This window comes from Streptomyces sp. NPDC058086, from assembly GCF_042885015.1.
Taxonomy (GTDB): domain Bacteria; phylum Actinomycetota; class Actinomycetes; order Streptomycetales; family Streptomycetaceae; genus Streptomyces.
Window position 1 is genome coordinate 1 of the sequence record NZ_JBHVST010000084.1, and the last position, 50,472, is coordinate 50,472.

The 50,472-nt window shown below is 70.1% G+C and carries 47 protein-coding genes; 25 read left to right on the top strand and 22 right to left on the bottom strand.

The features are described from left to right. From ACFVWD_RS42070 to rpsD, 3 genes are all read left to right on the top strand, one after another. A partial coding sequence (locus ACFVWD_RS42070) for a vitamin K epoxide reductase family protein (protein WP_389603214.1) occupies window positions 1-333 on the top strand: 333 nt, incomplete at its 5' end. 44 nt (window positions 334-377) lie between these two features. Further along, window positions 378-1,733 (top strand): replication-associated recombination protein A, encoded by a 1,356-nt coding sequence (locus ACFVWD_RS42075; RefSeq protein WP_389603215.1) that lies wholly within the window; start codon window positions 378-380, stop codon window positions 1,731-1,733. A gap of 315 nt (window positions 1,734-2,048) precedes the next feature. After that, complete coding sequence (gene rpsD, locus ACFVWD_RS42080; RefSeq protein WP_101406249.1) at window positions 2,049-2,663, top strand: 30S ribosomal protein S4; 615 nt, start codon at window positions 2,049-2,051, stop codon at window positions 2,661-2,663. A 33-nt stretch (window positions 2,664-2,696) separates the two neighbouring features. On the opposite strand, the gene ACFVWD_RS42085 is transcribed toward rpsD, so the two are convergent. Then, on the bottom strand, window positions 2,697-4,856 hold the full coding sequence (locus tag ACFVWD_RS42085; RefSeq protein ID WP_389603216.1) for an ATP-binding protein: 2,160 nt from the start codon (window positions 4,854-4,856) through the stop codon (window positions 2,697-2,699). Window positions 4,857-5,056: 200 nt separating this feature from the next. Here ACFVWD_RS42085 and ACFVWD_RS42090 point away from each other — a divergent pair, with 200 nt between their 5' ends. From ACFVWD_RS42090 to nusB, 13 genes are all read left to right on the top strand, one after another. Further along, window positions 5,057-5,491 (top strand): DUF948 domain-containing protein, encoded by a 435-nt coding sequence (locus tag ACFVWD_RS42090; protein WP_101406251.1) that lies wholly within the window; start codon window positions 5,057-5,059, stop codon window positions 5,489-5,491. A 7-nt stretch (window positions 5,492-5,498) separates the two neighbouring features. Continuing rightward, entirely contained in the window at window positions 5,499-5,843 is a 345-nt protein-coding gene (locus ACFVWD_RS42095; protein ID WP_389603217.1) for a DUF6167 family protein, read from the top strand. Continuing rightward, on the top strand, window positions 5,843-8,515 hold the full coding sequence (gene alaS, locus ACFVWD_RS42100) for an alanine--tRNA ligase (protein ID WP_389603218.1): 2,673 nt from the start codon (window positions 5,843-5,845) through the stop codon (window positions 8,513-8,515). The genes ACFVWD_RS42095 and alaS overlap by 1 nt, the downstream gene beginning before the upstream one ends. A gap of 35 nt (window positions 8,516-8,550) precedes the next feature. Continuing rightward, complete coding sequence (ruvX, locus tag ACFVWD_RS42105) at window positions 8,551-9,015, top strand: Holliday junction resolvase RuvX (protein ID WP_101408270.1); 465 nt, start codon at window positions 8,551-8,553, stop codon at window positions 9,013-9,015. Between the two features lie 122 nt (window positions 9,016-9,137). Then, window positions 9,138-10,931, top strand: coding sequence for an endolytic transglycosylase MltG (gene mltG, locus ACFVWD_RS42110; RefSeq protein ID WP_389603219.1), 1,794 nt, complete (start codon window positions 9,138-9,140; stop codon window positions 10,929-10,931). Next, the gene (locus ACFVWD_RS42115; RefSeq protein WP_389603220.1) at window positions 10,912-11,751 is read left to right on the top strand and encodes a shikimate dehydrogenase; all 840 of its coding nucleotides are present in this window, start codon (window positions 10,912-10,914) and stop codon (window positions 11,749-11,751) included. Before mltG ends, ACFVWD_RS42115 begins: the two co-directional genes overlap by 20 nt. 178 nt (window positions 11,752-11,929) lie before the next feature. Then, window positions 11,930-13,114, top strand: coding sequence for a chorismate synthase (gene aroC, locus ACFVWD_RS42120; RefSeq protein ID WP_389603221.1), 1,185 nt, complete (start codon window positions 11,930-11,932; stop codon window positions 13,112-13,114). After that, a complete protein-coding gene (locus ACFVWD_RS42125) occupies window positions 13,111-13,629 on the top strand; it encodes a shikimate kinase (RefSeq protein ID WP_389603222.1) in 519 nt (172 codons plus the stop codon). Before aroC ends, ACFVWD_RS42125 begins: the two co-directional genes overlap by 4 nt. After that, complete coding sequence (aroB, locus tag ACFVWD_RS42130; RefSeq protein WP_168490029.1) at window positions 13,626-14,717, top strand: 3-dehydroquinate synthase; 1,092 nt, start codon at window positions 13,626-13,628, stop codon at window positions 14,715-14,717. Before ACFVWD_RS42125 ends, aroB begins: the two co-directional genes overlap by 4 nt. A gap of 220 nt (window positions 14,718-14,937) precedes the next feature. After that, window positions 14,938-15,807 (top strand): Pro-rich N-terminal domain-containing protein, encoded by an 870-nt coding sequence (locus ACFVWD_RS42135; RefSeq protein WP_389603223.1) that lies wholly within the window; start codon window positions 14,938-14,940, stop codon window positions 15,805-15,807. 166 nt (window positions 15,808-15,973) lie between these two features. Continuing rightward, the gene (locus ACFVWD_RS42140) at window positions 15,974-17,080 is read left to right on the top strand and encodes a M24 family metallopeptidase (protein WP_389603224.1); all 1,107 of its coding nucleotides are present in this window, start codon (window positions 15,974-15,976) and stop codon (window positions 17,078-17,080) included. Window positions 17,081-17,138: 58 nt separating this feature from the next. Beyond that, the gene (gene efp, locus ACFVWD_RS42145; RefSeq protein ID WP_010988257.1) at window positions 17,139-17,705 is read left to right on the top strand and encodes an elongation factor P; all 567 of its coding nucleotides are present in this window, start codon (window positions 17,139-17,141) and stop codon (window positions 17,703-17,705) included. A gap of 2 nt (window positions 17,706-17,707) precedes the next feature. Beyond that, window positions 17,708-18,142, top strand: a complete 435-nt coding sequence (gene nusB, locus ACFVWD_RS42150) for a transcription antitermination factor NusB (RefSeq protein ID WP_067366002.1) — start codon at window positions 17,708-17,710, stop codon at window positions 18,140-18,142. A gap of 173 nt (window positions 18,143-18,315) precedes the next feature. Here nusB and ACFVWD_RS42155 read toward each other — a convergent pair whose 3' ends face one another. Both ACFVWD_RS42155 and ACFVWD_RS42160 read right to left on the bottom strand, forming a co-directional pair. Further along, complete coding sequence (locus ACFVWD_RS42155; RefSeq protein ID WP_389603225.1) at window positions 18,316-21,294, bottom strand: beta-galactosidase; 2,979 nt, start codon at window positions 21,292-21,294, stop codon at window positions 18,316-18,318. A gap of 225 nt (window positions 21,295-21,519) precedes the next feature. After that, on the bottom strand, window positions 21,520-21,927 hold the full coding sequence (locus ACFVWD_RS42160; RefSeq protein ID WP_389603226.1) for a DUF4232 domain-containing protein: 408 nt from the start codon (window positions 21,925-21,927) through the stop codon (window positions 21,520-21,522). 7 nt (window positions 21,928-21,934) lie between these two features. Here ACFVWD_RS42160 and ACFVWD_RS42165 point away from each other — a divergent pair, with 7 nt between their 5' ends. Next, on the top strand, window positions 21,935-22,141 hold the full coding sequence (locus ACFVWD_RS42165; protein ID WP_389603227.1) for a hypothetical protein: 207 nt from the start codon (window positions 21,935-21,937) through the stop codon (window positions 22,139-22,141). A 238-nt stretch (window positions 22,142-22,379) separates the two neighbouring features. Here ACFVWD_RS42165 and ACFVWD_RS42170 read toward each other — a convergent pair whose 3' ends face one another. Next, a complete protein-coding gene (locus ACFVWD_RS42170) occupies window positions 22,380-23,450 on the bottom strand; it encodes an alpha-hydroxy acid oxidase (RefSeq protein ID WP_389603228.1) in 1,071 nt (356 codons plus the stop codon). Window positions 23,451-23,559: 109 nt separating this feature from the next. On the opposite strand from ACFVWD_RS42170, the gene ACFVWD_RS42175 reads away from it, so the two are divergent. Together ACFVWD_RS42175 and ACFVWD_RS42180 are read left to right on the top strand one after the other, a co-directional pair. After that, window positions 23,560-24,072: a DinB family protein gene (locus tag ACFVWD_RS42175; RefSeq protein WP_389603229.1), complete on the top strand. Its 513-nt coding sequence runs from the start codon at window positions 23,560-23,562 to the stop codon at window positions 24,070-24,072. A gap of 22 nt (window positions 24,073-24,094) precedes the next feature. Continuing rightward, the gene (locus tag ACFVWD_RS42180) at window positions 24,095-24,469 is read left to right on the top strand and encodes a VOC family protein (protein ID WP_389603230.1); all 375 of its coding nucleotides are present in this window, start codon (window positions 24,095-24,097) and stop codon (window positions 24,467-24,469) included. 248 nt (window positions 24,470-24,717) lie between these two features. On the opposite strand, the gene ACFVWD_RS42185 is transcribed toward ACFVWD_RS42180, so the two are convergent. The 7 genes from ACFVWD_RS42185 to ACFVWD_RS42215 all read right to left on the bottom strand — a co-directional run bounded on the left by ACFVWD_RS42185 (window position 24,718) and on the right by ACFVWD_RS42215 (window position 29,347). Beyond that, window positions 24,718-25,458, bottom strand: coding sequence for a DUF2637 domain-containing protein (locus ACFVWD_RS42185; RefSeq protein ID WP_389603231.1), 741 nt, complete (start codon window positions 25,456-25,458; stop codon window positions 24,718-24,720). 27 nt (window positions 25,459-25,485) lie between these two features. Continuing rightward, window positions 25,486-25,641, bottom strand: a complete 156-nt coding sequence (locus tag ACFVWD_RS42190; RefSeq protein WP_159055304.1) for a hypothetical protein — start codon at window positions 25,639-25,641, stop codon at window positions 25,486-25,488. 182 nt (window positions 25,642-25,823) lie between these two features. After that, on the bottom strand, window positions 25,824-26,600 hold the full coding sequence (locus tag ACFVWD_RS42195) for an intradiol ring-cleavage dioxygenase (RefSeq protein WP_389603232.1): 777 nt from the start codon (window positions 26,598-26,600) through the stop codon (window positions 25,824-25,826). 109 nt (window positions 26,601-26,709) lie between these two features. Further along, entirely contained in the window at window positions 26,710-27,138 is a 429-nt protein-coding gene (locus ACFVWD_RS42200; RefSeq protein ID WP_389603233.1) for an organic hydroperoxide resistance protein, read from the bottom strand. A gap of 125 nt (window positions 27,139-27,263) precedes the next feature. Then, window positions 27,264-28,184: a helix-turn-helix domain-containing protein gene (locus tag ACFVWD_RS42205; RefSeq protein WP_389603234.1), complete on the bottom strand. Its 921-nt coding sequence runs from the start codon at window positions 28,182-28,184 to the stop codon at window positions 27,264-27,266. Between the two features lie 75 nt (window positions 28,185-28,259). After that, the gene (locus tag ACFVWD_RS42210) at window positions 28,260-28,511 is read right to left on the bottom strand and encodes a DUF397 domain-containing protein (protein WP_389603235.1); all 252 of its coding nucleotides are present in this window, start codon (window positions 28,509-28,511) and stop codon (window positions 28,260-28,262) included. Beyond that, window positions 28,508-29,347 (bottom strand): Scr1 family TA system antitoxin-like transcriptional regulator, encoded by an 840-nt coding sequence (locus ACFVWD_RS42215; RefSeq protein ID WP_389603236.1) that lies wholly within the window; start codon window positions 29,345-29,347, stop codon window positions 28,508-28,510. Before ACFVWD_RS42215 ends, ACFVWD_RS42210 begins: the two co-directional genes overlap by 4 nt. A 128-nt stretch (window positions 29,348-29,475) precedes the next feature. Here ACFVWD_RS42215 and ACFVWD_RS42220 point away from each other — a divergent pair, with 128 nt between their 5' ends. Then, window positions 29,476-30,024: an ATP-binding protein gene (locus ACFVWD_RS42220; RefSeq protein ID WP_389603237.1), complete on the top strand. Its 549-nt coding sequence runs from the start codon at window positions 29,476-29,478 to the stop codon at window positions 30,022-30,024. On the opposite strand, the gene ACFVWD_RS42225 is transcribed toward ACFVWD_RS42220, so the two are convergent. Then, window positions 29,933-31,201 (bottom strand): extracellular solute-binding protein, encoded by a 1,269-nt coding sequence (locus ACFVWD_RS42225; protein ID WP_389603238.1) that lies wholly within the window; start codon window positions 31,199-31,201, stop codon window positions 29,933-29,935. The two genes, ACFVWD_RS42220 and ACFVWD_RS42225, sit on opposite strands and share 92 nt — an antisense overlap. A gap of 149 nt (window positions 31,202-31,350) precedes the next feature. On the opposite strand from ACFVWD_RS42225, the gene ACFVWD_RS42230 reads away from it, so the two are divergent. After that, window positions 31,351-32,256: an NAD(P)H-binding protein gene (locus ACFVWD_RS42230; RefSeq protein WP_389603239.1), complete on the top strand. Its 906-nt coding sequence runs from the start codon at window positions 31,351-31,353 to the stop codon at window positions 32,254-32,256. 26 nt (window positions 32,257-32,282) lie between these two features. On the opposite strand, the gene ACFVWD_RS42235 is transcribed toward ACFVWD_RS42230, so the two are convergent. The 8 genes from ACFVWD_RS42235 to ACFVWD_RS42270 form a co-directional block, all read right to left on the bottom strand. Further along, entirely contained in the window at window positions 32,283-34,151 is a 1,869-nt protein-coding gene (locus ACFVWD_RS42235; protein ID WP_389603240.1) for a pyridoxal phosphate-dependent aminotransferase, read from the bottom strand. A 181-nt stretch (window positions 34,152-34,332) separates the two neighbouring features. After that, complete coding sequence (locus tag ACFVWD_RS42240) at window positions 34,333-35,481, bottom strand: aldose epimerase family protein (protein ID WP_389603241.1); 1,149 nt, start codon at window positions 35,479-35,481, stop codon at window positions 34,333-34,335. A 53-nt stretch (window positions 35,482-35,534) separates the two neighbouring features. Continuing rightward, complete coding sequence (gene mmsB / locus ACFVWD_RS42245; protein ID WP_101405352.1) at window positions 35,535-36,779, bottom strand: multiple monosaccharide ABC transporter permease; 1,245 nt, start codon at window positions 36,777-36,779, stop codon at window positions 35,535-35,537. Further along, window positions 36,776-38,326, bottom strand: coding sequence for a multiple monosaccharide ABC transporter ATP-binding protein (gene mmsA / locus ACFVWD_RS42250; protein WP_389603242.1), 1,551 nt, complete (start codon window positions 38,324-38,326; stop codon window positions 36,776-36,778). Before mmsA ends, mmsB begins: the two co-directional genes overlap by 4 nt. A gap of 32 nt (window positions 38,327-38,358) precedes the next feature. Further along, on the bottom strand, window positions 38,359-39,471 hold the full coding sequence (gene chvE / locus ACFVWD_RS42255; protein WP_389603243.1) for a multiple monosaccharide ABC transporter substrate-binding protein: 1,113 nt from the start codon (window positions 39,469-39,471) through the stop codon (window positions 38,359-38,361). Between the two features lie 142 nt (window positions 39,472-39,613). After that, on the bottom strand, window positions 39,614-40,582 hold the full coding sequence (locus ACFVWD_RS42260) for a hypothetical protein (protein WP_389603244.1): 969 nt from the start codon (window positions 40,580-40,582) through the stop codon (window positions 39,614-39,616). Between the two features lie 204 nt (window positions 40,583-40,786). Next, on the bottom strand, window positions 40,787-41,797 hold the full coding sequence (locus tag ACFVWD_RS42265) for a zinc-binding dehydrogenase (RefSeq protein ID WP_389603245.1): 1,011 nt from the start codon (window positions 41,795-41,797) through the stop codon (window positions 40,787-40,789). Then, on the bottom strand, window positions 41,794-42,951 hold the full coding sequence (locus ACFVWD_RS42270; protein WP_389603246.1) for a mandelate racemase/muconate lactonizing enzyme family protein: 1,158 nt from the start codon (window positions 42,949-42,951) through the stop codon (window positions 41,794-41,796). The genes ACFVWD_RS42265 and ACFVWD_RS42270 overlap by 4 nt, the downstream gene beginning before the upstream one ends. A 370-nt stretch (window positions 42,952-43,321) precedes the next feature. Here ACFVWD_RS42270 and ACFVWD_RS42275 point away from each other — a divergent pair, with 370 nt between their 5' ends. Beyond that, window positions 43,322-44,014: a hypothetical protein gene (locus tag ACFVWD_RS42275; protein ID WP_389603247.1), complete on the top strand. Its 693-nt coding sequence runs from the start codon at window positions 43,322-43,324 to the stop codon at window positions 44,012-44,014. 140 nt (window positions 44,015-44,154) lie between these two features. Here ACFVWD_RS42275 and ACFVWD_RS42280 read toward each other — a convergent pair whose 3' ends face one another. Then, entirely contained in the window at window positions 44,155-44,589 is a 435-nt protein-coding gene (locus ACFVWD_RS42280; protein ID WP_384905305.1) for a MarR family winged helix-turn-helix transcriptional regulator, read from the bottom strand. 124 nt (window positions 44,590-44,713) lie between these two features. Between ACFVWD_RS42280 and ACFVWD_RS42285 the strand changes: the two genes are divergently transcribed. Together ACFVWD_RS42285 and ACFVWD_RS42290 are read left to right on the top strand one after the other, a co-directional pair. Continuing rightward, window positions 44,714-45,733 carry an NADP-dependent oxidoreductase gene (locus tag ACFVWD_RS42285; protein WP_389603248.1) on the top strand — a complete coding sequence of 340 codons (1,020 nt, stop codon included), beginning with the start codon at window positions 44,714-44,716 and terminating at the stop codon, window positions 45,731-45,733. A 137-nt stretch (window positions 45,734-45,870) separates the two neighbouring features. Then, the gene (locus ACFVWD_RS42290) at window positions 45,871-46,290 is read left to right on the top strand and encodes an organic hydroperoxide resistance protein (protein WP_389603249.1); all 420 of its coding nucleotides are present in this window, start codon (window positions 45,871-45,873) and stop codon (window positions 46,288-46,290) included. 85 nt (window positions 46,291-46,375) lie between these two features. Here ACFVWD_RS42290 and ACFVWD_RS42295 read toward each other — a convergent pair whose 3' ends face one another. Then, window positions 46,376-48,940 carry a M14 family zinc carboxypeptidase gene (locus ACFVWD_RS42295; protein ID WP_389603250.1) on the bottom strand — a complete coding sequence of 855 codons (2,565 nt, stop codon included), beginning with the start codon at window positions 48,938-48,940 and terminating at the stop codon, window positions 46,376-46,378. A 302-nt stretch (window positions 48,941-49,242) separates the two neighbouring features. Between ACFVWD_RS42295 and ACFVWD_RS42300 the strand changes: the two genes are divergently transcribed. Further along, window positions 49,243-50,124: a hypothetical protein gene (locus ACFVWD_RS42300; RefSeq protein ID WP_389603251.1), complete on the top strand. Its 882-nt coding sequence runs from the start codon at window positions 49,243-49,245 to the stop codon at window positions 50,122-50,124. The last annotated feature ends 348 nt before the right edge of the window (window positions 50,125-50,472 follow it).

The following is a 50,472-nucleotide window of genomic DNA, read 5'->3' on the forward strand; positions in this document are numbered from 1 at the left end:
GGGATGAGCCTGCTCGCGCGGGCCACCTACCCGCGCTGGTACTGGCTGACCTTCAACGCCGGCACCCTCTTCGGCGTCGGATTCTGCACCTGGCTGCAGTTCCAGTCGCTGTACCGGATCAACTCGCTGTGCCTGTGGTGCTCGCTGGCCTGGGTCGCCACGATCATCATGTTCTGGTACGTGACCTCGTCGAACATCCGCAACGACTTCCTGCCCGCCCCGCGCTGGCTGAAGAGCTTCTTCGGCGAGTTCACCTGGGTCCTGCCGGTCGTGCACATCGGGATCATCGGGATGCTGATCCTGACCCGCTGGTGGGACTTCTGGACCGGCTGACAGCCCTGCGGGGATTGTCAGTGGCGTGACATAGGGTTTTGGACGTGGAGCCCGACCTGTTCACCGCCGCAGCCGAAGCACGCCAGGAGAAGGACCCGTCCAGCAGCCCCCTGGCCGTCCGGATGCGCCCGCGTACCCTCGACGAGGTCGTGGGCCAGCAGCATCTGCTGAAGCCGGGCTCACCCCTGCGCAGACTCGTCGGCGAGGGGAACGGCGGCCCGGCCGGACCGTCCTCGGTGATCCTCTGGGGCCCGCCCGGCACCGGCAAGACGACCCTCGCGTACGTCGTCTCCAAGGCCACCAACAAGCGCTTCGTGGAGCTCTCCGCGATCACCGCGGGCGTCAAGGAAGTCCGCGCGGTCATCGACGGCGCCCGCCGCGCCACCGGCGGCTTCGGCAAGGAGACCGTCCTCTTCCTGGACGAGATCCACCGCTTCAGCAAGGCCCAGCAGGACTCCCTGCTCCCGGCCGTCGAGAACCGCTGGGTGACGTTGATCGCCGCCACGACCGAGAACCCGTACTTCTCGGTGATCTCCCCGCTCCTGTCCCGCTCCCTGCTCCTCACCCTCGAACCGCTCACCGACGACGACCTGCGCGGCCTGCTGCGCCGAGCGCTCGCCGACGAGCGCGGCCTCAAGGAGGCCGTCACCCTCCCCGAGGACACCGAGCGGCACCTGCTGCGCATCGCGGGGGGAGACGCCCGCCGCGCCCTGACCGCCCTGGAGGCCGCAGCCGGCGCGGCGCTCGACAAGGGCGAGCAGGAGATCACCCTCCAGACCCTGGAGGAGACCGTCGACCGCGCCGCCGTGACGTACGACCGCGACGGCGACCAGCACTACGACGTGGCGAGCGCCCTCATCAAGTCCATCCGCGGCTCCGACGTGGACGCCGCGCTGCACTACCTGGCCCGGATGATCGAGGCCGGCGAGGACCCACGCTTCATCGCCCGCCGCCTGATGATCTCCGCCAGCGAGGACATCGGCCTCGCCGACCCGAACGCGCTGCCGATAGCCGTGGCCGCCGCCCAGGCCGTCGCCATGATCGGCTTCCCCGAGGCCGCGCTGACCCTCAGCCACGCCACCATCGCCCTCGCCCTGGCCCCGAAGTCCAACGCCGCGACCATGGCCATCGGCGCCGCGATGGAGGACGTACGCAAGGGGCACGCGGGCCCGGTGCCGATGCACCTGCGCGACGGGCACTACAAGGGCGCGGCCAAGCTCGGGCACGCCCAGGGGTATGTGTATCCGCACGACCTGCCCGAGGGCATCGCCGCCCAGCAGTACGCCCCGGAAGAGCTCAAGGACCGCGAGTACTACACACCGACCCGGCACGGCGCCGAGGCGCGCTACGCGGACGCGGTGGAGTGGACCAGGAAGCACCTCGGTAGAGGGCGGCCCTGACCACCCTGTAACATGACGCGAAGCGCTGCGTCCCGTGTCCGGCTCCGGTCGGCACCACCAGAACGGGACATCCAGCCGGAGCCCCTGCCGCCACGGAGGGATTCCAGGAGCGTCGCGCACCGTCGAAGGTGTCGCGGGCAGCCCACCACCACCCGGTCTCCGGGAACGGTCGGTGGGCCACTCGCGTGCTGCACGTATGTGCCCAGACCCAGGAGCGGCTGCCCAGCAGGTCCCCCGAGGACCCGCGGGGTTTCCCGGGCTGCGGATTGCGACCTCCCTTAACTCTGGTGAGCCGAAGTCAAGGAAAGAGAAAAAGTGGCGAATCAGTCCCGCCCCAAGGTCAAGAAGTCGCGTGCCCTCGGCATCGCGCTGACCCCGAAGGCCGTCAAGTACTTCGAGGCCCGCCCCTACCCGCCGGGCGAGCACGGCCGCGGCCGCAAGCAGAACTCGGACTACAAGGTCCGTCTGCTCGAGAAGCAGCGTCTGCGCGCGCAGTACGACGTGTCCGAGCGCCAGCTCGTCCGCGCCTACGAGCGTGCCTCCAAGGTCCAGGGCAAGACCGGTGAGGCCCTGATCATCGAGCTGGAGCGTCGTCTCGACGCGCTGGTCCTGCGTTCGGGCATCGCCCGCACGATCTACCAGGCCCGCCAGATGGTCGTTCACGGCCACATCGAGGTCAACGGCCAGAAGGTCGACAAGCCGTCCTTCCGCGTCAAGCCCGACGACGTCGTGATGGTCCGCGAGCGCAGCCGCAGCAAGACGCTGTTCGAGGTCTCCCGCGCCGGTGGCTTCGCCCCCGACGGCGAGACCCCGCGCTACCTCCAGGTGAACCTCCCGGCCCTGGCGTTCCGCCTGGACCGCGAGCCGAACCGCAAGGAGATCCCGGTGATCTGCGACGAGCAGCTCGTCGTCGAGTACTACGCCCGCTGATCGTCTTCCAGCGGACGTAGCACCACCTGCGCGTCAGCCCGTCGTCTCCCCGCCCTTCGAGGTGGGCGAGACGGCGGGCTTCCGCGTGTCCGGGGGAAGCCTGCGTGGCGAGGGCACCGCACCCAGCGGACGGGGACCGGGCCCCCGCAGCGCCCGCGCCACCGCCGCCTCCCGGCCGAGCCGGGCCCCCGCCCGTACGCACTCCTCGTACCGCTCGTCGCCCAGCCGCCGCCGGGCCCCGGCCTCGCACCGCTCGTGCGGCACGTTGTAGTACGCCGAGCCGAACAGCGGCAGGCCCACCGAGGGCCACAGCCGGGCCGCCGCCCCCTGAAGCACCGCGGCCTCGGCCGGATCACCCTCCGTCTCCGTGACCAGCGCCAGCAGCTCGATCGCGAGGACCGTGCCGAGCAGGTCGTGGAAGGCGTGCCCGGTGTCCAGGCTCTGTTCCAGGAGACCCCGGGCGCGCCCCGGATCGCCCGCGGTCTGCGCCTCGTACGCCAGCACATACAGCGCGTACGCGAGCGCCCAGCGCTCCCCGTGGTCCTCGCAGACCCTGCGGACGTCCTCGCACAGCTTCACCGCGCCCGGCAGGTCGCCCCGGAACGCCAGCGCCATCGCCAGCTCGACCTGGGCCATCAGCACGTTGCTGTTGAGCTCGCCGATCTCGTGGTAGCGGTCGAGCGCCGAGCGCAGCAGGGTTTCCGCGCGTGCCATGTCGTCGCCGACCAGCGCCAGACAGCCGGTGCGGTGCTCGGCGTAGGCGATCGCGGTGGGGTTGCCGGTGCGTTCGGCCTCCTCGCGGCACTCCTGGAGCGCGGTGAGCGCGGGCACCGTGTCGCCTTGGAGGATCGCCACATAGCCGAGCACCCACAAGGCCTTCAGCCGCGACTGGTCGCGGTCGCTGTCGAGCTCCACCCCGCGCTCCAGCCAGTGCCGCCCCTCCGCCAGCCGGCCGCAGCCGACCCAGTAGAACCACAGGCTGCCCGCGAGGTACTGGCCCAGATGCGTCTCGCCCGGCTCGGTCAGGCAGTACTCCAGGGCGGAGCGCAGATTCGGCAGCTCCGTCTCGATGCGTGCGGCCACCTCACCCTGCCGCGGCGAGAACCAGTCCAGCTCGCACCAGGTGGCCAGGCCCATGTACCAGTCGCGGTGGCGGCGGCGCAGCCGGCTCGCGTCGCCCGCCGCCACCAGCCAGTCCGCGCCGTACGCCCGCACCGTGTCCAGCATCCGGTAGCGCAGGCCGGCCGCCGTCTCCTCGCGCGCCAGCACGGACTGCGCGAGCAGCTCGCCCAGCACGTCGAGGACGTCGTCGGCGTGCAGTCCGTCGTTGCTGCACACGTATTCGGCGGCCTCCAGGTCGAACGGTCCGGCGAACACCGAGAGCCGCGACCACAGCAGCCGCTCCTCGGGCGTGCACAGCTCATGACTCCAGCCGATCGCCGTCCGCAGCGTCTGATGGCGTGGCAGGGCGTCACGCCCGCCGCCGGTCAGCAGCCGGAAGCGGTCGTCGAGCCGGGACAGCAGCTGCCCGGGGGAGAGGGCGCTCAGCCGGCCCGCGGCCAGCTCGACGGCGAGCGGGATCCCGTCCAGGCATCGGCACAGCTCCAGGACGTCCGCCCGGTTGCCGTCGTCCAGCGTGAACCCGGGCACCCGGGCCGCCGCCCGGTCCGTGAACAGCTCCGCGGCCTCCCGCTCGGGCAGCGGGGCCAGCGGGAACAGCAGCTCGCCCTCGACCTCCAGCGGCCTGCGGCCCACGGCGAGCACCCGCAGCCCCGGCGCATGCCGCAGCAGCTCGCCCACCAGCGCGGCGCACGCGTCCACCAGATGCTCGAACCCGTCCACGACCAGCAGGAGTTGACGCTCGGCGAGATGGTCGAGGAGCAGCCTGAGGGGCGGCTTCGACGTCTGGTCCGTCAGCGCGAGGGCCTCCACGAGCGCGTACGCGACGAGATCCGGATCGCGCACGGCGGCCAGCTCCACCCGCCACGATCCGTCGCGCGGCCGGGTGTGTGCCGCGGCCCGTGCCGCGAGGCGTGACTTGCCTATGCCGCCCATGCCCGTCACCGTCACCAGCCGGGCCTGCCCCAGCGCCTCCGCCAGCCGTGCGAGTTCGGCGGTGCGCCCCACGAACGCGTTGAGTTCCAGGGGCAGATTGCCGGGTGCGGACCGGTCGGAGCACTCAGAAGCTCGCATGGGACACGGAGCGTACTGACCCGTAAGCGGTCCGTACAATCACTTCGCGCAACTCCGGGCCCGGCAGCCTGTAATGCGGTACGGAGCGGCGGCCCCGGCGCGATAGGCTCGGGGGACGACTTTTTGATGTTCAGACACGATGTTCAGAGACGATGTCCAGGCACGTACTGGCAGGCACGTACTAGGGAGCGGGTGCGACAGTGTCCGGTGGAGAGGTGGCCGGGATCCTGGTGGCCGTCTTCTGGGCGATCCTGGTCTCCTTCCTCGCCGTCGCACTGGCGAGGCTGGCCCAGACGCTCAGGGCGACCACCAAGCTCGTGGCGGACGTGACCGACCAGGCCGTCCCGCTGCTGGCCGACGCCTCCGCGGCGGTGCGCTCCGCGCAGACCCAGATCGACCGGGTCGACGCCATCGCGTCGGACGTCCAGGAGGTCACCTCGAACGCGTCGGCGCTCTCCACGACCGTCGCGTCCACCTTCGGCGGCCCGCTGGTGAAGGTCGCGGCGTTCGGCTACGGCGTCCGCCGGGCCATCGGCGGCCGCAAGGACAATGTGCCCCCCAAGGCCTCCCGTCGTACCGTGATCGTAGGCCGCACCGTCCCGTCCGCGCGACGGGGAAAGCGGAAGAAGGACTGACGCAGCGATGTTCCGCCGTACGTTCTGGTTCACCGCCGGCGCAGCCGCGGGTGTGTGGGCCACCACCAAGGTCAACCGCAAGCTCAAGCAGCTGACTCCCGAGAGCCTCGCGGCCCAGGCCGCGAACAAGGCGATCGAGGCCGGGCACCGGCTCAAGGACTTCGCGCTCGACGTCCGTGACGGCATGGCCGAGCGGGAGGCCGAACTCGACGAGGCGCTCGGGCTCAAGGACCACCCCGAGCTGCCCGGGCCCCGGCGTATCGCCGCGATCGAGAGCAGTCCGAAACACAGCAAGAACCCGACGTACGTCGAGAGGTCGACGTACTCGTACAACCGGAATGAGGACCACTGATGGAGTCGGCCGAGATTCGCCGCCGCTGGTTGAGCTTCTACGAGGAGCGCGGTCACACCGTCGTTCCCTCGGCGTCGCTCATCGCGGACGACCCGACTCTGCTCCTGGTCCCCGCGGGCATGGTGCCCTTCAAGCCGTACTTCCTCGGTGAGGTCAAGCCGCCGTGGTCGCGCGCCACCAGCGTGCAGAAGTGCGTGCGCACGCCCGACATCGAAGAGGTCGGCAAGACCACCCGGCACGGCACGTTCTTCCAGATGTGCGGCAACTTCTCCTTCGGCGACTACTTCAAGGAAGGCGCGATCACCTACGCCTGGGAGCTGCTCACCTCGCCCCAGGACAAGGGTGGTTACGGGCTCGACCCCGAGCGTCTGTGGATCACGGTCTACCTCGACGACGACGAGGCCGAGTCCATCTGGCGCGACAAGATCGGTGTCCCGGCCGAGCGCATCCAGCGCCTGGGCAAGAAGGACAACTACTGGTCCATGGGCGTCCCCGGCCCCTGCGGCCCGTGTTCCGAGATCAACTACGACCGCGGCCCCGAGTTCGGCGTCGAGGGCGGGCCGGCCGTCAACGACGAGCGGTACGTGGAGATCTGGAACCTGGTCTTCATGCAGTACGAGCGCGGCGAGGGCACCTCGAAGGAGGACTTCGAGATCCTCGGCGAGCTGCCCAGCAAGAACATCGACACCGGCCTCGGCATGGAACGCCTCGCCATGATTCTGCAGGGCGTGCAGAACATGTACGAGATCGACACCTCCATGGCCGTCATCAAGAAGGCCACCGAGCTGACGGGTGTCGAGTACGGCGCCGCCCACGACTCGGACGTCTCGCTGCGCGTGGTCACCGACCACATGCGCACCTCCGTGATGCTCATCGGCGACGGCGTGAGCCCCGGCAACGAGGGCCGCGGCTACGTGCTGCGCCGCATCATGCGTCGCGCCATCCGTAACATGCGGCTGCTCGGCGCCACCGGTCCGGTCGTCAAGGACCTCATCGACGTCGTGATCGAGATGATGGGCCAGCAGTACCCGGAACTGGTCAGCGACCGTCGGCGGATCGAGACCGTGGCCCTCGCCGAGGAGGCGGCCTTCCTCAAGACGCTGAAGGCCGGCACGAACATCCTCGACACGGCCATCACGGACACCAAGGAGTCCGGCGGCACGGTGCTCGCCGGCGACAAGGCCTTCCTGCTCCACGACACCTGGGGCTTCCCGATCGACCTCACCCTCGAAATGGCCGCCGAGCAGGGCCTTTCGGTGGACGAGGACGGCTTCCGGCGTCTGATGAAGGAGCAGCGGGACAAGGCCAAGGCCGACGCCCGGGCCAAGAAGACGGGCCACGCCGACCTCGGCGCCTACCGTCAGATCGCCGACGCCGCCGGTGAGACCGAGTTCATCGGCTACGACCGGACCGACGGCGAGTCGCGCATCGTCGGCATCCTGGTCGACGGTGTCTCCTCGCCCGCTGCCACCGAGGGCGACGAGGTCGAGATCGTCCTCGACCGCACCCCGTTCTACGCCGAGGGCGGCGGCCAGATCGGCGACACCGGCCGCATCAAGGTCGACACCGGTGCCGTCATCGAGATCCGCGACTGCCAGAAGCCCGTCCCCGGTGTGTACGTCCACAAGGGCGTCGTCCAGGTCGGCGAGGTCACCGTCGGTGCCCAGGCCCAGGCCACCATCGACTCCCGTCGCCGGACGGCCATCGCCCGCGCCCACTCGGCCACGCACCTCACCCACCAGGCCCTGCGCGACGCCCTCGGCCCGACGGCCGCCCAGGCCGGTTCCGAGAACCAGCCCGGCCGCTTCCGTTTCGACTTCGGTTCCCCCTCGGCCGTTCCGACGACCGTCATGACCGACGTCGAGCAGAAGATCAACGAGGTGCTCGCCCGAGACCTGGACGTGCACGCCGAGATCCTGAGCCTCGACGAGGCCAAGAAGCAGGGCGCCATCGCCGAGTTCGGCGAGAAGTACGGCGAGCGCGTCCGCGTCGTGACCATCGGCGACTTCTCCAAGGAGCTGTGCGGCGGCACGCATGTGCACAACACCTCCCAGCTCGGCCTGGTCAAGCTGCTCGGCGAGTCCTCGATCGGCTCCGGCGTACGGCGTATCGAGGCCCTGGTGGGCGTCGACGCCTACAACTTCCTCGCCCGAGAGCACACGGTCGTCGCCCAGCTCCAGGAGCTGATCAAGGGTCGTCCCGAGGAGCTCCCCGAGAAGGTCTCCGCCATGCTCGGCAAGCTGAAGGACGCCGAGAAGGAGATCGAGAAGTTCCGCGCGGAGAAGGTCCTGCAGGCCGCCGCCGGTCTCGTCGAGTCCGCCAAGGACGTCCGCGGTGTGGCTTTGGTCACCGGCCAGGTCCCGGACGGTACGAGCGCCGACGACCTGCGCAAGCTGGTCCTCGACGTGCGCGGCCGTATCCAGGGCGGACGGGCCGCCGTGGTGGCCCTGTTCACCACCGCGGGCGGCAAGCCGCTCACGGTCATCGCCACCAACGAGGCCGCCCGCGAGCGTGGCCTCAAGGCCGGTGACCTGGTCCGTACGGCCGCCAAGACCCTCGGCGGCGGCGGTGGCGGCAAGCCGGACGTCGCCCAGGGCGGCGGCCAGAACCCGGCCGCCATCGGCGAGGCCGCCGACGCGGTCGAGCGGCTCGTCGCCGAGACGGCCAAGTGAGCACGGACGGTCAGCAGGGCGGGGACGGCCGGGGCATGCGCCGCGGCCGCCGGCTCGCGATCGACGTCGGTGACGCCCGGATCGGGGTCGCCTCGTGCGACCCCGACGGGATCCTCGCGACTCCGGTCGAGACCGTGCCGGGGCGTGACGTCCCCGCCGCGCAGCGCCGGTTGAAGCAACTCGTCGAGGAGTACGAGCCGATCGAGGTCGTCGTCGGGCTCCCTCGCTCCCTCAAGGGGGGCGAGGGCCCCGCCGCCGTGAAGGTGCGCGCCTTCGCCCAGGAGCTGGCCCGGGCGATCGCGCCCGTTGGGGTCCGGCTCCTCGACGAGAGGATGACCACAGTGACGGCCAGTCAGGGGCTACGCGCGTCGGGCGTGAAGTCCAAGAAGGGCAGGTCCGTCATCGATCAGGCGGCCGCCGTCGTCATCCTGCAGCAGGCTCTGGAGTCCGAACGGGCGTCAGGGAACGCACCGGGCGAGGGCGTCGAAGTGGTCATCTGATCGCGATACGGTAACGTTCCGCGCGATGTGGTGGTGTTCGAACAGCTACCGCACAGCGAAGAGGCGGACGGGAGCCGAGCCACCAGCGACAGCAGCCACCGCCTCGCGGCTCTAGGGGATCGATGACTGAGTATGGCCGGGGCGCAGGCTCCGAACCGTGGAATCCGGAGGACCCGTTGTACGGGGACGGCGGATGGGGAGGACAGGCCGCCGACGGCCAGTCCCCCTACGGCGGCCAGCCGCAGCACTACCCGCAGCAGCCGCAGCAGCACCAGCAGTCCCAGTACGGCGAGTGGAGTCCGGACCAGCAGGGCGGCTACGGCCAGGAGCAGCAGTACGGCGCCCAGAACCAGCAGCACTACGAAGGCCAGGGCCGGCAGCAGTATCACGACCAGGGCCAACAGCACTTCCACGGCCAGGGGCAGCAGCAGTATCCGCAGCAGTACCCCGGCCAGGAGCAGCAGCAGTACGTCGATCAGGGCCAGCAGCAGTACAACGGACAGAACCAGCAGCAGTACCACGACGGCGGCTGGGACAACGGGACGCAGCACCAGGCCACCTACGCCACCGACCCGAACGACCCGTACGGCAACCAGGCCGCCGGGTACACCGGTGAGCAGCCCGACTTCTACGGCACTCCCGACGCGTATCCGCCGCCGGAGCCGCCCGCCCGTCGCCGTGCCGAGCCCGAGCCGGAGACCGACTGGGATCCGGGACCCGACCAGGGCGAACACGCCTTCTTCGCGGGCGGCGACGACGATGACGACTTCGACGACGACGATCCGAAGGCCGGTCGAGGCGACCGGAAGGGCCGCGGCGGCAAGGGCGAAAAGGGCAAGAAGCGCCGCAGCGGCTGCGCCTGCCTGATGGTCGTGCTGGTCTTCGGCGGCGGTATCGGCGGAGTCGGATATTACGGATATCACACCTATCAAAATCGTTTCGGCGCGGCCCCGGACTACGCGGGTGACGGCACGGGCGAGGTGACGGTCGAGATTCCCAAGGGCGCGTTCGGTTATGCGATCGGGCGGGTGCTGAAGGAAGCCGGCGTCGTCAAGAGCGTCGACGCCTTCGTGTCCGCTCAGCAACAGACCCCCGACGGGGACAAGATCCAGGCGGGCGCGTATGTGCTGAGGAAGAGCATGTCGGCTGCCAGTGCGGTCAAGCTGATGCTCGACCCCAAGAGCCAGAACAACGTGATCGTCGCCCCTGGGCAGCGCAACGTCATTGTCTACCAGGCGATCGACAAGAAGCTCGACCTCGCGGACGGCACCACCGGGAAGATCGCCAAGAAGGAGTACAAGACCTTCGGACTTCCCAGCTGGGCGAACGACAGCAGGGACATAAAGGATCCGCTGGAAGGATTCCTCTACCCGGCGACCTATCCCGCCGCCAAGGGCATGAAGCCCGAGGCGATCCTGAAGCAGATGGTGACGCAGGCCAAGGAGAAGTACGCGGCCGACAACCTCGTGGCCAAGGCCAAGGAACTGAACCTGGTGAACCCGCTCCAGGTCGTCACGGTCGCGAGCCTCGTCCAGGCCGAGGGCAAGACGCACGACGACTTCCGCAAGATGGCCGAGGTGGTCTACAACCGTCTCAAAACCACGAACACGGAGACCAACAGGCTGCTCCAGTTCGACTCGACCTTCAATTACCTGAAGGGCCAGAGCAACATCCACATCAGCGAGTCCGAGATCAACAGCAACAAGGACCCGTACAACACCTATACGCGGAAGGGTCTGCCGCCCGGACCGATCGGCAACCCCGGTGACGACGCGATCAAGGCGACGTTGAACCCGACCAGCGACGGCTGGATCTATTTCGTGGCGACCGACGGCCAGAGCAACACCGAATTCGCCAAGACCTATGCGGAATTCCAGAAGCTCAAGGACAAGTTCAATGAGAGCTCGGGCCACTGACGCCCGAAGGGCCGCGGTACTCGGCTCCCCGGTCGCCCATTCCCTCTCCCCGGTGCTGCACCGCACCGCGTACCGGGAGTTGGGACTCGGCGACTGGTCCTACGACCGTTTCGAGATCGACGAAGAGGCACTGCCGGGCTTCTTCGGGGACCTCGGTCCCGAGTGGGCGGGCCTGTCGCTGACCATGCCGCTCAAGCGGGCCGTCATCCCGCTGCTCGACGAGGTCAGCGAGACGGCGGCCTCGGTCGAGGCCGTCAACACGGTCGTGTTCACCGAGGACGGCCGTTGTGTCGGTGACAACACCGACATCCCCGGGATGGTCGCCGCGCTGCGCGAGCGCGGGATCGAGCAGGTGGACTCCGCCGCGATCCTCGGCGCGGGCGCCACCGCCTCCTCCGCGCTGGCCGCGCTCGCCCAGATCTGCACCGGCGAGGTCGTCGCCTACGTCCGCAGCGCGGAGCGGGCCGCCGAGATGCGGCGGTGGGGCGAGCGGCTCGACGTGGAGGTCCGTACGGAGGACTGGGCGCAGGCCGCGCAGGCCCTGCGCGCCCCGCTCGTGATCGCCACCACCCCGGCGGGTGCGACGGACGCCCTGTCCGCCGCGGTCCCGGAACGGCCCGCGACGCTCTTCGACGTGCTGTACGACCCGTGGCCCACCGACCTCGCGGCCCGCTGGTCCGGCTACGGCGGCGCCGTGGTCAGCGGACTCGACCTGCTCGTGCACCAGGCGGTGCTCCAGGTCGAGCAGATGACCGGACGCGCCCCCGCGCCGCTCGACGCCATGCGGAAGGCGGGCGAGCAGGCCCTCGCGAGCCGCTGAGCACCGCCGCGGCGGGCCGGGCGCCGTCCCGCCTGATGGACCTGCGGCGGGGCACCGCGCCTGGACGTGGGAGGATCGGAGGTGGCGGGCCCGGGCCGCGCACCCGGTCGCGCCGTCGCCGTACACGAGGACGCGTGTACGCAGCAGCAGTACCAGGGCGCGAGCATGAGGAGCACCGTTGAGCAGGTTGCGCTGGCTGACCGCGGGGGAGTCCCACGGTCCCGCACTTGTCGCGACGCTGGAGGGCCTTCCCGCCGGCGTACCGATCACCACGGAGATGGTGGCGGACCACCTCGCCCGGCGGCGCCTGGGCTATGGACGCGGTGCCCGGATGAAGTTCGAGCGCGACGAGGTCACCTTCCTGGGCGGTGTCCGGCACGGTCTCACCCTCGGCTCGCCGGTGGCCGTCATGGTCGGCAACACCGAGTGGCCCAAGTGGGAGCAGGTCATGGCGGCCGACCCGGTCGACCCGTCGGTGCTGGCGGAGGTGGCCCGCAACGCGCCGCTGACCCGGCCCCGGCCCGGCCACGCCGACCTCGCGGGTATGCAGAAGTACGGCTTCGACGAGGCCCGGCCGATCCTGGAGCGCGCCTCCGCCCGGGAGACCGCGGCCCGTGTCGCGCTGGGCGCCGTGGCCCGTTCGTACCTGAAGGAGACGGCCGGGATCGAGATCGTCTCGCACGTCGTCGAGCTGGCCGCGGCGAAGGCCCCGTACGGCGTCTACCCCAAGCCCTCGGACGTCGAGAGGCTCGACGCCGACCCCGTGCGCTGCCTCGACGCCGACACGTCGAAGGCGATGGTCGCGGAGATCGACCAGGCCCACAAGGACGGCGACACGCTCGGCGGCGTCGTCGAGGTGCTCGCGTACGGCGTGCCGGTGGGCCTCGGCTCGCACGTGCACTGGGACCGGCGCCTCGACGCCCGGCTCGCGGCCGCGCTCATGGGCATCCAGGCGATCAAGGGCGTCGAGGTCGGCGACGGCTTCGAGCTGGCCCGGGTGCCCGGCTCCAAGGCCCACGACGAGATCGTCCACACCGAGGACGGCATCCGCCGCACCTCCGGCCGCTCCGGCGGCACCGAGGGCGGTCTGACCACAGGCGAGCTGCTGCGCGTGCGCGCCGCGATGAAGCCGATCGCGACCGTGCCGCGCGCGCTGGCCACGATCGACGTGGCGACCGGCGAGGCCGCCAAGGCCCACCACCAGCGCTCCGACGTCTGCGCGGTCCCGGCCGCCGGAATCGTCGCCGAGGCCATGGTCGCCCTCGTCCTCGCGGACGCGGTGGCCGAGAAGTTCGGCGGCGACAGCGTGCCCGAGACGCGGCGCAACGTCGAGTCCTACCTCGAGAACCTGGTCGTGCGGTGACCGCTGGACCACTGGTCGTCCTCGTCGGACCGATGGGTGTCGGCAAGTCCACCGTCGGCGCGCTGGTCGCAAACCGGCTCGGCTGCGCCTACCGCGACACGGACGACGACATCGTGGCCGAGCAGGGCCGCACCATCGCCGACATCTTCGTCGACGAGGGCGAGCCGGTCTTCCGCGCCATCGAGAAGAGCGCCGTGCACAAGGCGCTGGCCGAGCACGACGGGGTACTGGCGCTGGGCGGCGGCTCGATCCTCGACGCCGACACCCGCGCGCTGCTCGCCGGGCATCGGGTCGTCTACCTCTCGATGGACGTCGAGGAGGCGGTCCAGCGCACCGGCCTGAACGTGGCCCGTCCGCTGCTGGCCGTCAACCCGCGCCGGCAGTGGCGCGAGCTGATGGAGGCCCGCCGCCATCTGTACACCGAAGTCGCCCGCGCGGTCGTGCCCACCGACGGCCGCACCCCCGAAGAGGTCGCCCAAGCCGTCCTCGACGCACTGGAGTTGAAGGAAGCATGAGCGAGGCAGTGACGCGTATCCAGGTCGGCGGCACCGCGGGCACCGACCCCTACGAGGTCCTGGTCGGCCGTCAACTCCTCGGTGAACTGGGCGCGTTGATCGGCGACAAGGCCCAGCGCGTCGCGATCATCCACCCCGAGGCGCTCGCCGAGACCGGGGACGCGCTCCGCGCCGACCTGGCCGGACAGGGCTTCGAGGCCGTCGCCATCCAGGTGCCCAACGCGGAGGAGGCCAAGACCGCGGAGGTGGCCGCCTACTGCTGGAAGGCGCTCGGCCAGTCCGGCTTCACCCGCACCGACGTCATCGTCGGCGTGGGCGGCGGCGCCACCACCGACCTCGCCGGGTTCGTCGCGGCGACCTGGCTGCGCGGAGTGCGCTGGATCGCCGTCCCCACCACCGTGCTCGGCATGGTCGACGCGGCGGTCGGCGGCAAGACCGGCATCAACACCGCCGAGGGCAAGAACCTCGTCGGCTCCTTCCACCCGCCCGCGGGCGTGCTCTGCGACCTGGCCGCGCTCGACTCGCTGCCGGTCAACGACTTCGTCTCCGGGCTCGCGGAGATCATCAAGGCCGGCTTCATCGCCGACCCGGTGATCCTGGAGCTCATCGAGTCCGACCCCGAGGCGGCGCGGACGCCCGCGGGCCCGCACACCGCCGAGCTCATCGAGCGCTCCATCAAGGTGAAGGCCGAGGTCGTCTCCGGCGACCTCAAGGAGTCGGGGCTCCGCGAGATCCTCAACTACGGCCACACCCTGGCGCACGCCATCGAGAAGAACGAGCGCTACAAGTGGCGGCACGGCGCGGCCGTCGCCGTCGGCATGCACTTCGCCGCCGAACTCGGCCGGCTGGCGGGCCGGCTGGACGACGCGACCGCCGACCGCCACCGCACGATCCTGGAGTCCGTCGGCCTCCCGCTCAGCTACCGCTACGACCAGTGGCCCAAGCTGCTGGAGAACATGAAGGTCGACAAGAAGTCGCGCGGCAACCTGCTGCGCTTCATCGTCCTCGACGGTCTGGCCAAGCCGACCGTCCTGGAGGGCCCCGACCCGGCGGTGCTCCTCGCCGCGTACGGCGAAGTGGGGGAGTAGCTCCCAACGGGCCCCTGCTTGGCCCTGTTTGCCCTCCGTTCATGGGCACTCCCCGGCTTCCCCGGCCGTTCACACAACGACGGCCGGGGAAGGTACCGTTCGGTGGGGGTCGCTCCCGCGCCCTTCAGGCTGTGGGGGAGAGCGGGAGGCTCCGCTCGCCGGCGTCCATCGCCTGCCGCGAGCGAATGGGCGAAAAGATCACGAGACGGAGTGGCACCGGATGCAGCACGCAGTGGGGGCTCCGCTGCCGCCGCCCCACCAGCCGGGGCACGGACCGGCCGCCGGCTGGTCGCCGGCCGCACAGCACCCGGGACATCCGGGCGGACCCTCCGGTCCGGCACCCACGAGTCCACCCGCCCCCGGCTTCACCGGTCCGCCGCCGGGACATCCGGCGCCGCCCTCGCACCTGCCGCATCCCGCGCCCCCGCAGCACGCCCCCGCAGCGCCGATCCCCGACACGACGGGTCATGTGCAGCTGCCCCCGGGCGGCCCGGTCGCCATGCCCAGCGCCCCGGGCGCCCCCGACCCCGCGGCGACCACCCTCGCCGTGCTGCTCATCGGGCCCGCGGGTGCGGGCAAGACGAGCGTCGCCAAGTACTGGGCGGACCACCGCCGGGTGCCGACCGCCCACATCAGCCTCGACGACGTACGCGAATGGGTGCGCTCGGGCTTCGCCGATCCGCAGTCGGGGTGGAACGACCATTCGGAGGCGCAGTACCGTCTGGCCCGCCGCACCTGCGGCTTCGCCGCGCGGAACTTCCTGGCGAACGGCATCTCCTGCGTCCTCGACGACGCGGTCTTCCCGGACCGCCCGGTCGTCGGCCTCGGCGGCTGGAAGCGACACGTCGGGCCGGGGCTGCTGCCCGTGGTGTTGTTGCCGGGCCTGGAGATAGTCCTGGAGCGCAACGCCGAGCGCTCCGGAAACCGCCGCCTGACCGACGAGGAAGTCGCCCGTATCCACGGCCGCATGGCCGGCTGGTACGGCTCCGGGCTCCCCATCATCGACAACTCCCAGCTCGACGTTCCGTCCACGGCCCGCGTCCTGGACGAGGTCCTGGCCCGCTCCCTCGCGAGCCCACCGCAGTGGTGACCCCGCGGGGCCGGCGGGTAGCGCCTGTCGGCCCCGCACCGATCGCGATCGCGGAACCGGCCCCCTGACCCTCGCCCGCGGTGTCTCCGTCTCACCGCCGACCGCCTACCGCCCATCCGGCCCCGCTGGAACGGCGACATCGCGCCGACGCTCGTAGGCTCGATTTATGTCAGAGGTGTACGCGGCGCGACGCGAGCGGCTTCGGGAGCGCTGTGCGGCGGGCGGCAGCGCGACGGCGCTCGTCACCCGCCCGGCCAACGTGAGGTACCTCGCGGGCGCGGCCCCGCGGGGTGCCGTCCTCCTGCTGGGCAGGAGCGAGGACCTGCTGCTCTGTGGCGCTCCGCCGAGCGGCGAGGTCGGCGAGGGACGTCCCGACGAGGCGCTGCGCGTGCAGGTGCTGCCGCGCGCCGGGGGCGACGCGGCCGTGGCCGCCGCCGACGCCGCCATCGCCCAGGGCGCCGACTCCCTGGCGGTCGAGGAGCACCACCTCACCGTGACCCGCCACCGGGCCATCGGCGCGGTGGCACCCCAGCTGCGCCTGGCCGACCTGGGCGGTGCGGTGGAGCAGCTGCGGGTGATCAAGGACGAGGAGGAGATCTCCTGTCTGCGGATCGGCGCCGAGATCGCCGACCAGGCGCTCGGGGAGCTCCTCGAATCGATCCTCGTCGGCCGCACCGAGCGGCATCTCGCCCTGGAGCTGGAGCGCCGGCTCGTCGACCACGGCGCCGACGGCCCCGCCTTCGCGACCTCCGTCGGCACCGGCCCGAACTCAGGGCGGCGCGGGCACCGGCCCACCGACCGGCGGGTCGAGGAGGGAGATTTCCTTTCCGTCTGCCTCGGCGCGACCTACCGCGGCTACCGCTGCGAAATCGGCCGTACCTTTGTGATCGGTACCTCGCCGGCCGACTGGCAGATCGACCTGTACGACCTCGTCTTCGCCGCCCAGCGGGCCGGACGCGAGGCGCTGGTACCCGGCGCCGCCTACCGTGACGTGGACCGGGCCGCACGCCAGGTGCTCGGCTCCGCGGGCCACACGGAGGGCCTTCCTCCGCTGACCGGGCACGGTGTGGGGCTCGAAATCGACGAGGACCCGCAGCTCGCCCCCGCGGCCATGGGTAAACTGGACACTTGCGTGCCGGTCACCGTCGAACCGGGGGTCCACCTCCCGGGCCGGGGCGGTGTCAGGATCGATGACACGCTCGTCGTACGCCCCGAGGCGGACGGCGGACCCGAGCTACTCACCATCACGACCAAGGAACTGCTCGCGCTCTAGCCAATCGCTACGCGCGTGTCCCGGGGTCGTCCACGTCAGTCCAGGAGATTCCGCAACCGTGGCTTCCACGAACGACCTCAAGAACGGCCTGGTGCTCAAGCTCGACGGAGGCCAGCTCTGGTCCGTCGTCGAGTTCCAGCACGTCAAGCCCGGCAAGGGCCCGGCCTTCGTGCGCACCAAGCTGAAGAACGTGCTCTCCGGCAAGGTCGTCGACAAGACGTTCAACGCCGGCGTCAAGGTCGAGACGGCCACGATCGACAAGCGCGACATGCAGTTCTCGTACATGGACGGCGAGTACTTCGTCTTCATGGACATGGACACGTACGACCAGCTCATGGTCGACCGCAAGTCCGTCGGCGACGCCGCCAACTTCCTGATCGAGGGCTTCACCGCCACCGTCGCGCAGCACGAGGGCGAGGTGCTCTTCGTCGAGCTGCCGGCCGCCGTCGAGCTCGTCATCCAGGAGACCGAGCCGGGTGTCCAGGGCGACCGCTCCACCGGTGGCACCAAGCCCGCCACCCTGGAGACCGGTCACCAGATCCAGGTCCCGCTCTTCATCACCACCGGTGAGAAGATCAAGGTCGACACCCGCACGAGCGACTACCTCGGCCGGGTGAACAGCTAACCGTGGCTGCCCGCAACACGGCCCGCAAGCGCGCCTTCCAGATCCTCTTCGAGGGCGACCAGCGCGGCGTGGACGTCCTGACGGTCCTCGCGGACTGGATCCGGCACTCCCGGACCGACACCCGGCAGCCCCCGGTCAGCGAGTACACGATGGAGCTGGTCGAGGGCTACGCCACCAAGGCGAAGCGGATCGACGAGCTCATCGCGACGTACGCCGTCGACTGGACGCTGGACAGGATGCCGGTCGTCGACCGCAACATCCTGCGCCTCGGCGCCTACGAGCTGATCTGGGTCGACGGGACCCCCGACGCCGTGGTCCTCGACGAGGCGGTGCAGTTGGCCAAGGAGTTCTCCACGGACGAGTCGCCCTCGTTCGTGAACGGCCTGCTGGGCCGGCTGAAGGACCTGAAGCCGTCGCTGCGCCGCGACGAGGCCTAGGCCCTGTCGTCAAATTCCCGTCTGCCCCGCGACGCCATGCACGCACTCTCGGCGCACCGGGCACAGACCCAAGTACGTCCAGTACGAGGGCCTGTGCCCGGCACGCCGAGAGCACGCACCTGACGCCGCAGGGCCCGCCCTGCGGGCGGACGACGGGAATGTGACGACAGGTCCTAGCGGGCGTGTGCGCGGCCGGGGGAGTCCACCGGTGTCACCGGTACCCCTCCGGCCGCGCTGCCCATCAGCGTCAGCCTCACCTCGCCCGGACCGGCCGGGGTGGTGCCGTCGGACAGTACGGCGAGGGCCAGGGTGTTGGCGCCCCGGGTGCGCAGGACACCGTTGGGCAGGACGAAGGTGTGCTGGGGGCCGACATCGTTGATGTACTGGCCCATGTTCCAGCCGTTCAAGAAGATCTGGACGCGGTAGGCGTGGGCCGGGTCGTCGGTGAGGGTGAGCCCGATCGAGGCGTCCACGCCCGGGTCGATCGCGAGCCGGAACCCGGTGCGGTACCAGGCGACTCCCTGCCCGCGCGCCGCCCGCGGGAAGTCCACGGCCTTCCAGCCGCTGTCGGCGAACCCCGGCAGATGCCAGCCCTGCCGTTCCCCGTACAGCCCGCCGTGGTTGAGTGGTCCCCGCACCGGGTCGGGCGCCGCCTCGCCCTGGATCCGCCAGGTGACGGCCGGGCTCGCCCCCGCGAACGTCACCGCCGTGAGGCCCCGCGCGGCCTTGTGCGTGTCCTTCGCCGCGCCGTCCATGTCGTGCTGCATCCGGCGTACGAGGACGGAGAGGATGTGCGGTCCGCTCGCGTACCGCACGGGGAAGGTGGCCGTGGCGGACCAAGTGCCCTTTCGCACCGTCGACTTGTCCGGCACCGGCATCCGGTGCGTGCCGAGCGGTTTCCCGTCCAGCCACGCCATCAGCAGCCCCTGTGTGCCCGTGACGTACGAGAGGGACACCGACTCGGCGGCGCCTCCGTCCGTGAAGCGCCCCCGGTACCAGACGTCTCCGTAGTGGAAGCCGTAGTCGTCGGCGAAGAGGACGGGCTGCCCGGCCGGTACGGGGGTGGTGCTGTACGAGGAGGTCCTGTCCGCGACCTTCCAGGCGGAGTCGTCGAACCCGGCGTCCGACTCGGGGTTCTCGGTGTGGAAGCGCCAGTTGTCCAACGCGGGCAGGTGGACCGCTGCGACCCCCGGCAGCCGCTGCTCGGCCCGCAGACTCCCGGAGGTGGTCGCCCGGGCCTTCAACCTTCCCTGGTTCCACACCACTTCACTCATCCCGCGCGGCCCCCACACCTCCAGGTCGGCCGCCTCGACGGTGTCCCCGGTGAGATGGACGGTCGTGTCGCGCAGGGCGGCGGTGCGCAGGAGCGCCGGGCCGTATGCGAGCACGGGCCCCGACGGGGTGTCGTGGCGCCACAGCCGCATGGACGTCTCGTCGTCGGCGAGCAGCAGGAGGAGGGGGGCCTCCGTGCCGCCGCCCTCCACCAACACCCGGGTCAGACCCCCGAGTTCGGCGTCGACGCACAGCGCGCCGGACGTGTACGCGTGGTCGGCCTTCCCCTCCAGCACGGTGACCGTGGGCTCGCTCGCGCACTCGACGGCCGTCTGTGTCGGCTCCCCCTTCCGCCCCGTGAACACGGCGATGTCCTGCCGTCCGGCGGTGAGCCACAGCATCGGCTGGGCGCTGGAGTACCTCAACGTCCGCCGCCCGAGCAGGAGACCGGCGGCGAGCAGCCGGGCGTCGAGCCCGGGGACCGGTACCGGAACGCTCACCCCGGCGAGGGGGACGGCGGCGAGGACGTCGTCGGTCCGGTCGTTGCGCAGGATGTGGAAGTGCGCCTTGGTGTCCGGGTTGACCAGGTGGTACGCCGTGATCCCGGCGCCCGCCCCCGACGCGCCGCCACTCGCGCCGACCTGGACGTCGGGTGCCCGGTCCAGCTTGGCGAGGTCGGGCACGGAGTGCAGGAGCTGCCCGAGCTGGTGCATGGGGACCAGCTTCGGGGTGGGCCTGCGGGCCTCGTCGAGGGCGGCGCCGTAGTCGTACGAGGTGTAGACGACCGGCGCGGGCAGCCAGCCCCAGGAGGTCCCCCCGAACGTCATGTAGACGTTGTGGACCTTGATGCCGTTGGCGAGGTTGGTGAGGTAGAAACGCCGCTCGTACGCCGCGTCACGGGTCCGCGCCGACTCCGCGTACCCCTTCCCGTCGAACTCCACCCCGCCCCACGGGTCGAACCAGCCGCCCCCGAACTCGGCCAGCAGCCCCGGGGTCTCGGGACTCGCCGTCGAGCCGCCCTTCGTGCCGCCGATGCCGTAGTAGCCCCAGTCGGGCGGCGGTGCGAGGGGCGAGGGGTAGCCGTCGAAGCCGTACAGATAGCGGCCGCTCTCGCCGCCCGTGTCGAACGTTCCCGGCGCCCAGTACCCGTTGCGCCCCTTGTCGTTGTGGAAGAGCGGCACGTCGATGCCGTCTGCGCGGACCTTGGCGTAGAGATGGGCCATGTAGTCGAGCCCGCGGGGGCTGGTGACGTTGTTCGCGTACTCGTTCTCCAGCTGGTAGAGGACGATCGTGCCGCCGCCGTGGGTGTAGAGGTGCCGGGCCGCGATCCGGTTCACGGAGGTCAGCCACTCGTCGACGTACGACAGATAGGTCGGGTCGGAGGTGCGGGCGGTGCCCCGGGTGGCGGTCAGCCAGCCGGGGAAGCCGCCCGCGTCGACCTCGGCGTTGATGTACGGGCCGGGCCGCAGGATCACGTACAGGCCGGTCTCGGCGGCCGTGCGCAGGAACAGGTCGAGGTCGCGGACGCCGGTGAAGTCGTACTGTCCGGGCGCGGGGGAGTGGTAGTTCCAGGAGACGTAGACGCTGATGGTGTTGTAGCCGTGGGCGCGCAGCTTCTCCAGGACGTCCCGCCAGAGGGAGGGGCTCGGCAGCCGGAAGGGGTGGACCTCGCCGGACCACAGGACGACCCGCCTGCCGTCGACCAGCATCGAGTACTTGTCGAAGCCCACGGTGTGGCGGGTGCCGTCCGCGCCGGGCGGCTCCGGTGCCGGGCCGGTGGGGGCGGTCGCGTGGGCGAAGGCGCCGTCGCTCCCGCTGACCGTGAGGCCCAGCGCGGTGGTGCCGGCGAGTGCGCTGAAGGTACGTCTGCTCAACACCATGCGGGGCCTCTCGGGGACAGGTGCGCGGGGGTGCGGCCATTGTCCACAGCGGTGGGTCTCCCCATGGCCGTATGAGGGGCTCGGCGCGGGCGGATTACGCGGTACGGGCGGTACGGGGGTCACGCCGGCGGAGATCGCCCGGTCGGCACACCCGCTCTGCCGGCCGGCGGCCGGATGGAGCCGCGCAAGGTGATCGGCTCCATCGGCACGGGCGGGGCGGGTGGGTCAGGAGGGCTTGGCCGCCGTGAGGGCGGTGACCGTCACCTTGTCGTCGCACTCGGCGATGACACCGTCCGTCAGCGCGACCTGGTGCGCCCCGGCACTCGGGACACCCACCACCAGCGTCGGGTAGCTCGCGGGCGTGGCTCCGGACTTGCAGTAGCCGTCGGCCTCACCCTGGACCTGCACGAATGTCAGCTTCGTAAACGCCTTCCCGCCCGGCGCGACCTTCACCGTGGACGTGCCCCCGGTCGTGGTCACCTTGAGCGGACGGTTCTTCTCGGGGGAACCGTTGCCCGCTCCCGCCACGGTCGGATACCCCTGGACCGTGCACGCCTTGCCGGACACGTTGGTGAACTCGACGATCGCCGCGCCGGTCCCGGTACCGTCCGGCCGTACCGCGGCCTGGTACATGGACGCCTTGAGATCCGACAGGCCGCAGGCCTTCGCACCGGTGGACGGCGCCGTGGTGTGCGTCGGGGAGCCGGACGTGACGGACGTGACGGGGGTGGACGGGGTGGAGGGCGTGGAGGGGGAAGTGGAGCTGGAGGTGGAAGTGGACGCCGCCGGCTTGACCGGAGCGCCCGACGGCGAAGAGCCCGCCCCCGCCGGGCTCCCGCCCGGCTGACACGCGGTCATGAGCAGGGTGGCCGCCGACGCGGTCACCATGGCCGTCGCGACTCTGCGGATACCGATGCCGTACATGAAGTCCCCCGAAGCGGTCCAGGCGCCGGTCTCTTACCGACACTCGTCGCTTCAGAGCGCGTCATCGGCTTCCGGGGTTCACCTGCCGGGCTGTCTGTGACATGACGGTGACACAGCAGGCCCCACTGCGCATTTCGGGACAGCCCGACCGACTCGCCGATTCAGGGCCTGTGAGGCGGTGAATGGGGGGCCGCCCACAGGAGATCGCGGGTCAGTTCGAGGACGCTCGGTGCGCCGGTCAGGCTCATCGCCTCGACGAGTTCGTCGGTGAGGTCGTCGATCAGGCGGGTCACGCCGGCGGCGCCGCGGACGGTCAGCGCCCACAGGACGGGCCGGCCGATGAACACGGCACGGGCGCCGAGGGCGAGCGCGGCGAGGATGTGGGTGCCGCGGCGCAGCCCGCCGTCGGCGTAGACCTCGGCACCGGTGCCCGCCACCGCGTCGACGACCTCCGGCAGGGCCCAGGCGGTGGGCACCAGCCCGTCCAGCTGCCGCCCGCCGTGGTTCGAGACGATGAGGCCGGACGCCCCCGCGGCCACCAGTTCCCGCGCGTCGTCGCCGCGCAGCACGCCCTTGACGACGATGGGGAGGCCGCGGGCCCGTTCGCGCAGCCAGCTGATGACGTCGAGGGTCAGATCGGGTGCGCGCTCGGCCGCCTCGGGCGAGGGAACGCCGGTGACGTTGCCGTACAGGTCCTCCGGTCCGATGAAATCGTCGACCTGCGTGCCACGTTTGCCCCGTGACCCGACGACCGGCGTGTCGGCGGTCAGTACGACGGCCCGCGCCCCGGCGGCGAGGGCCCGCTCCAGCGCCTCGATGGTCAGTACGGGGTCCCGGGCCACGTACACCTGCACCCACCACGGCGCCCCGCTCGGCACCAGGTCCGCGAACGGCACCGCGGTGTTCGAGGTCACCGCCAGCAGCGATCCCGCCGCCGCGACGCCCCGCGCGGTGGCGCCCTCCCCGTCCGGGTGGGCCTTGCGCTGCAGGGTGCTGGGCGCGACGAGTACGGGTGTACGAACGGGTGTGCCGAGTACGGTCGTAGAGGCGTCGCACGTCGAGACGTCCCGCAACAGCCGTGCCCGGAAGCGGAACTGGTCCCAGGCCGAGGTCGCCTCCGCGACGCTCATACCGCGACCGGAGCCGCGCCGGAAGTACGCGTAGACGTCCTCCGGTAGCACCTCGGCGGCCCGCTCCTGAAGACCGTCCATCCAGCGACCGATGTCTGTCACCTGACATCCCTTCGTCGTACGGTACGACGAAGCAAGGGTGCCCCAGGCACCCGCCCCGGCGGTCTAATTCGCTCGACACCGAGGGGCGGGACGGTGATGCTGCACCTCTATGACGCGAACCGATACGCCCCCCGCGTGGGACGAGCGCACCCAGCTGACCACCTTCCTCGACTATGCCCGTGCCACCGCCCGCGCCAAGTGCGAGGGAGTCTCACCGGAGGGCGCGCGGCAGGCCCCGCTCCCCGGATCCCCGCTGATGACGCTGTGCGGACTGATCAGCCACCTGCGGTGGGTCGAGCACTACTGGATCCAGGTGGTGTTCCTCGGTGAGGAGGACTCGGGGCCGATCGCGGCCGCGACCGACGACGATCCCGATCCGGAGATGCGGATCGCCGTCGACGTGCCGTTGCCCCAGCTCCTCGACGAGTACGAGGAGCAGAGCGTCCGCTACCGTCTCCTGGTCGCCGAGCACGATCTCAACACCACGGCCAAGCGTCCGATCCGCGACGGCCGGCACGTCGACCTGCGCTGGATCCTCCTCCACCTGATCGAGGAGACCGCCCGGCACAACGGGCACGTGGACATCATCCGGGAACTGGTCGACGGCGTGACGGGGTACTGAACTCACGACCGAAACAAGCGGGTTGAACCCCACCATTCGCAGCCTCACCTTCGACTGCACCGGTGATCCGTACGATCTCGGGCTGTTCTGGAGCGAGTTGCTCGGCCGTCCGCTGGACGACGACGACAAGCCGGGCGACCCGGAGGCGGTGCTGCGCGACCCGTCCGGCGGCCCGATGCTGCTCTTCGTGCGCGTCCCCGAGGGCAAGTCGGCCAAGAACCGCATCCACTTCGACCTCCAGCCGCAGGGCCGCACCCGCGCCCAGGAGGTCGCCCGCGCCCTCTCCCTCGGCGCCCGGCAGATCGCCGACCACACCCGCCCCGACGGCGGCGGCTGGGTCACCCTCGCCGACCCCGAGGGCAACGAATTCTGCGTGGAGCGCGGAAAGTTGGGCTGAGCGCACTCCGGCGCTACGCGCGCGTCACCCTGTTCAACGGCACCCGTCGCGCTTTCACCGTCCCCAAGACCCCGTCACCGCACCCAGCGACCACCACCCTCAAGGTCACCCGTTCGACACAAGAAATGCCGTTCCCCTCCCGCAAAGTGCCAGCGCGCACCCGCACAGGGAACGCTGCACACAGGCAGCAGTTCCCAACTTCCCTGAACCTCCGCGGTGAGCGTTGTTCCGGCGGGGGGCAGTGACGATCACGGTCTTGGCTGCTTGGGCCGCTTCAGAGTGTGGCAGGCGTGCCGGGGTCCGTGCTGGGGCGAGATCTGGCCGACGAGTTCCCGGAAGCAGATCAGGGCGGTGATGGGTGGGATTCCGACGACGACCATCGCCAGCAGGGAGCGCGGGGACTGGCCGACGCAGAGGGCGACCGCCGTGGCGGAGGCGATCAGCATCACGGACCAGGACCGTCTGGCGCTCCGGTGCTGAACGGACGCCCGAAGAATGGACAGACCCGCCACGAGCCACGGTCCGTACACCATCAGCGGCCACCATCGTGCCAACTTTGCCGAAACGACCAGCAATGAAATGCCACGCAGTTGGTTGTATGAATAAGAGACGGACCATCCCAGCATCATCACTGCGGATACAATGATCATTACGACCAGGAAAACAACCGTGATGATCCTGTGTTTAGCGGCAATGGCTTGGAATCCCGGCCGGGGCCTGCGCCGGTTGACCGGGCGGCGCGGCTGGGCGTGGCTGTGCGGCGGGGCCGGAGCGGCGGGCGTCACGCTCGACGTCGTGTACAGCATCTGCGCCAGCTCTTCGTCCGGATCCCACGCGTCCGGCTCGATCGCGGGCTCGGGGACGTGCCAGAAGTGTTGTGTCCCGAGCGGATCGGCGCCGGTGAACGGTGGGTTCAGTGGATCATAGGCGGTGGCTCGCGGATCGAACTGAATGTCGCGGAGGGTGGGATCGTCCTGAGTCCAGTCCATCTGTCTGCAGCTCCTTTGCGCCCTGGCTCAGCGGGATCCGTCTGCGGTGTGTCCGTCCCACGTGGCCCGCAGGTATTCGCTTTCCATGCGGGTCATGGCCTTGAGGAACTCCTCGAGCAGGTCCGCGCAGTGCTCCAGGCGTGCCCTCCCGTCGGCGGTATCGAGCCAGTCGTTCGCGTGCATATCTTTCGTCGTCACGGCTGATTAACGAGCGCCATAGGGCGTAAGGCATTCGGTCATTCAGGGGAATGTGCGTCCATAGATCCATAGATCCATAGATCAATAGAGATGATCGTGCTGTTATCGAGGAGAGGGCCCCGCCGGATTTCCGGCGGGGCCGTTGTGGGGATCCGTGGGGGCGGACGTCAGCTCGTTTCGACGCCGACCGTCAGTGTGCCCGTGTAGCCCGACGCGGCCGTGCTGCCCAGGGCCGTCAGGGTGAGGAGGCCGGACGCGGCGCCTCCGTCGTCGTAGATCGAGTCCTGGGCGAGGGTGGTGCGGGTGACCGTGTTCGTGGAGTACGGGGAGATCCTGGCCACCGCCGTGGTGATCGTTTCGGCGAAGAAGAGCTGGCCGGTGTGGAGTTCCCGGCCGCCGGTGAAGCTGCCGTCCGAGGTGAGCGTGACTCCCGTGTGCACCTTGAGGTGGATGTGGATGCAGCGGCCCCGGTACCAGCCGGGGTAGATCGTGGTGAGGTTCGCGACGCCGTTGGAGTTGGTGAGGACGCCGCCCCGCAGGAACGAACCGTCGTCCGGTTCGCTGTGGCCGTTGTTGCCGACGAACCCGGAGTACTCGCCCAGCGCGTCGCAGTGCCAGATCTCCACGAGGGCGCCGGCGAGCGGGACGCAGGTGTCGTCGTCGACGACGGTGAGCGCGAGCTTGAGCGGGACGCCCGGCTTGCTCTCGGTGATGTCGGCGCGGACCAGGGCGCCGTCCAGGTAGTAGGGGCCTTCGGTCATCTCCTTGGTGAGGGTGCAGACGGCCGCCGCGGCGACGGGGGCCGAGTCCACCGACTTGGCCGTGTCGGTTGTGGGGGCTTCCGGTGCGGCGGCGCCCACGGCCAGGGTGGCGGCCGTGGCGCCGGTGGCGATCAGCACCGTACGGCGCCCGATCGGGTGTGCTGCTCCTGAAGTGTCTGTCATGGACACGGCAGATTAGGAACGGATGCTGTTGGTCGGCTGTCAGTACGGCAAAGTGATGAGCCGTCAAGTTCCTTGTGAGACACGTGGACCGGGTCTGGGCCGGGTTGGCTCAGACGGTCGCTTCGAGGGTCACGTCGATGTTCCCCCGGGTGGCGTTGGAGTAGGGGCAGACCTGGTGCGTGGTCCGTACGAGCCGGTCGGCGGTCGCCTGCTCCACGCCGGGCAGGTGGACCGACAGCTTGACGGCCAGGGTGAAGCCCCCGTCCTCCTTGCTGAGCAGGCTCACGGTCGATGTGACGGTGGAACCGGGCACCTTCACCTCCTGCTGGGCCGCGATCAGCCGCAGTCCGTTGTGGAAGCAGGCCGCGTAGCCCGCGGCGAAGAGCTGCTCGGGGTTGGTCCTGTCGCCACCGGGGCCGCCCATCTCCTTCGGCACGGCGAGGACCTCGTCGAGGACTCCGTCGAGGCTACGGACCTCCCCGTTGCGGCCGTCGCCGGTCGAGAGGGCCTCGGTGGTGTAGAGCGTGGTGGTGGACATGGTGTCTCCTTCTGGGTGGGCCACGGGGTCGTGGCCGGACTTGGGCAGGTTCGAGTAGGCATGCGTGGGCGGGCGCGGGCGGGCATACCTCGGCATGTCGAACAGGGGAGGGGTGGACTGTGTCCCTACTGCGGGAGGGAAACGGAGTCCGTGTCGGCGGTGGCCCGCGTGCGCGAGGCGGCGTCGGTCGGGGCGGTGACCTGGGCGAGCAGGGTCAGCGCGGCCTGCGAGGAGGACCCCGCCGCCGCGGTGACCGCGACGACGCGCTGCCCGGGCTCGTTCGGGACCGGCATCGCCTGCTGGACGACGTCCATCGGGCCGACCAGCGGATGCCGCATCCGGTGTTTCGCGATGTCCCAGGCACGGACGCCGTGTTCGGACCAGAGGGTGGTGAACTCCCGGCTCTTCATCGTCAGCTGACCGATCAGCTCGGCCAGCTCCGGATCGTCGGGGTGTTCGCCGACCGCGAGCCGCAGCTTGCCCACCGCGTCCCTGGCCTTGCGCGGCCAGTCCTCGTACAGATCACGCGTGTGCGGATCCAGGAAGACGAGCCGTGCGGTGTTGGGGCGCAGGGCCGGCTGCTCGGGACTGTCCGGATCGAGATGCCCGGCGAACAGCGCGTGCCCGGTGCGGTTCCATGCCAGGACGTCGCTCCGGCGGCCGAGCACGATCACCGGGGTGTCCCCGAAGGCGGCGATCAGCTGCCTCGTCGCCTCGGAGACGCGCTCGGGGGCTGGGCGGCGGGGCCGACTCCTGCCGCTCTTGCGCGCCACCCCGGCGAGGTCGTGCAGGTGGCGGTGTTCGGTCTCGTCCAGGCGGAGCGCCCGGGCGATCGCGTCCAGTACCTCCACGGAGGCGTTGAGGGACAGTCCCTGCTCCAGCCGCGTGTAGTACGACTGGCTCACCCCCGCCAGCTGGGCCAGCTCGTCGCGCCGCAGCCCGGGCACGCGCCGACGCTCCCCGAACGTCGAGAGCCCGACGTCCGAGGGCCGCAGCTGCGCGCGACGCGTACGGAGGAATCGACCGAGCTGGTCCTTGCTGTTCATGGACTTGAGTATGGGCGGGTCGGGCGTGGGTAGCCTGCCCCTCCCAGTGACAGGTTGTGGGGTGACTCCGTCGGTTCAGTGGTGCGTGGCGGAGGCGTAGTTGAGGAAGTCGGCCCAGGTGGTGGGGGAGAGGGTGAGGTGGGGGCCGTCCGTGTTCTTGGAGTCGCGGACGTGGATGGTGGAGGGGCAGGTGGCGACCTCCACGCAATCTCCGTCGCCACCGCTGCTGTAGCTCGACTTGTGCCAGGAGAGGGCGACTTCGACGCAGTCGCCGGAAGCGCTGCTGCTGTAGCTCGACTTGAACCACGTCAGTTCGCTGGTGCTCATAACGCTCCTCGCATCCGCTGCAACAGGCTCACGGAGTCCGGGATGGTGAGAGCCTGTGAACGCATCCTGGCATAGCGCCGTTGGAGGACGCTGATCTCCCTCGGATCGGGGATGAGTAAGCCGCCTCGCTGGCCCTCGCAGTAGGCGAACCAGGTGTTGTCCGGCGTCTCCAGCAACTGCATGGGACCATCCAGTCCCGCGTGCCTCTCCTGCACCTGCGGCATGACCTGGATCTCGACGTTGCGCAGCTCGGCGATCTCCAAGACGTGATCGATGAGTTCCCGCGTGACGTCCATCCCACCCGTGCTCCGCAGGATCAGCCCCTCCTCCAGGATGAAGCTGAACGCCGTGTTCGGCCGCTCCCGCAGCAGTCGTTGCCGCTCGCCTCGCGCCACCCACTGCGCCTCAACCTGCTCGTCGTCCATTGGAGGCAGCTGGTTCCTGAACAACGTCCGCGCGTACGCCTCCGTCTGCAACAGACCCGGAATCAACCGGCACTCATAGGTATAGAGAGTGATCGCGGTCGTCTCCAACCGCGCCCACTGCCTGAACCACGCCGCCAACCCCGGCTGCCTCGCTAGATGCCCCGCCGCCTTCCGTAACGCCCCGGTGTTGCCCAGCACCTCCTCCGCCCGCTCGACGAACGTCGGATCCGGCATCCTCCGCCCCAGCTCCACCGACGCCACCGTGTGTTTGGAGAACCGCACCCGTTCCCCGAACTCCTCCCGGCTCAGCCCCGCATGCTCCCGCAGGGCCTGTACGACCGCCCCGAACGTCCGCAGACTGTCCGACGACTCGGGTTCTCCACCCGTCCCCACCGCACCATCGACCACCATGGGTCACCTCCCGCACCCCATGGTCACGCCCAGTGACCGGTACTGTCCAGCCCGTCACCGCGTACGCTCGCGCAGCGTACGCGGCGCCGACCTGGTGAAGCGTGTGCGATCACCGCCAGATTGGGCCCATGACCGCACCATCCACCCCCCAACACCCGGTTACCGTACGTGTGTTCACGCAGCGCCTCAGTGCCACCCCGCGCGGCGCCCGTCTCGCACGTCACCTCGCCCTGCACCAGCTGCACGCCTGGGGCATCCCGCACGGCACGGACGTCTCCGACACCGTCGCCGTGATCGTCGCCGAGCTGGCCGCCAACGCGGTCACGCACGGGCGTGTACCGGGGCGGGACTTCGAGCTGCGGCTGTCGCTCGTCACGGGCAGCGTCCGCGTCGAGGTCACCGACACGCGCAGTGGGCCGCGTCCGCCGGGACCCGGTGACGTACCGGCCGCCCGTCCCCTCGACGAAGGCGGTCGGGGCCTCGTACTCGTCGAGGCACTCGCCGACCGGTGGGAGGTGCTGGACCGGGAGCCGCCCGGCAAGACCGTCCGTGCCGAGGTCGACCTGCCGGGGTGGCTGTCCCTGGTCAGGAGGTCGAGCGGGTCGCCTTCCCGATCGACGACAGCACCGCCTCCGGATCCCCGCCCGGGGCCACCGACTTGCCGATCTGTGCCCTGATCGACGCCGCCACCTGGGACCAGTTGGTCTCGGAGAGGGGGTAGAGCTCCATGTTGTCCAGGGCGTCCAGGCCGTTCCAGAGCTTGCTGTACTGCTTGTCCTCGCGCATGGCGGCGCTCGCAGCGGTGGTCACGGGCAGGAGCTGGTACTCGGCGGCCTGCTGGGTGACGTACTTGTCGCCGTAGAGGAAGTCGAGGAACTTGCCCGTCTCCTCGCGGTGGCCGGCCGAGCGGAAGGCGATCGTCCAGTCGGCCGTGCCCATGGTCGGCACGGTCCGGCCGGTGCGGCTCGGGAGCGCGACGGTGCCGTAGGGGACGCTCAGGGTCGAGTCCTCGATCTGGCGCATCAGGGAGAGCGGGGCGTTGACCATGGCAGCCTTGCCGTCCATGAAGGCCTGGAGGGCGGCGCCGCGGTTGAGCTTGCCGGGGAGGGTCGGGCCCGTGAGGCCCTCGGAGACGAGGGAGGAGCGCAGCCACTTCAGTGTCGAGACGTTCTCCTTGGAGGTGAGGGCGTAGCTGCCGCTGTTGTCGGTGTAGCCGCCGCCTCCGGCCAGCAGCCAGCTCAGGGTCTCGGCCTCCGCCTCCTCCGGGCCGAGGGGCAACGCGATCGGGTACGTCACGCCCATGGTCTTCAACGCGCGGGCGTCCACGAGGAGTTGGTCCCAGGTGGTGGGGGGCTTCAGGCCCGCCCGGGAGAAGAGGTCCTTGTTGTAGTACAGGAGGCGGGTGCTCGCCGTGAACGGCAGGCCGTACTGGACGCGGCGCACCTGCCCGGCCTCGGCGAGGCTCGGTACGAAGCTGCCCTGGGCGGAGATCGACAGCACCTCGTCCGCCCGGTAGAGCATGCCCTTGGCCGCGTACTCGGCGTAGCTGTCGCTCTGCACGACGTCCGGCGCCCTGCCCTGCTTGACGAGTGCGGCGACCTTCGCGTCGACCTCGTCGGCCGGGTAGACCTTCGTGTCCACCCGGATGTCGGGATGGGCGGCCTGGAAGGCGAGGCCGACGCGGTCCCAGAAGCCGATGGAGTTCTTGTGGACGCTGTCGCCGTAGTTCGTCGCGACGACGGTGAGGGTCGTGGTCTTCACCTCCGAGCCGGAGTCCTTGCCGCAGCCGCTCACGCCCACCGTGAGGCCCAGCGCGGCCGTCATCGTCATCATGATCCGGGCTCTGCGACGCACGGCTCCCACCCCTCCTGGACGAAGAGCGTTGATCGTAGGCCGGGAGAGGCGGTGGCCACAGGGCCGACGTCGTTGCGTTTTGGTTCCGGTGGTGTGACGGGACAGGTGATCTCATGGGCGCCGTCAACGACTCACAAGGAGATCGACCGTTGGTTGCCAGCAATCTTGTTCTCATCTCCAACGCCGGTGACGTGGGCCGCACGGTCCTCGACCAGCTGCGCGCGCAGGACGTGCCCGCACGTGTGATGGTCCGCCGTGACGACGCGCGTGCGGCCGATTTGCGTGTGCTCGGCGCGGAGGTCGTCATCGGAGACCTGACCCGGCCCGAGACCGTCGCCGCCGCGCTGAAGGGGGTCGGGCGGATGTACTTCGCGATGCCGGTATCGCCCGACCAACTGCTGGCGGCGACCGTGGTGGCCAGCGTGGCGCGCGAGCACGGGGAGCTGGACGGCCTGGTCGACATGTCCCAGATGACGGTGTCGCAGATGACCGCCACCAGCACCGGGGAGTCGGACCAGCAACGGCTGCACTGGCTGTCTGAGCAGGTGTTCGACTGGTCGGGCCTGCCGGTGGTGCACGTCCGGCCGACGGCGTTCCTGGACAATCCGCTGTTCACCACGCTGGCGGCGCGATCGATCCGGGACAACGGCACGATCGCGCTGCCGTTCGGCACCGGACGCACCTCGCCGGTCGCCGTGGACGACGTCGCCCGGGTCGTCGCCACCGTGCTCCGCGACCCGGCCCCGCACGTCGGGCACGTCTACGAGCTGACCGGGCCGCGCACGGTCGACATGACCGAGATGGCCGAGGAGTTCTCACGGGCGCTGGGGCGGCCGGTGTCCTATGTCGACGTGCCGCTGGACAGGTGGCGGAGCGAGGTGCTCGTCAAGGCGGGCCTGCCGCCGCACACCGAACAGCACATCGCCACCATGGCCCGACTGCACCGGGAAAACCGCTACGACCGCGCATCCGACGACGTCGAACGCGTCACGGGCGTGCCTGCCCAGACGATCGAGGCGTTCGTGGCCGCGCGCAGGCACCTCTACCTGGACTGATCCCCGCGCAGGCCGACGGACGGGTTCTAGCCGACCTGGTTGTACATCGCGCCCGCGGCCGGCCAGCCCGTGGGCTGGGGTGCGGGCGTCGGTTCCGGCTCGGTGCGGCCCCGTACCTGGGCTGCGGTCAGGCCCCGGTTGCGCAGGCCCGGCATGCCGGTCTGGCCCAGTCCGGCGGCCGGGGCGGGGGCCATGGCGGGCATCGCCGGTGCCTGCGGCGGCGGCTGCATCGACCGTGCCTGCGCCTGGGCCGCCGGTGACGGGGCCTGGGCGACGGCGGGGATCGGCGCCTGCTGTCGTTGTGCCTGTGCCTGAGCCTGTGCGGTCTGGGCCATCTGCGCCATCTGAGCGACCGCGGACATCGGCGGCGCCTGCGGCATCATCTGGGCGGCCGGTTGCATCTGAGGGGCGGGCTGCATCTGGGCCACCCCGGGCATCTGCGCGACGTTGGGCATCTGAGCCACGTTGGGCATCTGCGCGACCGCGGGCATGGGCTGCTGCTGCGGCGGCGCAGGCGGGGGCATTCGTGCCGCGGGCTGCTGCTGCGGCGGCATCATCGCGGCGGCCGGAGCCGGGGCGGGGACCAGGCCCGGCATACCTGTGGGGGCCTGCGCCGGGGCCGGGCCCGGCCAGGTCTGGGCGGCCGGCAGGCTCGGCATCGCGGCGGCCTGCGCGGCCAGTGGCATGCCGACCCCGTTCGTCTCGCTGATCAGACGGTCCACCGCCGCCGTACCCGAGCTGTAGCTGGTCCCTGTGCCCAGCTCGGGTACGGCGGCTCCCCTCCTGGACCCGTAGAGCACCTGTTCCATGCCGGACACCAGGCGACGCACGTCCGTCTGGGGGCGCACCACGAGTCTCAGGAAGCGACTGGACGAGCCGATCTTGTTGCCGCACTCACGGATGAGGATCCGGTGCTCGGTCAGCAGCCGGTCTCGGACGACGGTGCCTTCGGCGCCCACGGGAAGCCGTACGAAGAGGAAGTTGCCCTGCGAGGGGTAGACCGTCAGGCCGGGGAGCGCCGAGAGCTGGCGGGCCATGTCGAGGCGGTCGCGGCGCACCAGGTGCAGGCTCTCCATGTACTCGGCGCCGTGCTCCTTGAGCATGAACACCACGGTCTCCGCGAAGGAGTTGAGGTTCCACTTGGGCAGCATGGAGCGGATCTTGCCCGCGAGCGCGGGGTTGGCCACGAGGTAGCCGAAGCGGATGCCGTGCAGGCCGAAGTTCTTGCCGAGGCTGCGCAGGACGATGACATTGGGCCGCAGGACGGCCTCTTCCACGACACTCGGGTCGTTCTCGGCGTCGGCGAACTCCAGGAACGACTCGTCGATGACGATCAGGTCCAGGTCCTGGAGCTGGTCCATGAAGTTGACGACCGCGCGGCGGCTGAGGAAGCCGCCGTCGGGGTTGTTCGGGTTGCAGATGACGGCGACACGGGTGCCGCGGGCGCGGATGAACTCGATGTACTGGGCCGGGTCCAGAGCGAAGCCGTTGGACTCCATGAGCGGGAACATGTCGACCCGCTTGCCGGTCTCCATGGGCTGGTCGGTCCAGCGGCCGAAGGTGGGGACGGGGATGGCGAGGGACTCGCGCACGAGCAGGTGGTCGATCCAGGTGATCAGTTCCGTGGAACCGTTGCCCATCGCGACGCAGCTCGGCGGGAGTTGGAGCAGCGCGCACAGCTCGGCCGTGATCGTGTCGGCGCTGCTCGGGTAGTACGTGATGATCTCGCGCAACCGCCCGGCAAGTTCGTCGAACATGCCTGGGGTGGGGAAGTACGGGTTGCACGGGATGCAGAAGTCGATCGGGCCGACTCCATCGCTCTCGCGGGCCAGCGCAGCCATCGAGGGGCTGTGCGCCGCAGTACCGCGGAACAGCGAGGCGACGTTGTCGGCCATGGAACCTCCGGTCTCTGGGTGGCCCGTGCGGGGGAGCACGGGCCGTCCTTTCATACGGAGGCGGAGGGGGCGCCGTTCAACTCGTGGGGAGTGAGTAAGGGTTGACTTTTCCGGGCAACCGAAAGGGCCCCGGTGGCGTCACCCACCGGGGCCCCGATGTCACACGGACGTCAGACGGATCTCACGCGCTGAACGAGTGGACCGTCGTCGTGCGGTACGTCTGCCCAGGTCGCAGCACCGTCGAGGGGAACGACGGGTGGTTCGGCGAGTCCGGGAAGTGCTGGGTCTCCAGGCACATGCCGTCGCCCTGCCGGTAGGTGTGTCCGGAGGGGCCGACCAGGGTGCCGTCCAGGAAGTTGCCCGAGTAGAACTGCACGCCCGGCTGGTCCGTCGCGATCTTCAGGGTGCGGCCGGACTTCGGGTCGCGCAGGGTCGCGATGTGCTCGGGCCCGGCGGTGACGCCCTTGTCGAGGACCCAGTTGTGGTCGAAGCCCTTGGCGGTGACCAGCTGGGGGTGGCCGACGCGGATGTCGCGGCCGATCGGCTTGGCCTTGCGGAAGTCGAAGGGGGTGCCCGCGACCTTGGCCAGCTCACCGGTGGGGATCAGTCCCGAGTCGGTGGGCGTGTAGCGGCCCGCGGCCAGGTGCAGCTCGTGGTCGTAGATGCCGCCGCTGCCCTCGCCGGCGAGGTTGTAGTACGTGTGGTTGGTGAGGTTGACGACCGTGGCCTTGTCGGTGGTGGCCCGGTAGTCGATGCGCCAGTCGCCGTGCCTGGTGAGGGTGTACGTCACCTTCACCTTGAGCGTGCCCGGGTAGCCCATCTCGCCGTCGACGCTGGTGTAGTGGAGGTGCAGGCCGACGTCGGAGCCCGAGGTGAAGCCCTCGATGTCCCACACCTTGGTGTTGAAGCCCTTGGCGCCGCCGTGCAGGCTGTTCACGCCGTCGTTGACGGAGAGCTGGTAGGCCTTGCCGTCCAGGGTGAACTGTCCCTTGGCGATGCGGTTGCCGTAGCGGCCGATCGTCGCCCCGAAGAACGTCGTCCCGGCGACGTACGAGGCGAGGTTGTCGTATCCGAGGGAGACGTTGGCGTAGCGGCCGTGGCGGTCGGGGATCTCCAGGGACTGGACGATGCCGCCGTAGGAGATGACCTTCAGGCGCGTGCCGCCGTTCTCCAGCGACCAGCGGTAGACCTTGGTGCCGTCGGCGAGCTTGCCGAAGAGCTCCTTCACCGGCTTCCTGCCTCCTGTGCTGGCGTGGGCGGTACCGACCGTGCCGGCGGCGAGCCCTGCGGCCGCGGCTGCGGCGATGACCGTACGTCTGCTCGTTTCCATTGCGGCTCCTGCAATAGGTACGGGGGCCCGTGAGGACCCCCGTACGACCGAACTTACGAACCGACCTTGCGCTTGTTCCACACGTCGAAGCCGACCGCGGCCAGCAGTACCAGTCCCTTGATGACCTGCTGCCAGTCGGAGCCGATGCCGACGAGGTTCATACCGTTGTTCAGCACGCCCAGGACGAGACCACCGATGATCGCGCCGAGGACCGTGCCCACGCCGCCGCTCATCGACGCGCCGCCGATGAACGAGGCCGCGATCGCCTCCAGTTCGAAGTTCAGACCGGCCTTGGGCGAGGCCGCGTTGAAGCGGGCGGCGAAGACCAGACCCGCCAGGGCCGCGAGCATGCCCATGTTCAGGAAGACCAGGAAGGTGACCTTCTTGTCCTTCACACCCGACAGCTTGGCCGCCGGGAGGTTGCCGCCGATCGCGTAGATGTGCCGGCCGATGACCGCGTTGCGCATCAGGTAGCCGAAGCCGGCGACCAGGACGCCGAGGATCAGCAGGACCACCGGAGCGCCCTTGTAGCTGGCGAGCAGCATGGTGACGGTGGCGACGGCGGCGATCAGCGCGACGAGCTTGAGGAGGAAGAGGTTGCGCGGCAGGACGTCGAGCGAGAACTCCTGCTGACGCCCCCGGTCGCGGACCTCCTTGACCACCACGAACGCGATCAGCCCGATGCCCAGGAGCAGGGTGAGGTTGTGGTAGTTCGTGTTGGGGCCGACCTCGGGCAGGAAGCTGTTGGCGACCTTCTGCAGACCCTCGGGGAACGGGCCGATCGTCTGGCCCTTGAGGAAGATCTCGGTCAGACCGCGGAAGGTCAGCATGCCCGCCAGGGTCACGATGAACGACGGTATGCCGAGATACGCGATGAGGAACCCTTGCGCGGCGCCCGCGGCGGCGCCCATGGCCAGACACAGCACCAGGGCGATGGGCCAGGAGATGTCGTGGTTGACCATCAGCACGGCTCCCACCGCGCCCACGAACGCCGTCAACGAGCCGACCGACAGGTCGATGTGGCCCGCGATGATGACGAGCATCATGCCGATCGCGAGGATCAGGATGTAGCTGTTCTGCAGCACCAGGTTGGAGACGTTGCGCGGCAGCAGCAGGTCACCGTCGGTCCACACGGCGAACAGCACCACGATCAGACCGAGGGCGAACAGCATGCCGTACTGCCGCATGTTGCGGCGCATGCCGTCCAGCATCAGCTGAAGCAGGCTCTCGCCCGTGGCCGAGCCGCTCTTGCCAGGCGGCGCCGGGGCCGGCGTCTTGGCGGTCACATCCGTGCTCATCGGGTTACCTCTTTGTCCTTCGTCATCTGGCGCATCAGCGTTTCCTGCGAGGCCTCCGCCCGCGAGAACTCACCCGTCAGCCGTCCTGCGGCCATCGTGTAGATGCGGTCGCACATTCCGAGCAGCTCCGGGAGCTCGGAGGAGATGAAGACGACCGCCTTGCCCTCGGCCGCCAGCTTGTCGATGACCGTGTAGATCTCGAACTTGGCGCCCACGTCGATCCCGCGGGTCGGCTCGTCGAGGATCAGCACCTCGGGGCCCGCGAAGATCCACTTGCTGAGGACGACCTTCTGCTGGTTGCCGCCCGACAGCTTGCCCACCGGCTCGAAGACGGTCGGCGCCTTGATGTTCATGGACTTGCGGTAGCCCTCGGAGACCTGCCGCTCCTCGTGCTCGTCGACGATCCCGCGCTTCGCCACCTTGCCCAGGGCACTGAGCGTGATGTTGCGGTTGATGGTGTCGATGAGGTTGAGGCCGTAGTGCTTGCGGTCCTCGGTGACATACGCGATGCCGTGTCCGACCGCTTCGGACACGGTCTTCGTACGGATCTCCTTGCCGTCCCGGAGCACCGTGCCGCCCGCGTACCGGCCGTAGGTGCGTCCGAAGACGTTCATCGCCAGTTCGGTGCGTCCGGCGCCCATGAGCCCCGCGATACCGACGATCTCCCCGCGCCGCACGGAGATCGACACGTCGTCGACGACCTTGCGCTGCTGGTCGATCGGGTGGAACACGGTCCAGTCGCGGACCTCCAGGGCGGGCGCGGCGCCCTCCTCCGGGTGGTGCGGTGTCCGCTCCGGGAAGCGGTGTTCGAGGTCGCGGCCCACCATGCCGCTGATGATGCGGTCCTCGGTGGTCTCCGGAGCCTTCACGTCGAGGGTCTCGATGGTCCGCCCGTCGCGCAGGATGGTCACCGAGTCCGCTACCCGCGCGATCTCGTTCAGCTTGTGGGAAATGATGATCGAGGTGATGCCCTGGGTCTTCAACTCCAGTATGAGATCCAGGAGTTTGCCGCTGTCCTCGTCGTTCAGGGCGGCCGTCGGCTCATCCAGGATGAGCAGCTTCACCTGCTTCGACAGCGCCTTCGCGATCTCCACGAGCTGCTGCTTGCCCACGCCGATGTCGGCGACGCGGGTCTGCGGGTTCTCGTCGAGCCCGACCCGCCGCAGCAGCTCGGAGGCGTGCCGCAGCGTCTCGGTCCAGCTGATGAGCCCGCGGGTGGCGTGCTCGTTGCCGAGGAAGATGTTCTCCGCGATGGAGAGGTAGGGAACCAGGGCCAGTTCCTGGTGGATGATCACGATGCCGTGGTGCTCACTGGCCCTGATGTCCTTGAAGGAGCAGACCTCCCCCTCGAAGAGGATGTCCCCCTCGTAACTCCCGTGCGGGTGAACGCCGGAGAGGACCTTCATCAAGGTCGACTTGCCGGCGCCGTTCTCCCCGCAGATGGCATGGACCTCGCCCTGCTGGACGGTCAGTGTGACGTCCGACAGCGCCTTGACGCCGGGAAAGGTCTTGACGATCGAGCGCATTTCCAGGACGGGTCCCGCCATGGTCGTGCCTTCCAATCACTAGGGGGTGGCGGTTACTTGAGGTCGCTGTCCTTGTAGTAGCCGGTGGCGACGAGTTCCTTCTCGTAGTTGGTCTTGTCGACGCTGACCGGCTGCAGCAGGTAGGCGGGGACGACCTTGGTGCCGTTGTCGTACGTCTTGTCGTCGTTGATCTCGGGCTTCTTGTTGTTGAGAGCCGCGTCGACCATGTCCGTGGCCACCTGCGCCAGCTTGCGGATGTCCTTGTAGACGGTCTGCGTCTGCTCACCCGAGATGATCGACTTCACCGAGGCGAGCTCGGCGTCCTGACCGGTGACGACCGGCAGCGGCTTGTTCTTGGAGCCGTAGTCGTCCGACTTCAGCGAGGAGAGGATGCCGATGGAGATGCCGTCGTAGGGCGAGAGCACGGCGTCGACCCGGGCGCTCTTGTACGACGAGGTCAGGATGTCGTCCATGCGCTTCTGGGCGGTGCCGCCGTCCCAGCGCAGGGTGGTGACCTGGTTCAGCGCGGTCTGGCCGGACTTGACGACGAGCTGCTTCTTGTCGATGTACGGCTGCAGAGCCTTCATCGCGCCGCCGAAGAAGTACTTCGTGTTGTTGTCGTCGTTCGAGCCGGCGAAGAGCTCGATGTTGAACGGGCCCTTCTTGGAGCCGTCCGCGAGACCGAGCTTCTGCAGGATGTAGGTCCCCTGGAGCGTGCCGACCTTCTCGTTGTCGAAGGACGCGTAGTAGTCGACGTTCTTGGAGCCGAGGATCAGACGGTCGTAGGAGATCACCGGGATCTTCGCGTCGGCGGCCTGCTGGAGCACGTTGTTCATCGACTTGTTGTCGATGGCCGCGATGATCAGGGCCTTCACGCCCTGCGTGATCATGTTCTCGATCTGCGAGACCTGCGTGTCCGGGTCGTCCTCGCCGTAGGCCAGCTTGGTCTTGTAGCCCTTCGCCTCAAGGTCCTTGACCACGTTCTTGCCGTCGGCGATCCAGCGCTCGGAGGACTTGGTCGGCATCGAGATGCCGATCGTGCCGCCCTTGGAGCTGCTGGAGGAGTCCTTGCTGCCGCCGTCGCTGCTCTGGCCACAGGCGGTCAGGGTGAGGGCGAGGGAGGCCGCGCCGGCGATGGCGGTGAGAGCGGCTCTGCGGTTACGCATGATCATCATCCTTGATGTCTTGGACCGGCTCGGTCTCGCGTTACGGGGATGCTCCGAGAGCGTTGCGAGGGAAAGACCGAGTAGAGGTGTGTGGGATTGTGCGCGGCTGTGTCGTCTTGTGTGAAGGGGGTTTGTGCGAACGTTATGAGGTGGTGTTGAAACGCGTGAGAGTTCCGGGCAGCCGGGATCCGAGCGGCGCCATGTCGCCGTCCGCTCCGTGCCGCGCGAGCAGGTCGAGGGCGAGCCGACCGCGGCGCACCCGTTCCTTGGCGGTGTTCAGGGTCAGGTCCCTCAGGTGGTGCCCGTACGGGTAGATTCCGGGGGCTTTGGACAGGCCGAACTTGAGGTACAGCGGTGCGCCGCGCCGGATCAGCTCGGCGACCTCGTACATCCGCACATAGCCGCCGAGGTCGTCGGGAGCCTCGATGTACATGTCCATCGGGGCGGCCGAAACTCGCCGTATCTCAGTGAGATGATCGAGCGTCAGATCGCTCGGCACGTTGATGGAGTCCGCGCCGAGGTTCTCGTACACCGCGTACGAGGCCGGGTTGACCGGGCCCACCAGTGCCGAGAGTTTGAGGGTCGTGTCGGCCGGGATGATTCCCGCCTCGCGCGCCCGGTGCAGGGTCCACAGCACGCCCTCGTCGGCGACGAGGAAGCACTTGACACCCAACTCCGCTGCCCGGACGGCGTCTTCGACACAGCCGGCCACCGCGTCGTGGCCGCGGGCCCGCGGGCCGCCGCCGCGCGAGTCCGAGCGCACCGAACCGCCGATGTCCCAGGTGCCGCGCGGTCCGGTGAACAGGCAGAGCTCGATGTCCCGTTCACCGGTGGCCTCGACCATCTCGGTGATCTCGGCGTCGGTCAGCATCCAGACACCGCTGCCCTGGCTGATCCGGTGGATCGGTACGTCGAGCCGCGAGGACTCCTTGAGGACCACGGCCAGGGCCTCGGGCCCCTCCACGGAGGGAACCTCGGTGCGCCAGCGGCCGCCCCCCGGGAAGGTGTGCGGCGAGGCGTCGGCGGGAGAGAGGGCGGGCGCGCCCAGGCCGAGCGCGGCGAGCGCCTGCTCACCGGGTCGACGGGCTGCCGTAGGGGCGGCGTCGGTCACTGGCTGTCCTTCGTGATCGAGGGTGGCGCGTACAGATGTGGTGCGCGTGCAGATGTGATGCGTGTGGTGCGTGTACTGATGTGGCGCGCGTATCAGTCTGTTCGATATTTCGAACGAGGTTCGCGTTCTTGGGCGCGCGGAGCCTGGGTGGTACGCCGGTACGGAGCCGTCAGGTAACTCCGTACCGGCGTACGGCTTGGGGGACTACGGCTTCAGCAGGACCTTTCCGACCTTGGGGTCGCCGGACCCCACCAACTCGATGGCCTCCGGGAACTCGGCGAGCGGCAGCTCGTGCGTGACCAGCGGCAACGGGCTGAGCAGCCCCGCCCCGAAGACCCGCACGGTGTGCGCCCAGGCCGCCGGCGGCGCCCCGAACACGGTGTGCACCTCCAGTTGCCGTACGACGAGATCGGTGGGGTCGAGCCCCTCCGCCCCCGGCGCCGGGATCCCCGTGAGGACCAGGCGTCCGCCGCGCCTCAGCAGGGAGGCGGCGGTGCGCGCGGCGGACGCGGACCCGGCGGTCTCGATGACGACGTCGAAGTCGTCGGGGAGTTCCTGGTCCTTCGTACGGAAGTCGGTGGCGCCGAAGTCCTTCGACAGCGCCGCCCGGTCCGGCCGGGTCCCGACCACGAGCAGCTCCGCCGGAGAGTTCGCCTTCAGGAACTGGATCGCGAACATCCCGAGCGTGCCGGTCCCGACCACGGCGACCCGCTCACCGGGCCGGGCGTTCGCCTTCAGCGCGGCGGCCGCGATGCAGGCGGCGGGCTCCAGGAGGGCCGCCGCCGTCAGGTCGGCGTCGTCCGGCAGCACGTGCAGCAGCCGGGCCGGGAGGGTCAGCGTGGTCGCCATCGCGCCCGGCTGGGTGAACCCGGTCTCCTCGTACCCCGCCGTGCACAACGTTGTCTCACCCGCGTGGCAGCGGTCGCAGACCTGGCAGTTGCGGAAGCCCTCACCGACGACCTTGCGTCCGACGATCGACTCCGGCACCCCGGCCCCGACCGCCTCGACGGTCCCCGACCACTCGTGGCCGGGCGTGAGCGGATAGCGGACGTACCCGTCAGGGCGGTTGCCCTGGTAGACCTCGCGGTCGCTGCCGCAAATACCCACGGCGTGGACCCGGACCAGGGCCTCACCGGCGCCCGGCCGCACCGGCTCGTGGTCGACCAGCCGGTGCTCGCCCGGCGCCTCGACGACGACCGCGACCTCGGTGCTCACGCGGTCCCCTTGGGCTTGCGCTGTTCCCAGCCGTCGGCCCAGAGGTCGAAACGGGCCTGCTGCTGCGGGAACTCGGCCGCCGCGTCGACGTCCAGCTCGACGCCGAGACCGGGCTCGTGGGACAGCTCGAAGTAGCCGTCGACGACCTGCGGGGCGCCCTTCACGACCTTCTTGATCTCCGCGTCCGCGAAGTCGTTGAAGTGTTCGAGGATCTTGAAGTTGGGGGAGGTGAAGCCGACTTGGAGGGAGGCGGCGGTGAGGACCGGGCCACCGACGTTGTGCGGCGCCACGAGGACGTAGTGCGCCTCGGCGGTGGCGGCCAGCTTCCGCGTCTCCCAGATGCCGCCGATGTGGCCGACGTCGGGCTGGATGATGTCCACGGCCTGGCTCTCGAAGAGCTCGCGGAACTCGATGCGGTCGTGGATGCGCTCACCCGTCGCGACCGGGATGTCCACCTTGGCGGCGACCTTCTCCAGGGCCTTCAGGTTCTCCGGCGGGACCGGCTCCTCCAGCCACGCGGGCTTGAAGGGCGCGAGCTCGCGGGCGAGCCGGACGGCGGTGGAAGGGGAGAACCGGCCGTGCATCTCCAGCATCAACTCGGCCTCGGGCCCGATCGCGTCGCGCACGGCCTCGATCAGCGAGACGGAGTAGAGCGTCGCCTCGTGGTCGAGCTCGAAGTGCCCGGTCCCGAAGGGGTCGATCTTCAGCGCCTTGTACCCGCGCGCCACGACCTCCTGGGCGGCCTTGTGGTAGGCCTCCGGAGTTCGCTCGGTCGTGTACCACCCATTGGCGTAGGCCTTGACCCTGTCGGTGACCTTGCCGCCGAGCAGCTGCCACACGGGGACGCCGAGGGCCTTGCCCTTGATGTCCCAGCAGGCCATCTCGATGACCGCGATGCCGGACATCACGATCTCGCCGGCGCGCCCGTAGTCGCCGTACTTCATCCGTCGGACGAGGTCCTCGACAGCGAACGGGTCGGAGCCGAGAATGTGATTGGCCTCCGCCTCCCGCAGATAGCCGATCAGTGCGTCGGTGTGGCCCAGCATGCGGGTCTCGCCGACTCCGGTCAGGCCCTCGTCGGTGTGCACCTGGACGTAGGTCAGGTTGCGCCAGGGCGTCCCGACCACGTGTGTGCTGATTCCCGTGATGCGCACGGCAGTTGCCCCCTGTGCTCTTGCGGCTCTGTTCGAAATTTCGTCACACGTTCGAAATGCTGGCGTGACAGTAAGGACGTGGCCCCGGAGGTGTCAATGGGTCGAACGGAACGGTCGGCGGCGGATTTTGCCGGTATGCCTCGGCTCGTCGCGCGCGCGATGGTGCGAACGGGGCGCGGGGCGCGCCGGAACAGGCGGTTCCCTACATAACTTTCACAGCTGTGACTATGAACGTTACCTGTGCGGAACTTAGTCTTCCGGCGTCATGGACTACTGCGACCCGTGCCGACGGCACCTCAATGGCGCCCTTGCCTGCCCGGGGTGCGGCACCTCCGCCGAACAGCTCCGCACGCATGCGGAGGAGACCGACATGCGTGCCGGAACGGGCGCTGGGGCGGTCGACGCCGGCGTCGACTCGTTGTACGAGGGCGACAACGGCGACGAGGATTACGGCGACGATGACGACGGCGAGGGGGAGCGGTCCGGGCGGGCCGCTGCCCGGCGGCGGAACCGTGGGCGAGGCCGGGGCCGGGACTCGGAGGGGCCCGGCGGTGCGAGCCGGCGGGACCGGAAGGCCGCGGCGCACCGTCGTCGGCGGCGTCGGGTGCTGCTCGTCGCCGCGGGGTTCGTGCTGGCGGCGGGTGGGCTGAGCGTCGCCGAGCTCGGCATAGACGGGCCGGGGCTGTTGCCGAAGCCGGCCGCGGCCGCGGGCGAGTCGGCGGACGGGTCGGCGACCTCGGACGCCGGGACGGCGCGGCCGAACACCGGCGCGGGGGGTTCGTCCGGTGGTACGTCGGCTGCGACGGCCTCTCCGGACGCGTCGGCGTCTCCCTCCGCTTCCAAGTCCGCCAAGGATGACAAGTCCAAGGACGACAAGAAGAAGGGCACGCAGGAGCAGTCGGCCACGGCGGGTACCGGTGTGGTGCCGTCCGCGACGTCCGGCCCCGTGTCCTCCACTCCGCCGAAGTCGTCCCCCAAGCCGACGGCCGCGCCGACCTCGGCTGCGCCGTCACCGTCGCCGTCACCTTCACAGTGCAACCGTTTCCTGTGGTGGTGCACGTAGGGGTTTTCCGTGGGTTTGTCGGCTGCGGATGCGTGGGGTTGCTCGCGCAGCTCCCCGCGCCCCTCGGACGGGGCTTCGCCCCGAGCTTTTAGGGGCGCGGGGAACTGCGCGGTCGGCCCCCACTGGCTCGCACCCGAAAACTACGGCGTGAGCATTCTCTGCAGGAGGTCCCGGAGGGACAGGCGCTCCTCGGTGGAGAGGCCCGCCAGGGGCTCGCGGGCGAAGTTGAGGGCGTCCCGGAGGGAGCGTGCGACACGCCGGCCCTCCTCCGTCGCCGCGGCCAGCTTCACACGGCGGTCGGACGGGTCGGGGCGCCGCTCGACCAGACCCCGCGCCTCCAGCCGGTCCACGATCCCGGTCACGTTCGACGGCTCGCACTTCAGCTTCTGGGCGAGCCGCCGCATCGGCAGCGGCTCCAGGGAGAGCAGGCTCAGAAGTCGCGCCTGCGCCCCGGTCAGCGCATGCTCGGCGGCAGCCTCCTCGTACTCCTCGTGATAGCGGGCCACGACCGTGCCGATGAGTTCCACGACCTCAAGGGTCAGCGGGTCGATACGGGTTGTTCTTTGCGTGGCCATGGGCTCCAGGCTACTCCGTTGCTTGACATCATGAAATATTGAGGAGCATGGTTGTTTCAGGTACTGAAGTATTAGAGCCGTAGTCGCACGTATCCGTGCATGCACGTAGGAAGGGCACCCCCTCATGACCGAGACCCAGCTCCCCGCCGTCAACCGCGAATGGCACCTGGTCAGCCGCCCGGTCGGCTGGCCGAAGCCCGAGGACTTCGCCCTGGTCGAGGCCGAGGTCCCGCAGCCGGGGGAGGGCCAGGTCCTCGTACGGAACGCGTACGTGTCCGTCGACCCGTACATGCGCGGCCGCATGAGCGCCGCCAAGTCCTACGTCGCCCCCTTCGAGCTGGGCAAGGTCATGCAGGGCGGCGCGGTCGGTGAGGTCATCGCCTCCAACGCCGAGGGCATCGAGGTCGGCGACCACCTCCTGCACTTCTTCGGCTGGCGCGAGTACGCCGTCGTGGACGCCAAGCAGGCCGTCAAGGTGGACCCGCAGGCCGCGCCGCTGTCTACGTACCTCGGCGCCCTCGGCATGACCGGACTCACCGCCTACGCGGGTCTCCTGCGCACCGCCGCCTTCAAGGAGGGCGACTCCGTCTTCGTGTCGGGTGCGGCCGGTGCGGTCGGCAGCCAGGTCGGGCAGATCGCCAAGCTCAAGGGCGCCTCGCGCGTCATCGGCTCCGCCGGCTCCGACGAGAAGGTCAAGCTGCTCGTCGAGGAGTACGGCTTCGACGCCGCCTTCAACTACAAGAACGGGCCGGTCAGCGAGCAGCTGCGCGCCGCCGCCCCCGACGGTGTCGACGTGTACTTCGACAACGTGGGCGGCGACCACCTGGAGGCGGCCATCGGCTCCCTCAACCGGGACGGCCGCATCGCCGTCTGCGGCATGATCTCGGTCTACAACAGCACCGAGCCCGTCCCCGGCCCGAAGAACCTCGCCCGCCTCATCCAGACCCGCGGCCGCATCCAGGGCTTCCTGGTCGGCGACCACTACGACCTCCAGGAGCAGTTCGTGCAGGAGGTCGGCGCCTGGGTCCGCTCCGGCGAGCTGAAGTACAGCGAGACGGTCCTCGAGGGCATCGAGAACAACCTGGAGGCGTTCTTCGGCGTCCTGCGCGGCGACAACGTCGGCAAGATGATCGTCAAGCTCTGACCCTCAGGTCCTCAGGTCCTCAGGTCCTCCGGCTCTCCGGAGAGGCTGTCGCTGGACTTTCGGCATACGGTAACTTCTTTCCGAAACCGTCGCGATCGTGGGCGCGAGTCGCGGCGGACCAGGGAGGAACGCACCGTATGTCCATCCAGCAGACCGATGTCCTCTACACCGCCGTCGCCACCGCCGAGAACGGCCGCGACGGCCGGGTCGCCACCGACGACGGCAGGCTCGACGTCGTCGTGAACCCGCCCAAGGAGATGGGCGGCAGCGGCGCCGGGACCAATCCGGAGCAACTCTTCGCCGCCGGGTACAGCGCCTGCTTCCAGGGTGCCCTCGGCGTCGTCGCCCGCCAGGAGAACGCCGACGTCTCCGGTTCGACGGTCACCGCGAAGGTCGGTATCGGCAAGAACGAGGACGGGTTCGGGATCATCGTGGAGATCTCCGCGACGATCCCGAACGTCGACGGGGCCACCGCACGGGACCTTCTCGAAAAGGCCCACCAGGTCTGCCCCTACTCGAAGGCGACCCGCGGCAACATCACCGTGACGCTCGGCTGACGGCGCTCGTTGTACACGGCGGAGGCCGCACCCTAGGACGTGGGGTGCGGCCTCCGCCCTGTCGTGGGAGACGGTCGGCAGTGTCCTACGAGACGGTCAGCAGTGCCCTTCCCACCTGCGGGAACTCCCCCTTCGGATGGTCGCGGAAGAGCGGCTCCGTACCGAAGAGCACGGCATGCGGACCACTGACGACAGCGGCCTGGCCGCCGGCGGCCGTAGGCCCTCCCGTCCCGTCCGCCAGCGGGCGCCAGTGCCCGGAGACGAGCGGATCACCCGGCCCGTACGCCTGCTCCACGCGCACCCCGGGGCCGAGATCGGTGAACCAGACGGGCGCGTAGACGAAGCCGTGGTCGGGCGCGTTCGCGGTGAGCGGCCCGCCCGAATTCACCACCCGCACCACACCGTTGGCGTCACCGTTGCCCTCCACCGGCCGCACCGCCAGCAGCCCGGCCGCCGAGTTGAGCGCGGCTCCGACGGCCCCGCGGCCGACGAGACCGTGGGTGTGGAGGAAGGCGTCCAGCGCCGCCCGCGCGCCCGCGTTCAATCGGGCGTGGTCGAGCCCCGACGACACGAACAGCACCTCCACCGCGGACCAGTCGAAGCCCGCGTTCAGGACGGCCGTCGACACCGGCACGACGTCGAAGTTCATCTCCCGCAGCGCGAAGAGCTCACCCGGCGTGACGGCCGCGGCGACGCGGACGCGGTGCAGGGGAGTTCCCCGCCCGTCCCCGGCCGCCTTCGTCGCATCGAAGGCCACGTCGTACGTACGGGCGAGAGCGGCGGCCCGCGCCCGCGCCGACCCCGGCACGACGACACTGCCGTCCGCGAGCTGCCGTACCGAAACCCCCTGCCCGAGAAGGGAGTTGAGGGCGGCGATCTCCTGCGGGGTGTCGAGACGCAGCCGCAGATCGCCGCGCGGGGCGACGTACCCGACATGCGTGGCGGCTTCGACCCGGCGGGCGGCCACGGCGGACAACCCCCCGCTCCGTACGGGCACGACCGTCGCACCCCACAACCGGCCCAGGCTCCAGCCCGAGATGTCGTACATCACCGACACCTTGTCACTGATGTCCCGCCCGTCGGCCAGCATCACATTGGCCAGACCGCGTTTGGGCTGGTGCAGGTCGACGACGTACGAGCCCTTCGCGTACGACCGTCCGGCCAGCTGGAAGTCGCGGGTCGCGCGAGCGACGCGGACGTCGTTGGCGAGGAGGTGGTCGACGAGGCGGGCGGCGGCCGTCGCCGAACGCTGGGCGCCGCCCGCCGGGATCACGTAGGCACGCGGGAAGTCGGTCGTGTAGACGTCCTCGGGACCGATGCCCGGTACCCCCGGCACCGTTTCCGCCGAGACCGGTACCTGGGCCGCGCCCGTCGCGCCGCGCCGGAAGACCTCGATCTGGTCGGCGATGATCGAGGCGCGGTGGTTCTGGGCGTAGGCCAGGGTCGCGCGCATGGCCGCGCCGGCCACGTCCACGTTGATGGCGGACCGGCGCCGGAGTTCTGCCACGGGCAGGGTGTCGTACTCCGAGTTGTTCACCGGCAGCGGGATCTCCACGGTGTGCGCGGCGACCGCGCCGTGGAACGCCTGGTACTGGGGCGTGAAGATCGGCGGCCAGTCGTCCCAGCCCTCCTGCTGGTCGCGGAAGGGGATCTGGGCGGGCTCGACACCGTCCTTCGCGGGGGTGTAGCCGAGGCCGTTGACGGCGGCCTCCATGCCGAGGGCGTTGGCATAGGTGTTCTTGAGGAACAGGTCGTACTCGTAGTTCTCGCCGTGCGGCGGGGTCGTCGGCTCGATCAGGGTGCCGTTGACGTACCCGTGCAGGTCGAGCATCACGGCCGGCTGCTTGTCGATGGCGATCTGGCGGATCGCGCGCGCCTCGGGCTGCGAGTCGGTGATGAAGTCCCGGTTCAGATCGAAGCCGTTGGCGTTGGCGCGGGTGCCCGCGATCCGGCCGTCCGGGTTCGCCGTGATGTTGAAGTAGAGACGGTTGTGGGCGAGGAGGTCGGTCGTCCGCGCGTCCTTCGCGCTCGCGAGCCGCTCGATGAGCTTGAGGGCGGCGTCGGTGCCCTCCCATTCGTTGCCGTGGATGTTGTTGTTGAAGAAGACCGGCGTCTTGTACGTCGCCTTGACGGCCGGGTCCTTCGCCGCGGCCTGCGGCGCGTTCTCGATCAGCTCGCGCATCCTCGCCTGGGCGAGGGACTGGCGCGCGGACTCCGGCGCGGTGACGGTGACCAGGTACAGCCGGTGACCGCCGGCCGAGCGGCCCGCCACCTCCACGCTGACACGGTCGCCGAGCCTTTGCAGGGCGTTCAGCTTCGGGGCGATGGCGTGGTACGGGGTGAGGCCCAGCTTGATGGACTTGTCCGCCGGGTTCTCCGGGTCGGGGGAGAGGACCTGCTCGCGCGGATAGCCACGGCGGGGGGAGACGAGGCCGGAGTCGGACAGGTCGGTGACGGGGCCGGTGAGGGCGTTGCGGGCGGCGTTCGCCGGGGCCATGGCGGCGACCGGGGGCTGGTCCGCCCCTTCACGGCCGGCCCCTTCACGGACAGGGGGGTTGCGGTCCGCGGTGGCGCTGTGCGGGGCGAGGAGAAGCGATCCGGTCGCGGCGGTGAGGACAGTGGCGATCAGGACGGGTCTCGGTAGGCGCACGCGTCGTACCTCCGGTGGGGGGCCTGAGATCGGTACGGGTCGGTAGGGCACGGGTCGGTAGGGCGTACAGGTCGGTAGGGCACGGTTCGGTAGGGCGTACAGGTCGGTAGGGCGAGGTGTACCTGTTCGACTCTTCCGCAACAAGAGGGCGTTGGTGCCACGGCGGCTCCCCTGGACGCCATGGATGCCACGGATGGGGCATCGCCGACGGTCCGGAGGGGGCATGCTGAGGCCATAGGACGCCACAGGAGGCCGGCGGGCGGGTCCAGGTGGCGAGATGCCGTGCGTGGCCAGGAGGGCTCATGTCCCCGATTCCGTCGCTTCCCAGCATCCCCAGCATCCCCAGCAGGGATGACGTGCTGCGCATGGCGCGCAGCACGACCGACATCACCGGCCAACTCCTCGACACGGCCGGGAACATCACCAGAATCGCCCTCAACACCCTCGACCCCCGGGACGGGTCGGGGGCGGAGGCGCTGCGTGTGCTCCGGGAGACGACGGCGGAGCTGGCGGAGGCGAGTGCGTCACCGCAGGCGCAGGAGGCGTTCTACCGGATCGTGGACACGCTGACGCGGCTCGGGACGAGTGGGGCGCCGCTCGCGGTGCATCCCGTGAGCCGGCCCGCGCAGGCGTTGCTGGCCGCGCTGGGGGACAGCCTGCTGCCGATCCTCGACGCGGTGGAGCCCGCGGTGCAGGAGGCGGCGGACGCGTTGGGGGACTTGATGGAGGCGGGGTCGCCGTTGCTGCCCGCGGTGGCCGGGGTGGCGGCGGGGGCGCTGCTCGCTCTGACGCCGGTGATACGGGCGGCGGCGGACGTGTTGCGCGACTCGTCCCCCGAACTCCGGCGTATCGCAGACGCGTTGACCTCGGCGCTGGCTCCGTTGCTGCCGCTTCAGGTGGCGCTGGCCGAGCGGGCGGCCGCGGCGGGGGTGGGGGTGGTGCGGGCCGGGCTGCCGCCGCTCGCCGACCTCACGGAGGCGGCGGCGGCCACGACGAACGCGGTCCGGCCGGTGCTGATCGCCGGCGAGGAGTTTCTTGTCTCCGGGCTCGAACACCTACAGCCCTTGCTCCTGGCATCGGCGTCACGGACGGGGCGGCTGGCTCGGGCGGCGGCGGTACGGGTGTCCGCGGCGGTGTCGCCTGCGGCGGAGCGGGGGCTTGTGGTGGCGGTGACTCCGGCTTAGCCTCCGCCCTCGCCCGCGGACCGGCGGGGGCTGCGCCCCGCGTCCCCCGGCCCGTCGGGATTCGTACGCCCGCGGGCCGGTGGGGGCCGTTCGCGCAGTTCCCCGCGCCCCTGAAACGGGGCTGCGCCCCGCATTCCCGGCCGTCGGGATTCGTTCGGCTGCGGGCCGGTGGGGGCCGTTCGCGCAGTTCCCCGCGCCCCTAGAAGCCTCGGGGCGTCCGGCGATCGAGGCCAGTGCCAAACACCGCACCCCCCCCCCCCCCCCCCCCGCCCGCCCCCCCCCCCCCCCCCCGGCGTTTGTGCAAGGGCCGGGGGGCCCGGGCCCGCGCCCCCCCCCGCCCCCCCCCGG

Excerpts from the sequence above, each read along its gene's own strand:
- ACFVWD_RS42085 (WP_389603216.1), bottom strand. The coding sequence starts at position 4,856 with ATGCGAGCTTCTGAGTGCTCCGACCGGTCCGCACCCGGCAATCTGCCC.
- ACFVWD_RS42095 (WP_389603217.1), top strand. The coding sequence starts at position 5,499 with ATGTTCCGCCGTACGTTCTGGTTCACCGCCGGCGCAGCCGCGGGTGTG.
- alaS (WP_389603218.1), top strand. The coding sequence starts at position 5,843 with ATGGAGTCGGCCGAGATTCGCCGCCGCTGGTTGAGCTTCTACGAGGAG.
- ruvX (WP_101408270.1), top strand. The coding sequence starts at position 8,551 with ATGCGCCGCGGCCGCCGGCTCGCGATCGACGTCGGTGACGCCCGGATC.
- mltG (WP_389603219.1), top strand. The coding sequence starts at position 9,138 with ATGACTGAGTATGGCCGGGGCGCAGGCTCCGAACCGTGGAATCCGGAG.
- ACFVWD_RS42115 (WP_389603220.1), top strand. The coding sequence starts at position 10,912 with ATGAGAGCTCGGGCCACTGACGCCCGAAGGGCCGCGGTACTCGGCTCC.
- aroB (WP_168490029.1), top strand. The coding sequence starts at position 13,626 with ATGAGCGAGGCAGTGACGCGTATCCAGGTCGGCGGCACCGCGGGCACC.
- ACFVWD_RS42135 (WP_389603223.1), top strand. The coding sequence starts at position 14,938 with ATGCAGCACGCAGTGGGGGCTCCGCTGCCGCCGCCCCACCAGCCGGGG.
- ACFVWD_RS42140 (WP_389603224.1), top strand. The coding sequence starts at position 15,974 with ATGTCAGAGGTGTACGCGGCGCGACGCGAGCGGCTTCGGGAGCGCTGT.
- ACFVWD_RS42155 (WP_389603225.1), bottom strand. The coding sequence starts at position 21,294 with ATGGTGTTGAGCAGACGTACCTTCAGCGCACTCGCCGGCACCACCGCG.
- ACFVWD_RS42160 (WP_389603226.1), bottom strand. The coding sequence starts at position 21,927 with ATGTACCAGGCCGCGGTACGGCCGGACGGTACCGGGACCGGCGCGGCG.
- ACFVWD_RS42175 (WP_389603229.1), top strand. The coding sequence starts at position 23,560 with ATGACGCGAACCGATACGCCCCCCGCGTGGGACGAGCGCACCCAGCTG.
- ACFVWD_RS42185 (WP_389603231.1), bottom strand. The coding sequence starts at position 25,458 with ATGGACTGGACTCAGGACGATCCCACCCTCCGCGACATTCAGTTCGAT.
- ACFVWD_RS42190 (WP_159055304.1), bottom strand. The coding sequence starts at position 25,641 with ATGCACGCGAACGACTGGCTCGATACCGCCGACGGGAGGGCACGCCTG.
- ACFVWD_RS42195 (WP_389603232.1), bottom strand. The coding sequence starts at position 26,600 with ATGACAGACACTTCAGGAGCAGCACACCCGATCGGGCGCCGTACGGTG.
- ACFVWD_RS42200 (WP_389603233.1), bottom strand. The coding sequence starts at position 27,138 with ATGTCCACCACCACGCTCTACACCACCGAGGCCCTCTCGACCGGCGAC.
- ACFVWD_RS42205 (WP_389603234.1), bottom strand. The coding sequence starts at position 28,184 with ATGAACAGCAAGGACCAGCTCGGTCGATTCCTCCGTACGCGTCGCGCG.
- ACFVWD_RS42210 (WP_389603235.1), bottom strand. The coding sequence starts at position 28,511 with ATGAGCACCAGCGAACTGACGTGGTTCAAGTCGAGCTACAGCAGCAGC.
- ACFVWD_RS42215 (WP_389603236.1), bottom strand. The coding sequence starts at position 29,347 with ATGGTGGTCGATGGTGCGGTGGGGACGGGTGGAGAACCCGAGTCGTCG.
- ACFVWD_RS42220 (WP_389603237.1), top strand. The coding sequence starts at position 29,476 with ATGACCGCACCATCCACCCCCCAACACCCGGTTACCGTACGTGTGTTC.
- ACFVWD_RS42235 (WP_389603240.1), bottom strand. The coding sequence starts at position 34,151 with ATGGCCGACAACGTCGCCTCGCTGTTCCGCGGTACTGCGGCGCACAGC.
- ACFVWD_RS42240 (WP_389603241.1), bottom strand. The coding sequence starts at position 35,481 with ATGGAAACGAGCAGACGTACGGTCATCGCCGCAGCCGCGGCCGCAGGG.
- mmsB (WP_101405352.1), bottom strand. The coding sequence starts at position 36,779 with ATGAGCACGGATGTGACCGCCAAGACGCCGGCCCCGGCGCCGCCTGGC.
- mmsA (WP_389603242.1), bottom strand. The coding sequence starts at position 38,326 with ATGGCGGGACCCGTCCTGGAAATGCGCTCGATCGTCAAGACCTTTCCC.
- chvE (WP_389603243.1), bottom strand. The coding sequence starts at position 39,471 with ATGCGTAACCGCAGAGCCGCTCTCACCGCCATCGCCGGCGCGGCCTCC.
- ACFVWD_RS42275 (WP_389603247.1), top strand. The coding sequence starts at position 43,322 with ATGCGTGCCGGAACGGGCGCTGGGGCGGTCGACGCCGGCGTCGACTCG.
- ACFVWD_RS42280 (WP_384905305.1), bottom strand. The coding sequence starts at position 44,589 with ATGGCCACGCAAAGAACAACCCGTATCGACCCGCTGACCCTTGAGGTC.
- ACFVWD_RS42285 (WP_389603248.1), top strand. The coding sequence starts at position 44,714 with ATGACCGAGACCCAGCTCCCCGCCGTCAACCGCGAATGGCACCTGGTC.
- ACFVWD_RS42290 (WP_389603249.1), top strand. The coding sequence starts at position 45,871 with ATGTCCATCCAGCAGACCGATGTCCTCTACACCGCCGTCGCCACCGCC.
- ACFVWD_RS42300 (WP_389603251.1), top strand. The coding sequence starts at position 49,243 with ATGTCCCCGATTCCGTCGCTTCCCAGCATCCCCAGCATCCCCAGCAGG.